We start from the raw sequence: 47,364 nt of genomic DNA, 5'->3' as shown, positions 1-47,364 counted from the left end.
TGCCAGCGCATACGGTCGCCATCGAGGAGGAACCGTTCGATTCCAGCACCTCGGAGACGACCCTTACCGTATAAGGAAATTCCTCTTTCGAGGGCATTATCGGTCTCAAACCCCTTTCGGCTAAAGCCCCGTGCCCGATCTCACGGCGTCCGGGTCCCCTTACGGGTTTTACCTCACCGACGGAGAACGGCGGGAAGCTGTAATGGAGCATGAATGATTTTGACGACTCGCCTTCGAGCGCGTCTATCGTCTGCTCGTCGGCTGATGTGCCCAGCGTCGTAACCGCAAGGCTCTGCGTCTGTCCCCTGGTAAATAGCGCCGAACCGTGCGTCCTCGGGAGCACCCCTACTTCGCAGGTTATCTGGCGTATATCCTTAAAGCCGCGGCCGTCCACCCTCTTCTTCTCCTGAAGGATGGTGCGCCTGACTTCCTCTTTCTCGACTTTTACCAAGGCGCTCTTTACCTCCGCCTCGGTCAATTCGGAGCCCTCGACCACAAGCTGCGAGATAAGGTCCTTAGCTATCATGGACATCATCTCCTCTCTCTCCTCTTTGGTGGCCTTATTCTCGACTTCCTTTATCTTGCCCAGAGAGAGATCCTTGACCTTCTTGTACAGCCCTTCATCTATCTTCTTTATTGTGTAATCCGTCCCTTTCGGACTGCCGCATTCGGCCTTCATCTTCTCCTGCAGTTCTATCGAAGCGATGAGGCTCTTGTGCCCGAACTCGATGGCTTTCAAAACTACGTCTTCCGGCAATTCGTTCATCCCGGACTCTATCATGACGATAGATTCTTTTGTCCCCACAACAACGATATCCAGGGAACTCTTCTCGAGCTCGGCGAACGTAGGATTGACTATAAATTCTCCCTCGATCATACCGACCCTCGCGGCGCCGATCAAATAATTAAACGGGATGTCCGATATAGCAAGCGCGCATGACGCGCCGTTAAGCGCCAGTATATCCGGGTCGTTCTCCCCGTCGTGCGACAGGACCAAAGCCATTACCTGAATCTCATGCGAGATCCCGGCCGGGAAAAGCGGCCTTATCGGCCTGTCTATAAGGCGCGCGGTCAGGACTTCCTTTTCGGATGGCCTGCCTTCACGCTTAAAAAATCCGCCGGGTATCTTTCCGGCGGCATAGTTCTTCTCCTGGTATTCGACGGTAAGGGGGACAAAATCTATGTCGGCGCCCTCCCTCGGCTGTTTCGATATTACGGCGGTTACCAGGACGACGGTCCCTCCGTATTGCACCATCACGGCGCCGTTCGCCTGTTTGGCCATCCTGCCTGTCTCAAAAATTAAATTCTCCCTGCCTAATTTTGTCTCTAATCTTTTACTCATTTTCTCTTTCTCTTTTATTTTTATTAAACGTATACAACAAACCGCCTACCTTCACCGGGTTCCGGAACACTCTCCGAAAAGGTGAAGAGACTTATTTCCTCAGGTCAAGCCTGTCCAGGATTTTCGTATAAGCCTCGGAACTCTCTCTCTTGAGGTATTCCAGAAGCTTGCGCCTTTGGCTGACAAGCTTGAGGAGACCCTGGCGGGAATGATGGTCTTTCTTGTGGATTTTGAAGTGGTCGGTCAGCATGTTGATCCTCTCCGTGAGGATGGCTATCTGGACCGGAGCCGAGCCTGTGTCTTTGTCATTTTTCTTGAAACTGTTTATCAGGCTCTTTTTTGCTTCTGTGGTGATCGTCATTAATTTGTTACCTCCTAATGTGACAATATAATATCACAGCAGGCCGGTTTTGTAAAGTATTATTAGCCGGTTTTTAAGATCTTTCTCGCGAGCTTATCGTCGCGCTTTATCTGGGCGATAAGCGCCCCATGGTCGCGGAATTTACGGACGCAGCGCATGCGGCTGACAAATTCCACCTCTATATCCTCGTGATATATGAATTCATGGAAATCAAAGATATGGACCTCGATGACCGGCTCGGTTTCGCCGAACGTCGACGGCCGTCCGATAAAAAGCGCGCCGCCGTATCTCCTGCGCCCGCGGCGGACCCGTACCGCGTAGACCCCGGCCGGCGGTATCGCCTCGTGGTGGGGGTCGATATTCGCAGTGGGATACCCGAGGAGCCGTCCGCGCTTCTTCCCGCTGACTACGGTCCCGTAAACGCTGACCGGCCTTCCCAGCAACCGGGCAGCCTCATTTAATTTCCCGTTTATTATATACCTGCGTATGGCGGTCGAGGAGACGGTCTCGCGCCCTGCCCTGACCATAGGGACTACCTTGACGTCAAAACCAAATTCCCTGCCCAATTCCTTGAGCGCTGCCGCATTGCCGGCGTTATCTTTCCCGAAGACAAAGTTACTTCCGATGAATACCTTTGAGGCCTTGAATCCGGCGGCAATGACCTTTCCGGCGAAATCCCGCGGAGAAAGGGTTGAGAATTTCCTGTCAAATTTGAGGACGCAGCACCTGTCCGCGCCGAGCGCGCAGATGAGACTAAGGCGGTGCGAGGCCGACATTATCGAAGGGACGCTTATATGCGGCCTTAGGACCTTAAGGGGATGCGGGTCGAAAGTCACGATGACGCTTTCCGCCCGCTTTTTTTTGGCTTCGCGTATCGCCGCGCTTATTATCCTGCGGTGCCCTATATGGACGCCGTCGAAGATCCCTATGGCAAGGACCGTATTTTTCATATTTTAACCAATCGCCCTTCCAATCCGGACCTTGAGATCGATCTCAGTCCGGCCATATCTATCGAATCCTTTAACGCAAATTCGCCGGATGCGGTGCGGCGCAGGCTTGAGAGATACCCCCCGCAGCCGAGCCTGTCGCCTATATCGTCGCACAACTTCCTTATATATGTCCCCTTTGAGCACCTTACGGTAAAATGGACCAGCGGCAATTCGATCACGGTTATCCTCAACTCCTTTATATTTATATTTCGCGGTTCGCGCGGCACCTCTTCGCCTCTCCTTGCAAGCTGATAGAGCCTCTTGCCTTTGATCTGTATCGCGGAGAACATCGGAGGGACCTGCCCTGTCTCCCCTTCGAAACCCTTGAATACATCCCGTATCTTCTCCGCGGTTATGTGCGCATAAGCGGTCTCGGCCAATACCTTTCCTTCAGCGTCTCCCGAATCGGTCTTCCTGCCCAGCGTTATTACCGCCTCATATTCTTTGTCGCCGCTCATGAATTTCAAAGAGAGTTTCGTCGCCTTTCCCGTCAGTATCACTAGTAGGCCCGTCGCAGCCGGGTCCAGCGTACCCGCGTGCCCAGCCTTTTTTATACCGAAATTGCGCCGTATAAGGTCGATCATATCGTGAGAGGTCATGCCTACGGGCTTATCCACCAGCAGTATGCCGTCCGGGTCAGACATGCTTCGAGATCTCGGCCAGCACTCGCTTTTCGGCTTCCCTGTGCGACGCCCTTATGCTGAAACCCGCCGCGGCCACATGCCCGCCGCCGCCGAATTTCATCGCTATCTTGTTGACGTCAACGCCGTCCTTTCCCCTGATGCTGACCTTAATAAGCCCTTCCTCCTCCGTCTCTTTGAACAGGAGCGCCACTTTACTGCCTCTCACTGCCCGGGGAAAACCGATGAAGTTCTCGGCGTCCTTGAGCTCGGCGCCGCTCTTCTTCAGCATCTCCCTGGTTATCCACATCCATACTATCTTGCCGTCGTCGCTCCTCTCCACGGTCGAGAGCGATCTGCCGAGGAGATGCGTGACCTCGAAGGCCTTCATCTCAAAGAGGCTTTCGTATATGAAATTCGTATCGAGCCCGTTCTTTATGAGCTCGGCCGCGACGATATGTGTCTTGGCCGATGTATTCGTATACCTGAATGAGCCCGTGTCTATGAGGATAGCCGAATAGATATTTATCGCGTCATCCTTAGACAATTTAAGGCCGAAGCGTTTGAATAGCTCAAATATCATCTCACCGGTGGCCGCGCCTTTTCCGTCCACCCAGTTGACGTTCCCGAAATAATCATTGCTTACGTGATGGTCGATGTTGACTATTTCCATATCCAGCGTGATCAGCTCGGCTACTTTCCCGGTCCGCTCGAGCGTAGGGCAGTCGACTATAAGCGCGCAATCGATATCCTTCAAAACCTTTTTGTTCAAGTTCTTGCATAATATGATAGATTTTATCCCGGGCATGAAATCACAGGATATCGGCGGAGAGTCCTGGTCTATGATTGTCGGGTCTTTGCCCAGGCGCTTTATGAGGCTCGCAATCGCCAGCTGGGAACCGATAGCGTCCGCCTCCGGGTCGACATGGCCCGAGATAAGGAACTTCTTATGCCTGCGTATCGCGTTTACGACTTTAGGAAGGCTCATTTTTATTCTCCTTCTCCTTGTGTATCTTTTCGAAGATCTCGTTCAGATGGATGCTGTATTCCGCAGACTCATCGAGCCTGAAAAGCAGTTCGGGCACGAACTTGAACCTCATCCTCTCCCCGAGCGTCTTGCGGATGAAACCCGCCGCCGAATTAAGGCCTTCGGCCGCGTTTTCCTTATCTTCTTTCCCGCCCAATAAACTGAAATAGACCTTCGCATTCCTTATATCCGGCGTCACCTCGACCCTCGTTACAGTGATGAAGCCTATGCGGGGGTCTTTTAGCTCCTCGCTTATTATGACCGAGATCACGTCCCTCATCTCGCTCGCGATGCGTTCCGGCCGTATCCCCATTATTTTATCTCCGTGTTGTAATTGCCGCCTGTTATCATCTTTCCCCCCTGAAATGCGATACAGCAAACGCGACCTCTTCGCCCTTCGTCTTTACCTTCCCGTCGAGCTTGGCGCGAAGCGTCTTCCTCATGATCTCCTTAAAATGCGGCCCCGGCTCTATCCCCGCCTTCTTGAGGTCATCGCCGCGCAGGTCGAGCTTCACGTGCGCGTATTTTGTCATATAGGATACTATCCGCCGCCTTGCCGCCTGCGAACGCGTCTTTGCCATGAGCGCGACCATAGCCTCATGCGAAAACCCGTCAAGATGCGCGTAGACCTCGCTAGGCCTCAATTTTTCCTTTTTGGATAAAGCGGCCAGGACTCTTTCGGAGTTCTTTTTGTAGGAGATAAGTTTTGCCGCGTCGGCCTTCCTGAAGACGAAATCGCCGCAGATCTTTTTTGTCCGGGCCGGGTCAAGTTCATCAAGAATGACGGCCAGATATACAAGCCAGCGCTCGAGCGCGTGCTTCTTGCCCGTATGCATATTATCGTACCATGCCAGCGCCTCGTCGGCGGCACTAAAAAGCTCTATATTTTTGCTTTTTAGTGTCAGGTCGCGGTCGATGAACCGCAATTCATTCAATTCCGAAAGCCGCTTGACCGCCTTAAGCGGTTTCTCCTCCGAGAGGATAGCTATAAGCTCCTCCCTTATCCTCTGTTTCTGCGTCCTGTCTACCATCTTCAGGCCGACCGCTTTTTTTATCAGGCTCTCCGTATGCGGCTCGATCCTGAAATCGAAGCGCTGCTCGAACCTGACGCCCCGGAAGATCCTTGTAGGGTCATCGACGAAACTCAGGTCGTGCAGGGCCCTTATCACGCCTTCCTTAAGGTCGATCCTGCCGCGGAACGGGTCGAGTAATTCCCCGAAATGCTGCCTTCCCAGCCTGAACGCCATCGCGTTTATCGTGAAATCCCGCCTGAAAAGGTCGTTCTCTATCGGGCCGAACTTTACCGTCGGGAGAGCGGCAGGCCTTTCGTATATCTCGGTCCTGGTCATGGCTATGTCTATCCTGAACTTCCCGCCGGAGGATTTTGAAGGCGCTATGCCGGCCGGGCACGGAAAGAATACTGTCGCGGTCCCGAACCTCTTGTGGTATACATATACGCCGCAAAGCTCCTTCGAGAGCTTCTTCGCGTATTCTATCGCGTTGCCTTCTATGACTATATCGACATCGAAATTCATTACCCCCAGCAGGAGGTCCCTCACAAACCCGCCGACCGCGAAAGCGGTAAATCCCATCTCTTCGGCAAGCCTGCCCGCGAGCCTCAATAACTCGGCCATCTTGCCGGGGAACGTCTTTTTTATCCTTGGTGTGAGGTTTACCGTGACGCGGGGTTCCTCTTTCAGGTCCCCACCGGACGCTGCGGCGAAGAGCCTGCCGTGTAATGCGCGCAGGATATCGGATCTAGTGACAAGCCCCAGAAGGTTGCCCCCGTCGAATACAGGAACGCAGCCCACTTCCTTCTGCTGGATCATGTCCTGTATCGCGTAAACCGAGGTATCCGGTTTCACGGGAAAGATCTTGCGCGACATATAGCCCTTGACGCGCGCGTGCCCGAAACCGAGAGATACCGCCCTGTCGAGGTCCTTAAGAGCGGCTATCCCTTCCAGCCGCCCGTTAACTTTGACGACCGCATATTCGGAGATGGCCTTGGCCAGTTTTTCCCTAGCCGCGCTCACAGGCTCGTCTATCTCCAACTCGACCGGTCTTCCCGCCACCAGCTCTTTTGCCTTTATATCGGAATGTATATGGGAGCGCAGGTATTCTATAAGTTTCGATTTTACCTCTGTCAGGTTCATATCCTTGATAACTGCGCCTGCGGCCGAAGGATGTCCTCCTCCCCCGAACAGGGCCGCAACCTTCGCGACATTCACGAAAGGCAGGCCGCTGCGCGCGATGAACTGCACTTTATCCCTCGTCTGGACCATCACGAAGATGAGGTTGAAATTTTCGGCCTCTTCGAGCTTGTGCGCCAGGAGGCTCAGGTCATCGACGTACTGTTCGCTCGTTATCGCCGCGATCGCGACATGGACACTGTTTATTACATGCACCTCTGTTGACTGGATAAGGAGAGCCAGCAGGCTGAGCTCCTTGTCGGTCAGCTCCCTCCTCAGGTACGACGATACGAGGTGCAGGTCCGCGCCCATAGAGACGAGGAAACTCACCATATCGATATCTTCCCTTGTTGTAGTGGGGAATGTGAGCGAACCGGTATCCTCATATATGCCGAGCGCCATGATCGTCGCCTCAAGCGGCGAGATCTTTATCTCCCTGTCTTTTATCAGGTCTACCAGGATAGTAGTGGACGCGCCGGTCTTTCCGTAAATATCCTTGTCGGCTTTAATATCTTCACCGGTCCTCGGGTGGTGGTCATAGATATGCACCTCCACGCCTTTTTTCCCGGCGAGCTGGGCCATCTTTCCTATGCGGTTCTTGAGCCTCGTCTCCACGATTATCAGCCGCGTCACGTTCTCGAGCGAGGCGTCCTTTTCATATTCGATCTTGACGAGGTCGGAGCACAGGGACATAAACTCCCGCACAGCCCTCTCCTGCGAACCGGGGAGGACAAGCCGCGCGCCCGGGTAGAGCTTGCGCGCCGCGACCATCGACGCGAGCGCGTCGAAGTCGGCGTTGGCGTGCGTCGTTATAATATCTGTCAATAGAAGAGTGAGACTCCCGCTGTCACCGAATTAGTGTCAATGCCGCTGTTAGGCTTCGCTATGCCTAAGTTAGATATATGCCTGTAACGGTATCCGACGTTAAGGGCGATGTTATCCTTGACGAAATAATAAAGACCTGCGCCCGCGTGATCCACGAAATTGGCATGGGAGCCCTGTTCCCTCGTCCTCTCGGATATATATATGCCGCCTGTGCCGCCCTCGATGTAAGGATAGAATTTAGAGGTAAGCGGGTAGGCATATTTAAGGCCGAAACTGCAGCCGGCCTCATAATTAGAGGAAGGCTTTATCACCGGGTTGGCAAAAGGCTCGACCATGAACAGGAACATGCCCGGTATCTTCCAGTTCAGGCATTTCTTGAGGTTGAACCCGAAACGCCCCGAAAGATATACATTATCGTATTTCCTGATCGTTTCGGTATCGGAGCCGCGCCCGACGTCAGCCGTGCCCCATCCTGAGAAGAAACCTATCTCTTTAAGGCAGGCGTCGCTCTTTACCGCCTCATTATCTTCAGCCGCATAGGCCGGACCGCATGCCAATACCATTAACACAAAACAGATCGCCAGATACTTCACCATCACCCTTCCCCCTTTCGTTTATTTTCCTGAGATTATAGTTGCCATTTTACGCTCACTGCTGCTATTTTGGTGCGCCTGGTGCGAATTGAACGCACAACCTTCAGCTCCGGAGGCTGACGCTCTATCCAATTGAGCTACAGGCGCGTCGCCCCGCTCTCTCGAGCGGGAAATTTTAAATTACTTCTTAAAGAGCGGGGCTCCCTGAGGAAAAACCCTGATGGTTTTTCCTCAGCGCCCACTACATCATTTAGCGGGGGCTGCTCCTTTTCCTTCCGCATTGCTGCCAATATGACAGAGGGGAAACAGTCTTTCCCCTCTGTAACACCCCTTTTTGCGCCTTTCGGCGCGCTGCGACTGACAAAAATCTCGATTCTTGACGTACTTCCTGTTTGCTTCAAGCGGGTGACTGCCGACGGAGCCCTTGGCCCTTTTGCCCGAAGCAAAAGGGACGAGGTGCTCGGCAGGCAGGACCCGCCCGTGTTTCAAAAAACATTACGGGCGCGGGTGGAACTTTTGGTGGATCTGTTTCAGCCGTTCCTTGTTAATGTGAGTATAAATCTGCGTCGTAGAGATATTCACGTGGCCGAGCAGTTCCTGGACTATCCTCAGGTCGGCGCCGTTCTGCAAAAGGTGCGTGGCGAACGAATGCCTCAGCGTATGCGGCGTAACCCTCTTCTTTATCCTGGCGTCCTTGACGTAATGCTTTATGACCATCCAAAATGTCTGGCGCGACATCGGTTTGCCAAGGCGGGTCAAGAAGATCGCCCCTGAGTCGTCTTTCTTTAAAAATTTCGGCCTCGCCTTCTCCAGGTATTTCTGGATAGCCTCCTTGGCCTTGCTGCCCACCGGTATTATGCGCTCCTTCTGGCCTTTTCCGAGGCATTTTACGAATCCCATATCAATATGGATGTCCGTCAGTTTCAGGTTAACGAGTTCGGAAACGCGCATCCCGGTCGCATACATCAGTTCGAGGGCAGCCCTATCGCGGAGCCCCTGTTTAAGGCGCGTGTTCGGGCTATCGAGTATCGCCTCGACCTCTTTCTCGTCCAGGACATCCGGCAGTGTCTTCCAAAGTTTCGGCGTCTCGATGACCGAGGTGACGTCCTCTTTAAGGAGTCGCTGGCTCGTCAGGTAACGGTGGAATACTTTTATCGCGACGAGGTTGCGCGCTATCGAGCTCGCGTTCAGCTTGTCATTCTTCAGCCCCATCATAAAATCCTGGATATCCGGGCGTTTTACTTTATCCAGGTTATTTATGCCCTTCTTCTTCAGGTATCCGGCGTATTTATTCAGGTCGCGGCTGTACGACTCGAGCGTATTCTTGCTCAGGCCGCGCTCGACCGAAAGGTAATCCATGAATTCCTTGATAAAATCTTCCATCGCGTCAACCCGAGAAAAAAGGGTTATGTCCTTTCTCGTAGCCTATGGTAGTCGCGGGACCGTGGCCCGGGTAGACCTTCGTGGCGTCCGGCAAAGTGAAGAGTTTTTCTTTTATCGATCTCATAAGCGCCGCTTCAGACCCTCCCGGAAGATCGGTCCTTCCGACGCCTTCGGCGAAGAGCGTGTCGCCTGTAAAGACCGCGTCTTCGCACCAGAGGCAGATCGAGCCCTGCGAATGGCCGGGCGTATGCAAGACCTCCAGGACCAGGTTGCCTACCTCTATAGTATCGCCATCCTCGAGCAGCCTGCTCGCCGGCGGGGAACAGACCGGGATACCGATCATCCCCGAGACATTCTTCATCGGGTTCGTCAGGCACTGCGCGTCGGAGGCATGTATGAATACCGGCAGCCCCATTTTCGAGTTAGCGCCGATATGGTCCGCGTGGCCGTGCGTGTTTATGACGCATTTCGGCGACAGGCCCAATTCGGCCACCTGCTGCTTTATATCCTTATCGTCCGCGCCCGGGTCTATTATCACGGCCTCCTTCGTCTCGGCGCAGCCGAATATATAACAATTTGCCGCGATAGGCCCTACCGGTAAAACCTTTAATATGTATTTCATTTTTTAGGCAGCGTCTGCTCCGTGATCTGGATCGGTTTGATGGGCTCCTCTTCCTTCAGGATGAACGCCTTGACCTCTGAAGGCTCGAATTTTCTCATTATCACTCTCCTGCGGCTCTCGAGGTCGCTCCTTATGCTTGAGGCCTCCACCTTTCCGGGCTGGCCGAAGTCCATCTTCTTCTGCACGCCCTGATAGAACTTTATATACTTCGCAAGTTCTTCTTTCTTCGCGCCGGTAAGGAGGTCCTGCATCCTCTGCAGGTCTTCCACTGCCCTCGCCGCGGCAAGCCTCTCGCGCTTGTTGCTGCCCTGGGTATCAAGGCAATCCATAAGGTCCTCGGTCCACGTGCGCCAGTAATTATAATGGTTGCTGTATAAAACGGCATTTGGATATATGCCCTTATAGTCCTGCGGCTGCAGGACCGGCATGACCTTCTTGGGGCTCTGCTTTCTCGTGAACTTCTTCTTCAACGTCTCGCAACCCGACATATTTATAACTGCCACCGCCACCGCTAAGATCAGGACGGCTTTTTTATAGGCGACTCTCATCTCTTCTCCTTTACCCTCTTCCTCTGAATAGATTAGGGTTTTACCCTCTTCATCCGGATAAATTAGGGTTTTATTATTTTCTCGAACTCTTTCTCATTGATTATCTTCACTCCGAGTTTCTTTGCCTTTTCGTATTTTGAGCCCGGCCCTTCCCCGGCCACGACGAAATCCGTTTTTTTGCCGACGCTCGATGAAGCCGTCCCTCCGAGGTCCCGGACAAGTTGTTCCGCGTCGGTCCTCGAATAATCCTTAAGTTCGCCGGTAAAGACGAACGATCTTCCCGCGAGCTTTGAAGATAAACCGGCAGGCGCTTCTTCTTCCATCTTTACGCCGGCTTTCGCCAGCCTCTCCAGGACTTTCTTGGAAACCGGGTTTCCGAAAAAGTCGCGGATAGACTCAGCGACCACCGGGCCTATCTCCTGGACCCCTGTCAGGTCCTCAAGGGCCTGCTGCGATAATTTATCTATCGAATGAAACCTCTTTGCGAGGACATCGGCTATATGTTCGCCCACGTGCCTTATCCCGAGCGCGAAGATCAGCCGGTTGAGACGGTTGTTCTTGCTCTTTTCTATCGCGTCCACAAGGTTCCGCGCCGATTTATCGCCCATCCTTTCAAGCGCGCGCAGTTTCTCAAATTTGAGGTAATAAATGTCCCCGTAATCCTTCACCAGTTTCTTGTCGACCAGCTGGTCGACCATCGCCTCGCCGAGCCCTTCTATGTCCATCGCGCCCCGCGAAGAGAAATGAATAAGGTTCTCTTTTAGCTGCGCGGGGCAAAAAACGTTCTCGCAGCGGAAAGCCACTTCCCCTTCTTCGCGCTTCGTCGGCGCTGCGCAGGCGGGGCACTTCTTCGGTATCTTAAATTTCTTCTCTTTACCTGTCCGTCGCGACTTCACGACCTCGACGACCTGGGGTATTATCTCCCCTGCCTTCTCTATTATCACAGTGTCGCCTATCCTCACGTCTTTCCGCTCTATCTCATCCTGGTTATGCAGGGAGGCGTGCGTGACGGTAGTGCCTGCGACGTAGACGGGTTTCAGCACCGCCACCGGGGTAAGGGCGCCGGTCCTGCCGACCTGGACCTTTATATCCAGCAATTTCGTCTCCACGCGCTCAGCGGGATATTTATAGGCGATCATCCATCTCGGCGACTTGCTCGTCTCTCCGAGCTTCTTTTGCTGGGCGAAAGAATCCACCTTGACGACCATCCCGTCGATATCATATTCCAGCTCCCCGCGCTTCTCCTGCCAGATATCGCAGAATTTAAGCGCCTCGCCGATATCGCCGCATTTTTTATAATCAGGGTTGACCCTGAAACCGAACGCCTTTAACTTCTCCAATAGCTGGTACTGCGAATTGAAATGCGCGCTTTCCGCGTATCCGAAGCTGTGAATGAATATATCGAGCCCCCGTTTCGCGACTATCCTGGGGTCAAGGAGCTTGAGCGAGCCGGCCGCCGCGTTTCGGGGATTCGCGAAAAGCTCTTCTCCCTCCTTTTCTTTCTCTTTGTTTATCTTTTCGAAGCTCTTATGCTTCATATATACTTCGCCGCGGACTTCCATGAATTCCGGGAATTTTATGCCCTTTTGCGGTTCCAATACCAACGGGATGGACCTGATCGTCTTCAGGTTAACGGTGATATCATCACCCTTGAAACCGTCGCCGCGCGCCGCGCCGCGGGTAAACTTGCCGTTCTCATAAGTCAGGGCAACAGAGACCCCGTCTATCTTCAACTCAACGACATACTCATATCTTTCCCCGCTGAGGTTCTTCTTGACCCGCTCATCGAACTCGCGCAGCTCATCATGATTATAAGTGTTATCCATGCTGAGCATCCTGGCCTTGTGTTCGACGACCGCGAAACCGCCTACCGGCTCGCCGGCGACGCGCTGTGTCGGGGAATCCGGGGTTATCGATCCGGGGTCCTCTTTCTCGAGTTTCTCCAGTTTCTTGAGGAGAATGTCATATTCCTGGTCGGAGATCTTGGGATCGTTCTCGACGTAATAGAGGCGGTCGTGGCGGCGGATCTCTTCTCGAAGTCTTTCTATCTGTTCTCTGACTTCGCTCATATTCACCTTATTCTGAAAATTTTATACCAAAACTTTTAAACTCCCCGGACGGATGTTCCCACGATACATCCGCGTTGACGATATAATGCGACATCTCTTCGGTGATGCCGGCAAGGAAATCCTTAAGCGCCGCCTCTTCACCTTCGGCGACGACTTCGACCCTGCCGTCCTTGAGGTTACTGGCCCAGCCGCTTAATTTCAATCTTCTCGCGGCAACCTCGGTGGCAAACCTGAACCCCACCCCTTGGACCCTGCCGGAATAAAAGACATGGATTCTTTTGGATGCCATAGGAGTGTTCCGGGAATTTATGGTCGGGGCGGACAGACTTGAACTGTCGACCTCTTCGTCCCGAACGAAGCGCTCTACCAAACTGAGCCACGCCCCGACTAAATGTCTACTCGTAATGCTTCTGGCCGTGCTTGTGGCCGGATTTTATTGATTCCATATCCTGTTCGCTTAAACCCCAGAGGCCGCGTTTCTGCTTCCTCGCCTCTTCCTGCAGCGACAGGAACGCCTTATAGTATTTCACGTTCGGCGGGAAAGTATAGACCATCGCGTACCCGTTCCTGACCAGTTCCGCGTTCACGAAGATATCGCCGGCGTAAACATACGCAAGCGTCCTGCCGTACCGGTCCTTCCTGCCGACGTCGTATTCCAGCCTGAGTTCCTTGCCTTCTACCAGCCTTCTGTTCTCGTTCTTCGCTTCTTTATAGTACGGCCGCCCTTTTTCCGGCGTATCCATACCGATATAACGGACATATTCGCCGTTCTCGAGGGCTATGGTATCGCCGTCTACTATCTTCACAGCCTTGAGCCCGTCATCCCCTTTTATATAACCGCCGATAAAGGCTGATGATAGGCAAAAAAACAGGGCAAAAAGCAGGCCTTTTCTACTTAACATAACATCCGATTTTATCACGAGCGGGGAAGATAGTCAACAAATTGGTGGGTTTAAACGAATCCTTTTTCCTTGAGGAATTTCTCGGTGATGTTCGAGGGTTTTCCGCGGCCGGCGTATTTCGCCGCATATTTGCCAAGCATGTCGGTTTCGATGTTTACCTTATCCCCTGTCTTCTTTGAGCCGAGTGTGGTGGCCCGAGCCGTATGCGGGATTATATACACGGAGAATGACGAATCATCCAACGCCGCGACGGTCAGGCTTACCCCGTCGATAGCTACCGAACCCTTCAATACAATACCGTCGAGGATATCTCCGGAGGCTTTTATCTCCAGTAATATCTCACCCTTCTCTTCTTTTTTTGATTTTATCGTGCCGGTGCCGTCTACATGGCCTGTCACGAAGTGGCCGCTTATCCTGCCGCCACTTAAGAGCGCCCCTTCAAGGTTCACTTTCCCGCCTTCTTTCAACTCCCCAAGGTTCGTCTTCTTCAGTGTCTCTCGTATCGCCTCTACGGAAAAATCGTTTTTTCCGGCCGCAATAACGGTCAGGCAGGCGCCGTTCACTGAGACGGAATCCCCCTTCTTCAGGCCTTTCAGTATCTTGTCAGCCTTGACGGTAAATACCGCGGGCTCGCTTGACCTGTCGATCCTTTCAACATTACCCAGTTCTTCTATTATTCCCGTAAACATTTCAGTTTATCACGTACCCTTCTATAAGAAGATCATCGCCGATCTTGCGGAAAGACATCCTTTTAAGCCTTATTGCCTTGCCAACTTTTTCAACGCCTTCGCCTTCGACCGATGTCGTAGCCTTACGCCCGCCGATTATCTTAGGCGCAATAAAGAAATATGCCTTATCCACCACCCCTGCTTCCAGCGCCGAGGCGACCGTCTCTCCGCCGCCTTCTATCAGGACGCTGGTTATCTGTTTCTTTGCTAATTCCCTAAGCAGCGCTTTTATATCCACCCTTCCGTCTTTTTTTCGGGTCGCCGCTATCACAACTCCCCCGCCTTTGCTATTGAAGATCCTCGCCTTATCCGGGATCTTGGCCTTTCCCGCAAGGATGATGCGCAACGGCTGTTTTACTCTTTTGCCTTTTACCCTAGCCGTCAATAAAGGGTCATCTTTCAAGACTGTCCCGGCGCCTACCATCACCGCGTCATGTTCGCTGCGCAGCTTATGCACGAAATCCCGCGCCTTATCGTCGGATATCCATTTTGAATCTCCGGTGCGCGTGGCTATCTTCCCGTCAAGGCTCTGGGCGACTTTGACCGCGACAAAAGGCATCTTCCTGGTTATGTATTTAATGAAATCTTCGTTCAATTCCCTCGCCTCGGTTTCTAATAATCCTACTCCGGTCTTTATGCCGCAACTTCTTAATATCCGCAAACCCCTTCCGTTATTAACCGGGTTGGGATCCTTGATCGCAGCCACGACGCGCTTTATCCCGGACCTGATGATCGCGTCGGTGCACGGCGGCGTCCTGCCGAAATGGCTGCACGGCTCAAGCGAGACGTACATGGTCGCGCCTTCTGCCTCTTTTCCTGCCTGCCTCAGGGCGCATATCTCGGCGTGCGGCCCGCCGGCAAACTTATGGAAACCTTTACCGAGCACTTTTCCGTCTTTAACGATGACCGCGCCGACGCATGGGTTAGGGCTGGTCATCCCCTTTGCTTTTTTAGCCAGGTCCAGGGCTATCTTTATGTACTTTTCGTCTTCGCTGCGCATTTTTTGATCTCTTCGACCAGGCTGTACGGCACCTTTACCGTGCCCATCAACATCTGGCCTTTATTAAGCCCGTGGCAATCCGAACCGCCGCTGACCAGGAGCCCATATTCCTTCGCGAGTTCGAGATATCTTTTCGTGACCTGTTTCGAATGCTCGGAATGGTAGGCCTCTATCCCGTCCAGCCCGTATTTTACGAATTTCGGGATAAGGGCGTCGCCGCCCATCAAATGGGGATGCGCGTAGACAGCGACCGCGCCTACCCTCTTCAGTTCAGCTATGGCGTCCTTGGCGCTGATGTCATAATGGGCGACATAACAAGGCCCCTTGTCCCCTATGAAGCGCTTGAACGCCTCCTGGATCGAGGAGACATAGCCTCCTTCCTCAAGCACGGCGGCCACATGCAGCCTGCCGACCGATCCCGGGCCGCTCAATTCAAATACGCGGGCGGGATCCAAGTTTACATTATATTTTTTGAGTTTTTCTACCATCCGGTATACCCTGTCTACCCTGTTCTTTCGGATGGACTCCAGCCTCCCGAGGAACTTCTTGTCTTTTATGTCCGGATAGAACCCCAATAGATGGACCTCGCGGCCTTTCTCCTGTGCGGACATTTCGACGCCGGGAATGATTTCCAGCCCGGTCTTTTTAGCGGCTTTTACCGCCGGCTCGATTCCGTCGATGCAATCGTGGTCGGTTATCGCTATGCACGAGAGCCCTACCTTGACGGCATTCTCGACGACCTCCTGCGGGGAGAAAGTCCCATCGGAAATATGCGTATGGACGTGGAGGTCAACCGTTCTTTCCACCCGCCGCCTCTTCCTTGTTTATCTTGTCAAGGATGCCGTTCACGAATTTCCCGGATTCGGTATCCCCGAATTTCTTGGCCAGGTCGACGGCCTCGTTTATGGATACCTTAGGCGGTATGTCTTCGCAAAAGAGCAGCTCATACGCGGCCATCCTTAGGACATTGCGGTCGATGACGGCCATACGACTGAGTTTCCAGTTGCTGGCATATTTCGTGATCATCTCGTCGATCTTCTTCTTGTTCCTGATGGTGCCGATCACGATCTTAGCGGCGAAATCCGATACCTCGGGCTCCGTCTCTATGTTCTTCCAGAAATCCACCAGGATCTTGTCCTCAGGGTCTTTCCTGACGTCGATCTGGTACAATATCTGGAGCGCGTACTCACGCGCCTGGGTGCGTTTTCTCATCTTAGATGTTCTCTAAGAGGTTCACCATCTCAATAGCCGATATCGCGGCATCGCGGCCCTTGTTGCCGTCCTTTGTCCCGGCGCGCTCAATGGCCTGTTCGAGGTTCTCGGCCGTTATGACGCCGAATATTACCGGGATACCCGTATCGAGCGATACCTTCGCCACGCCCTTCGCGGCCTCTCCGGCGACATACTCGAAGTGCGGGGTCGAACCTTTTATCACCGCGCCGATGCATATCACTGCGTCGAATTTCTTCGACTTCGCGATCTTATTCGCCACGACCGGTATCTCGAATGCGCCCGGCACCCACACTGCTTCTATCTCGCCCTCTTTCGCGCCGTGGCGCAACAGCGTATCGATAGCCCCCTCAAGGAGCCGCTTCGAGATAAAATCGTTGAACCTTGAAACGACTATCGCGAACTTCTTTCCTTTCGCGATCAACTGCCCTTCGACTGTCTTTACCATCTTCTTCCTCCTTCTCCTTTAACGGATCCCTTTTAACACGTGTCCCATTTTCTCTTTCTTCACCTTTAAATACCGCAGGTTCCTCGGGTTCGAGGGCATCTCGATAGGGACGCGCTCGACAACTTTTAACCCGTATCCCTCGAGCCCGACTATTTTCTGCGGGTTATTGGTGATGAGGCGTATCTTTTTTATGCCGAGGTCCGCCAGTATCTGGGCGCCGGTGCCGTAATCGCGCAGGTCGGCCTCAAAACCGAGCGCCTTATTCGCCTCGACCGTGTCCATCCCCTTATCCTGGAGCGCGTACGCTTTTATCTTGTTCTCAAGCCCTATACCCCGGCCTTCCTGCCTCATATACAGGAGGACGCCGCGGCCTTCCTTCTTTATCATCGACAAAGCCTGCCTGAGCTGCCCTCCGCAATCGCAACGCAGTGAACCGAAGACGTCGCCTGTCAAGCACTCAGAATGGACCCTCACCAAAACCGGTCTCTCTGATATTTTTCCCAACACAAGCGCGACATGCACTTTCTTATCGATAATCGATTCGTAAAGCCGTAGCCTGAACTCGCCGTATCCGGTCGGCAGGTTGGTCTCTTCTATCTCTTGGACAAGCTTTTCGGCGGCCATGCGGTATTTAATAAGGGCCGCTATGGAACAGATCTTGAGTTTATGCTTCCGGGCGAATTTTATAAGTTGGGGCGTCCTGGCCATCGTCCCGTCGTCATTCATTATCTCGCATATTACACCTGCCGGCTTCAGCCTAGCCAATTTAGCGAGGTCTACGGCAGCTTCAGTATGGCCGGTCCTTACGAGCACCCCGCCCTCTTTCGCCCTCAACGGGAAGATATGGCCGGGCCGGCTGAAATCCCCTGGCTTCGACCTGGGATTTACGAGCGTCTTTATCGTCTTTGACCTGTCATGGGCGGATATGCCGGTAGTGACGTCTTCCTTCGCGTCGATCGACATCGTCCACGCGGTGTTAAAATTACCCCCGCCGGTCTCGGATAGAACCTCTATCCCCAGCTCGCGAAGGCGTTTCTCTTCCATGGGGACGCATATAAGGCCGCGGCCGTATTTCGCCATGAAATTTATCGCCTCGGGCGTGACGAATTCAGCGGCCATAAGCAGGTCCCCCTCGTTCTCGCGGTCCTCGTCGTCGATGACGATGATCATCCTGCCCTTTTTGATATCCCCGATAGCTTCTTTGATCGTGTTGAACATTTAGTCCCTTCCTATACTTGTAGCCTTACAGGCTACAAGTATTATTGCCTTCGGCAATAAAAAACCCGAAGATCTCTCTTCGGGTAAAAATACGCGATATGGCGGCATAAAAACCGCTTATCTTCTCCCATCTAGACTTTGACTATTGGCTCCGTGGTTACAACGGATCTGTCCCATCCTTAAAACATATGGATATGAGACTCGCAGGCTCTCACTGCCAGTGGGGAATTTCACCCCTCCCGAAGATGTAATAATTTTATACTATGTACCGCTTATTGTCAAGCGATTAAGGTTCAAGCGGGTGCCCGCCCGCATAAGGGGTCTTATTGACAAGCCGCGGTATATGGGGTATCATTAATCCCGTTATGGAAAAAAAGAACGTACAGGAAAGGCTTGACAGGATACGCGCTGAGCTGGCGATCTTCTATGAGATCGGCAACGCGATGCGCTCTACCCTCAACCTCGAGGAGATCCTCTTTATTATACTTACAGGGGTGACCTCACACGCGGGCCTCGGCTTCAACAGGGCCATGCTCTTCCTCGTGAACGAGCAGGAGAACACGCTCGAGGGAAAGATGGGTTTAGGCCCCCATTCCGGAGAAGAGGCCGGCCTCATCTGGAGCAGGATATCTTCCCAGCAGATGTCGCTCGAAGACCTTATATCGGCCTATACCTTCTATAAAAAAGGCGGCTCCGACCTTGATAAGGCGGTAAGGGGCATAAAGATCCCCTTACGTGAGGATGCCGGGGTGCTTGCCGTGACCGTTCTCGAAGGTATGAGCATGGAGATAACCACGGACGAGGCGCGCCATAAGACAGCTAACGACCCTGTCCTGCAATTCTTAAGGACCGAGTATTTCGTGACCGTCCCGCTCAAGGCAAAGGATAAAGTTGTAGGGGTGATACTGGCCGACAACCTTTTCACGAAAAAACCTATACTCAAGGACGACATAAGGACTTTGACGATGTTCGCGAACCACGCCGGCCTCGCGATCGAGAATTCGCGCCTCTATGAGCAGACGGTTTACCAGTCCAATACCGATACGCTGACGCGGCTCTGGAACCACGGCTATTTCCAGTTCCTACTGACCGAGGAATTAAAGAAGGCCTACGAGAGCAAGTCCCAGCTCTCCATGGTCATGTTCGACATAGATAATTTCAAGAATTATAACGACACGATGGGGCACCAGATGGGGGACCAGATACTCCGCGATGTGGCGAGGATATTAAAGACCGTCTGCGACGGGAAGGGTTTTGTGGCGCGTTACGGCGGCGAGGAGTTCGCCGTGATACTTCCCAACCAGGGTAAAGACCCTGCTTATGCGATCGCGGAAAACCTCAGGATGGCGATAGAAAATTTCGAGTTTAAAGGACAGGAAGTCCAGCCCGCCAAGAACCTTACCATAAGCGCGGGCCTCTCTACCTACCCAGAAGACGCGCTCGATAAAGAAAAGCTGATCTACTTAGCTGATATGGCGCTGTATGAAGCGAAGAGGACCGGCAAAAACAAAGTTTGCGCCTACAGGTCCAAATAACCTTAAGCTGTCTTCGCCTCCAGCTCTTGTGAAAACTTAACCGAAACGATCTTCGATACACCCGACTCCTCCATAGTGATGCCATACATTACGTCGGCCACCGAAATCGTCTTCTTGTTATGTGTTATTATTATGAACTGTGAAGTCTTCACGAAATCCTTCAGTACCCTGCAGAACCTGTCTATATTGGCCTCGTCCAGCGCCGCGTCCATCTCGTCCATCACGCAGAACGGGCTGGGTTTCACTTTGAATATGGAGAAGAGGAGCGCTATCGCGGTCATCGAACGCTCGCCTCCGGATAACAGCGATATCGACTGCGGTTTCTTTCCCGGGGGACGCGCGATTATCTCAATGCCGCTCTCAAGGATGTCCTCCTGGTCGATAAGCAGCAACTCCGCGTCGCCTCCGCCGAAGAGCAGCCTGAACATATCCCTGAATTCGGCCTGTATCTTTTGGAAGGTCTCGAGGAACATCTCGCGGGTCGTCTTATTGAGCTTGTTTATCGCCTTGTGCAGGTCGTCTTTCGCCAAGACCAGGTCTTGCTGCTGCGTGGTGAGGAAATTGTACCTCTCCTGCAGCTCCTGGTGCTCTTCTATCGCGACAAGATTTACCGGGCCCATGCCTTCTAGCTTGGAGCGCAGGGCCTCCATCTTTTCGTTCGTCTCGTCCCAGTTTATGCCTTCGGGTATGGCCGCCTGCTCAAGGTCGGTCTCGACTTTATAGACCTGGACCAGCCTGTCGCGCAGGCTGTTCTTCTTGTAATTGAACTCGGTGGTCTTGACCTCAAGGGTATGCAGGCGACCGCTCAATTCGTTAAAGGACTTCTGGGCCTCCTTTGCCTCGTTCTCTACGCGGGATATGGAATCGCTTGCGGCTTTTCTTTCATCCAATATTCGGCGCGAATCGGATTCCGCCGCTATCCTGGCGCTGACGAGCTCCTCGTTCCTCTTGGCAAGCTGTTCCGATTCGACCATTAATTCGGATATCTTTACCTTGGAATCGGCGATCTCCTTATCTTTGGATGCGAGGCCGGCTTTTTCGTCATCGAACGACCTCGCCATCATGGAGAGGGCGTTGGTTACCGAGATCTCCTTGTCCTTAAGCATGTCCAGCTCGGTCTTGCTCTGTGTTATAAGGACAAGCGTATCCTCCCTCTCTTTCAGCTTGAGCGCTATCGTGTCCTGGTTCGACTTGATCGTATCCTGGACCTTCGCGTCTTCGTCGTCGAGCGAGGCGAGCTCTTTCTTAAACTCCTCCTCCTTGGTCACGTAGGTGTCTATCTCGGAGTTCACTTCACCGAGTTCCAGGTTCAACAGCGACTCCTCCTCGTTAAGCTTGTTCATGGCTTCTTCGAGGCCGGCTTTTTCGCTGATCTTGTTGGCGTTATCTATCTGGATCTTATGTATATCTTCGGCGACAGCCTTCGCCTCTGTCTGGAGCGAGTCCCTGAGCTGCTTCTTCTCCTGGAGGCCGCGTTCGAGGGCCTCGGACTTCGCCTTCAGGTTTTCTATTGTTATCCTCAATTCCTTTATCTTGGCGTCCCTTCCTATCAGGCCGAAACCTTCCGCCTTTTGGACCTTACCTCCGGCCGAAAGCCCTTTCTCCACGACTTCGCCGTTCTTGGTTATGAGCCTGACATGGTCCTGCCGTCCGGCTATCGAGCCGAACGCGGATTCCAGGTCATCCGCGAGGTAAGTATCGCGCAACAGGAATTCGATGACGCTTTTTACGTTCCCGTCAGCTTTTATGTAATTTATGAGGTCTGTCCTTGGTCCTGAACGGGAGACGCCTTCCAGCGGTATGAACGTGGCGCGGCCGAGAGAACCTTCGTCCAGGAATTTGATGAGTCTTTTCGCGGTCTCATTATCTTTGACGATGACGGCCTGTACCAGGTCCCCTAAAGCCGCCTCTATGGCATTGTCGTAACCCTGGAAAGGTTCGATCAGGTCGGCAACTATGCCCACTACGCCCTGCGATATGGGTGAGCCCCTCTCCACTTCTTTCAGGACGCTCTTTACTCCGAGCGAGAAACCCTCATATTTGGCCTTGAGGTCCTCAAGGAAAGTGAGGCGCGATTGCGCCGAGGTCAATTCCGAACTAAGGCCCTGGAATTCGACCTCGAGGTTCGCTATCTCTTCGCTTAGCGAGCTTAAGTCCCCCTCGGCCTGGGCCTTTTTCCAGTTAAGGTTCTCTATATCCTTGGATATCCTTTCCACGAAGGCCACCAGCTCGCCGAGTTTCTGCCCGGAGGCGGCCCTCTCCTCATCGACCTTCCTCTTCTCTACTTCTATCCTTCTCTGGCGCGCGCCCAGGTGCTGGGTGTGCGCGACTAATTTCGTCAATTCGTTGCGGGCCTTCGTCTGCCCTGCCGCAATATCCACGACGTAGAGTTTCGCCTTTTCTATGTTCTGCTGGCAGGTCTTTACCGTCTCGGCGATGGCCTCAAGATATTTGGTCTTTTCTTCTATCTCAGACTTCTTATTTTCCTCGTTGCTCCTGAAAAGGCCGGCCTCGGAATTCAGGCGGCCCACTTCGTTCTCCAGGTTGGAAAGCCTTTCGCGGTTACCGTCGATATCTTTTTCCAGCCCCGCGATCCTGGAATTGATCTCGTTAGACCTTTCGGAATTATAGGATATCTTGTCCTTATTCCTTTCAACCTGGCCTTCTATATTTACCGCGTTGGCTTTCGCGTCCGACAACCGCTGGTCGACTTTCGCCAGGTCGTCGCGCAGCGAGGCCAGTTTCGTATCCAGCTCCGAGATGACGGAATTAAGTTCGGACTCCTTCGCCGCCAGGGAATCCCTGTCGGACGATATACTGCCTTCTTCTTGCCTTATCTTCTTGAATTCCGCCGCAGCGGTCCATACCTCCATCTCCTTCAGCTTCTCGAAATCTTCCTTATATTTCCTGGCCTTATTCGCCTGGCGCTCGATGGAGTTTATCTGGCGCTTCACTTCCGTTATCACGTCGCTTACCCTGAGGAGGTTCGCCTCTGTCTGCTCAAGTTTTCTCAAGGCCTCCTTCTTCTTGGCCTTGTACTTTGTGATCCCGGCGGCCTCCTCGAATACGTAACGCCTCTCTTCGGGTCGAGAGTCTAACAATTCGGCTATCCTGCCCTGCTCCATAAGGGAATAAGTGGACGTGCCGATGCCGGTCCCCATCAAAAGCTCATTGATATCTTTTAATCTTACGGGAGTCTTATTTATGAAATATTCGCTCTCCCCGGAACGGAATACGCGCCTTGTGATCGTGACTTCGTCATATTCCGTAGGGAGGATCTTGGGCTGGTTTACTATCGTGAGGGATACTTCCGCGAAACCAAGGGCTTCTTTTCCGTCGGTGCCGCTGAAGATGACGTCTTCCATCTTCGTGCCGCGGATCTCCCTGGCAGAGGTCTCTCCGAGGACCCACTTGATCGAGTCGGAGATGTTGGATTTACCGCAGCCGTTAGGCCCGACTATCGCCGTTACGCCAGGCTCAAAATTCAATTCCGTCTTGTTAGCGAACGACTTGAAGCCAAAAAGTTCCAGGTTCTTGAAATGCAAATTGGCACCCTCCCTTCCGACAGTTGAACACCCAAAATTGTTCTCGGTCGGGGAGTGCCAAGACTATTTTGTTATCTTTATTCCGAATTGTTAGTTAAAAAATATCATATATCGCGTATTTTGTCAATAGATTTATTCGAACGATAGCGTTATTTTGAAGGCCTTTGTCCCTTTCCCCAGGTCTTTCGGAAAAGGCGGAAAAGGAGTCGAATCTTTGACGCTTTTTATGGCCAGGTCGGCCAACGCCGGCTCTGCTTTATTTATTATTACCGGCTCGCCGAAAAGCGAACCGTCATCGAAAAGGGAAAAAGCCACTACGGCGTTTCCGGTGAGCTTCTCCTGCGGCATCGACCGCAGAGCGGTATTAAGGATCTTCGTCCTTACCGTCTGGTTATACAGGTCGAGGTTGACTATCCTGTCCCGGACACTCCCGTAGTAGTCGGAATACGATGAATCTTTCATATTCGGGATCGGCTGCGACGTATCTCCCGATATGATCGTGGGCGTAAGGAAAATGACCAACTCCGTCTTTTTTGTCTCGTCTATGACATTCCTGAAAGCCGCGCCGAAAAAGGGAATATCGCCGAGGACCGGAATCTTGTTTACGGTCCTTATTTTGGTGTCTTCTATGAGCCCTCCCATCACGATAGTCACACCGTCCTTTACCACTACGCTCGTCTCGGCCTCGGAGGTCTTTACTATAGGCACGCCGTCCGGGGACGCCGTGGTTTTGATCCTGCTGCCGACCGAGCTGACCACAGGCCTTATCTTCATCGATACATAGCCGTCTTTGTTCACGGACGGGGTCACGTAAAGCTGTATACCGACATCTACGAAATTTACCGACTCCGCGGTGGTTACCGCTCCGGCAGCCGGCGTTGTGGTGGTACCGGTAATATAGGCCTCTTTCGTGCCCACCATTATCTTAGCCTCCTGGCCGTCGAGCGCGGTAATGCGCGGGCTGGAGATGATCTTGGTGTTCCCTACCAACTTAAGGGCCTGGATGACTGAATTGAAGGTATTGCCGTCCCCGAAGCCCGTGCTTATCGTCAAGGTGCCGCCTGAGGTCAGGTTGGCGGTAAGCTTCTGGTCGACAGTGACTTTCTTTAAGATCGTCTGCCAGTCTATCCCGGTGGTCAACTTGTCATCTAACTCCACCTGGACTATCTTGGCATCGATGAGGACCTGCCGGGTCTTTTCGTCAAAAGCGTTTATTACCCTTTCGATATCCGCCACTTTTCCCGGAAGGTCGGTCACGACCACGGTATTCGTGCGTTCGTCAAACCGGACCGAACCCAGTCCTTTCGTGATCATATCCTGTATCTTGGGGTTCAATTTATCGCTCTTCGCGTAATCCAGCGTGAAGACCTTAGTGACCGTAGGGGAATCGAGCGAGGCGACCATCTCCTTCATCTGCGCGAGCCTTCCGGCGCTATCCATTAATATAAGGGAGTTCGAACCTTCATCTACTATGACCCTCCCTATGGTCGTCTTGACCTGCGTGACGGCTTTAGCCACTTCTACCGCCTTCGCGTAATTAAGCTTGATAGTGGCCAATTCCTTCTTATCCTTGAAACGCTCCCCGTACATCGCCTCGTATTCCCGTCCGGTCATGACGTTCACGATATCATTGCGAACGTCGTAGGCCAGGTCGTTCGAGAGGAGTATTATCTCGAAGGCGTCCCAGACATCGACATCTTTCAGGAAGATCGTGACCTTGCCGGTCACGCTCTTCGACGCGATGATGTTCATGCCGGTCCTCTGCGATATTATCTTAAAGGTGTCGATTATATCTATCCCCTTCAGGTCGAGCGTGATCTTCTGCGCGGAGATAGGGGACTGGGCGAAGGAACCGGCCGCGAAAGAGATGAAAATAAAGCATGCCAGAAATCCCGTGAGATACCTTGAAAACTTCATATTGACCCTGTCCATGGTATTCTCCTCTTATAAGGTAAGTTCGAGCACTTCACCGTTTATCGACAAAATGACCTTGTCCGACTGTATATCCTCAACCCTTATATTGTCCAATGAATCGCCCTTGTAAAGAAAATATGATTTCTTGTTCTTTCCGTCCTCCAGGATCACCTGGGGTTTATCACCGGCTATTATCCCCTTCAGCGTAAAATCCTTTAACTTGTCGAAGGAGGCCTGGGCGGGCCTTGCCGCGGTAGCGGCCTGGACCGGGGACGCCTTAAAAAGATCTTTCGACGCTAGCAGCGCCGAATCATCCGGGATCTCAACGGATGCGGAAGATGGATATGCCTGGGCCGGGGCGGCGGGCCGTGGTTGCGGTTCCTGGCGCGCGGCTGCCCCCTTGGCGGGTTCGGGTATATAGGCCGGACGTTTCAGGTTAAAGCTTATGACGTCGATCAAAAGGACGGCGGCGGCGACGATAAGGACGGTTATCAGGGTTATGTTTATAAATTTGACGTAATCTCCGCTGCTTTTAAGCTGCGGCAGCGCGGGCCTGCGGTCCTGCCCGGCAGGAGCCGGACCGGCCTCGCGTTCATGCGGGACGGATATCTCCATCTCCTGGAGCGGAACGGGCCTATTCTTAGGTTTCCTTTCGCCGCGGATGAGCCTTAATAGTTTTTCTTCCGGGCTTGTGAATTCCTCGGGCATTAACTTACCTCCCTGCCTATAACAGCCTGGACGATCTCGCGGTCTATGGCGGTCCTCTCGTCCATTATGACGGTCTCCACGCAATCGTGGCAGAGCAAGGCGATCTTCCTCGGATATCCCTGCGTATGTTCATATATATATTTTATCGCATCGTCCGTAAAGAGCGGGGCCTGGGCCGCATAACCCGCCTGTTTCAGCCTGAACTCTATCATCTGTTTTGTCTCAGCCTCGTCCAGGGGATTTATCAGGTATTTAAGGGCGATCCTGTCCATGAAATTTTTTATCTTCCTTATCCTTGGCAGCAGCTCGACCTGGCCCAGTATGACAAGCTGCAGGAGCTTGAATTCATTGGTCTCATAGTTCAATAATATCCTCAGGAGTTCGAGTTGGTTGGCGTCAAGCTTTTGGCCTTCGTCTATGAGGAGGATTATCGTCTTGTTCTCGTCGACGCCTTTTTGGAAGAGGTATTTTTCAATTGCGTCCTTGAATTCAAGAGTCGACCTGAATGCCGGTTTGATCCCGAACATCTTCGCGAGGTTCGAGAGGAATTGGAATTCCGTCTTATAGCTGGGGTCGAGGATCATGTGGAATATGAAATTATCGTCACCGTGGAATGATTGCAGCAAGGTCCGCGAGAGCGTCGTCTTTCCCGTCCCCACGTCGCCCAGGACCACGCTCAGGCCGCGCCTCAACCTTATCGTGATCTCCAGCCTGTTGAGGGCAGATTCATGCGATTGGGAACGGAAGAAAAAGGCGGGATCCGGGCTTGTTGAAAACGGTTCTTTCTCAAGGGCAAGCGCTTTATAATAACTCAACTTGAGACCCTTCCGGGTTCCAGTAATTCGAGGATCTTCTTTATCGGGTATTTATCCCGTCTTAAACCTATTATCCTGTTCAACCTGTCTATAGTAGATTCATCAAAATACCTGAAATTCGTCTCAGGGCTCCTGCCTACCTCGGAGATAAGCCTTATTTTGAGGTAATATTTCACCGTTTCTATGGAAAGTCCGGTCAATCTTGCTAAATCTTTAACTAAATATAGGTTATGAGCGCTCATCTTCTACTCCCTACTCAGGGAGCAGTATATAAAATCATACTTATCTTGTCAAGTATTTTTTGAAGAATGGGTTAATGGATAGCTATTTTGGAAATTACGATACCGCACCTGAGGATGTTCGAGCCGGCCTGTTTCGGATTTAGCGATAATCTATCGATAGCCAGCAGATGAGCGGAATTCTGCACTTTACGCATGAAATCTGATATCTGTATCATGTCCCCTTCCAGCTCGAGGTCGGCGTAAAACTTCCTGTAAAGGCTGAATTTTTTCGTGGGCAGGGGTTTTATCTCGTTTATGTGGACTCCGGTCGTATTCGCGAGGGATTCGATCTCGGTGAGGAATTTAGCCATCTCCTCTTCCGCCGAACCGGCCATCCTGAGGGCCGACGCGGCCTTTTCATAATCGCCGGTTATCGGCCCTGTCCTGCCGATGAGGCGCTCGCTCTTTTCCAGTTTGAGGCTGTCCGCGGCTATCTCATCGTTAAGCCGCTTCCATTTTGTCGAGACCGGTTTTAAGATGAACGCCTGGGCGGTCCATGCGACTATCACCGCCAATGTAAGATAAAAAAGCCTGCTCTCCCGGCCGCTGAGGTTTAATAATGTCATTTGCCCGCCTTTCCGGATAACGGGCAGGATATCTCGAAATCCACGAATTCGGCTTGCGGGGTTTTTCTCTTTGCGGCGTATTTCACTTCGGCGTTCTCAAAATACGGCGAGTCGTCGAGCAGCTTGACGAACCTGAACACCTCGGACAAAGCTGACGACGTCCCCTTTATGTCCACCCTCCCCTCCTCGTATTTATACAGCGCGAGGTTTATCGAAGGGGGCGCGATCCTGTAGAATTCGTTCAATACCAAAAGCGGCCTCGCCCTTTGGGATGATTCGGCCCTGACGATATCGGCTAACTCCTTCTTCCTGCCGATCTCCTGCGCCGACGGGGCCGTCTTTTTCAACCTCAGTTCGAGCGCCCTCAATAATTCTTCCTTTTGGTGCAGCTTGTTCACGACAACAAGAGATAGAAGTATCAGGACAGCCGCGGCCAGCGAAAGGGAGACCAAAGCCTCTTTCCTCCTTATCTTCACCGACCTGGCAGCCTTGAATTTCCTGGGCAGGAGGTCTACCCTGTCCGGTCCGGCCGCATTGCCTATAAGGGAAGCGAACGAACCTGTTGAGGCGAAAGGCCTGGATCTTTCAGGTACCCCGGAAGGAAACACCTTGAACGCGTCCCTGAATTCGACCTTTATCCCCATCGCGTTTTCAAGCGATTCCTTCTGCGCTTCCATCCCGGGCAGATAACCGGTAAAGACAGCCTTTACGGGTTTCAAGGTCAAAGATTCCTTTTCGAATGTCGCCAGGGTCCTCGTTATCTCTTCCTTGAGCCTTTCGATGTAATCCGCGCCCCCGCCGGAGCCGAAAGTGAGTCCGCGTGTATATATTACCTTCTCTTTATCGGCGATCACGATGTCTGTGGTCGACTTATCGCATTCCACGACGATAACAGGCGCCGCGCCTGCCCCGGCCATGAACTCCGGATCCATCCTTAGCCAGTTGAGGATACCGAAAGAGCTCAGCGTCACCTTCGAAGGGGAGAATCCGCAGGACCTCATCACTTCAAGCGGCCTCTCGACCATATCTTTGTGGCAGATGACAAGCATCACTTTTGAATAGCCCTCGGCCGTCGTCTCTATCGGGCTGACGCCGTATGTTATCTCCTCTTTGGGATAGGGTATCTGTTTTATCGCCTGGAACCCGGCCATCTCTTCTATCTCCGCCGGGTCATGGGACGGAAGGCTCATCGTCTTGGTCGTCACGGATTGCCTGGGTATTACGAGGACTGTCTCTTTTGGTTTTATGTTATAGTTTTTGAGGATCTTCCGTAACGCCTCTGAAGCCGCTTTGGCGTCATTCGACGGCACCGCCTCGCTGACGCAGGCCTCTACCGCCGCGGCCGGGCCGCTCACCGATATCTGGATGACTTTTATCTCAGATTCGCGTATCTCGATCGCCGTTTTAGTCTTGTCGGTAAATAATCCCATCGCCTATTCCTCGTTCCAGTAGAGAACGCTTCCGCCCGTTACCGAGATGACACAGGTAACGGTCTTTACCGCCCTGCCGCCCGAAGCGTAACCTTTCGATATCACCCTGTAATAATTGGAACCGCAAGATACGAGCGCCTTGTTCGCTTCCGTCAGCGACGTGATATTCGCGCCTGACAGGAAATCTATGAAGTCATTCTTGTCGACGAAATGCGTATTATCCGGCGTATCCGGGCCGATCCTGGCGGCAATTATAGTTTCGGCCTCGGTTTGCGAAAAACCCAGCGCCATAAGTACGGGCAACGGGGCCGTATTCACATTTATCCGGCAGCCCGTGCCGGTTATCGGGTATACGGTGATATATCCCTTTATCTTATCGAAGAGCTCGCGGTTTACGCCCTTGACCAACAAGACCTCATCTATCGAGTCAAAAGGGAGATCCTTTTTCTTGTATCCCTCTTCAGTGTAATCATATTCAACGTATTCCTGGGAACCGGCCTTGCGGATATCGTCTTCGTCGCGCCAATCTTCTATGCTAGCCGCGATCTCGCCGGCGTCTTCTGTAAGGTCAAAATACTCGATAAGCCGCTTGATGACATCCCCGGGCGCGTTATTGATATTTATACGCGCTTCCTCGTCCTGGACGCCGTAAAAGACCCGTTTATCGGAAGAGTGATAACTTACGGTAAAGGTACCGGCCTCCCCTATCTTGATATCCTTGAAAAGCGGGTTGGCTTCCTCATTATTGCATGACCATTGCTCGTTCAGGGTATCCATCGTGTGGTTCTTCTTGCTGAGGATGACGGCCGCCGCGCGTTTTACGCCGGCCTCGGAAAGGTACAGGGCAGCCGCGCTGTCCCTGTTAAAACCGGTAAGTTTCAGTTCAAGCCCCATCCTGCCGCCTATCCCAATTGAAAGTATAGCCAAAATCGCCAAAATCCACAAGGTTATTATAAGGATGGCCCCTCTATTCAAGGAGTGATCACCTCTTCATCTTTCAGCGTTCCCGTAGGTATCAATACCGTCCGGGATATCTTAAGGGGTTCGGCGGAGCCGCCTGTATTATATGTCAAAAATACCTGGACGCCGAACGGGACTTCTTTATAATCTTCCTGCCAGGAATCACCCCATACCGGTCTTCCGTCTTTTTTGTATAAATACCGGAATTTAACGGCGGATATCCCGGACGCCAACCGGGACCTCGTTCCGGCGCCGTTATCCTTATAGTTCCGCAATACCCTGTATACCGCTTTCTCCCCTTCGTCAAACTCGTAGGTCACCCTGAATAGGCCGTTAACCGCCCTGCAAAAAGAGACGGAATCCGCGCTCCCGGAAAATACTATCACCTGCGAATTGACGGCGTTCCTTAATTCGCGCGAGAGCGTGCCCAAAAGATACCGGACCTCCTGCCTGCTGCGGTAACTCCCCTCGCCTTTCTGCCAGGCGCGGATGCCCACATTAAATGAAAGATATATCGAGATAGAGACGATGGAGAATATCAGCATCGCTATCAATAATTCGACAAGTGTGAACCCTGCGCGGCGCTTCCTCATTCTACGCCTGCCTGGCCCTTAAGGTAAGTGCCTATTCCGATCTTCTCGTTGCGTTCTTTATTCGTCCAGGATATTATGGTAATGACCTGGTTAAGAGTGTCCTCGTCGCTTATCTTCGTTATCCTTGTTTCCAGATTGTACGGCGTCCCGGAGATCCGGGCGGACTCCTCGGACGCGGCGACACCCCCGGCCAATTTCTCCTCTATCTCGAGCCCGGCCATCTTGTCCTGCACCAAGAGCGACGCCTCAAAATACTCCTGCGCTATCTTCGAGGCGCGCAGGGATGATGTAAAAGAGCGCAATATGACCGCCAGGCCTATCGCGATGACGGCAATGCTCGCCGCCACCTCGAGGAGGAGGTATCCCTTCCTATTCCGTCTGCTTAACATTGACATAGCCTGTCCCCGGGTCTACCGATACCGAATATTTCCCGCCGTATTTCCCCTTGATCTCGAAATCAGCCCTGTCCGACGTCCCGTCCGGATAGAAGACTATCTTGGCCTTGCCCGCCTTCAGGTCGACCAGGACGGAATCGGGTATCGACTTCACCTTCCCGGTTACCCACTGGTCGACGTCAACCCCGTAAGAGTCCCGTAATACGAGGTGGTCTTCTGTCAGGATACGCTTCTGCGGCAGGTCGAAATCCACGCTCGCCTCGGCGCTGCCGCTTATCGCCTTTGCCTGCGCATACATCGCCATGGAAGTAAGATCAGAAATGAAATTCTGCAGGACAAGGGAATCGAACGATCTCCTGAACTGCGGGACCGTGACCGCCGCAAGAATGATCAGGAGTGTTACAACAAATATCAGCTCGACGAACGTAAAGCCCCGGAGACAGCGGCGTTGAAACGCCATGGATAACGGCCTACTGCTGCCCGGAGACGGGTTGCTTATTGGAGATGGTGTCGCTGCCCTCGACGCCGCTCCTGCCGTAACTCATCAAGTCATAATCTTTCTTGTCGGTGCTCGGCTTATAGACGTAGTCGCGGCCCCACGGGTCAACCGGCCTCTTCTTAAGGTACGGGCCGTTCCACGATTTCAGGTCTCCCGGTTTGACGAGCAGGTCGTCTAATTTATCGGGATATTGCCCGTTATCAAGTTCATACATGTCCAGGGCCGTGGCTATACTAGTATTTATATCCGACATGGCGACCTGTCTCCTGGCGTCCTCCGACCTCCCGACGAACCTCGGCAATACCATCGACGCCAAGATCCCGATGATCACCACCACAAGCAATATCTCTACGAAAGTGAACCCGCTCCTCGCGCGCATGATCCCTCCTTTATTTTACCATAAGGTTCAATTGGAATATCGGCAGGAGCATCGCGACCACTATAAAAGCCACGACCGCTCCCATACCCAGTATCATAAGAGGCTCTATAAGCGACGTCATTATCTTAATAAGCCTGTCGGCGTAATGTTCGTAAGAATCCCCGATGCGGTAAAGCGAAACCTCGAGCGAGCCGCCCTCCTCCCCGACCGATATCATGTTCTTCACGAAGGCCGGGAAATGCGGGCTGTTCTTTATCGCCCCGGAGAATGAGAGGCCGTCTTTTATCGACTTGCCTATCCTCTCGAACTCCTGCCTTAGCACCTCGTTCGTCGCTGTCGCGGATATTACCTCGATAGAATGGAGTATGGGGACACCGTTATCGAGAAGAGTGGCAAGAGATTTGCAGAGCCTTCCCACCTCGACCTTTTTGAGGAAATCCCCGAGCAGCGGCAGGCCCAGTAAAAATCTGTCGACCTGGGTCTTTCCCTGTTTTGTGGAGTTTACCCTTACGACCAGGAAGAATATGATAGCGGCAGCCAGGACCATCAGCCACCAGAATTGAGCGAAGAAATCGCTTATCCCTACGAGTATCCTTGTGGGGAGCGGAAGGGACTGACCAAATTCGGAAAATATCACCGTCAACCGCGGGATGACGAACGACAGGAGGACAAAGACCGTCAAGACGCCGACCGAGAGGACGAGCGCCGGATAGGCCATGGCGGCCTGGATCTTGCTCTTTACGTCCTCCTCTTTCTCGTAATGGTCGGAGAGCCTCTTAAGGATCTTCTCCAGTACGCCTCCTACCTCGCCCGCGCTTATCATGCTCACGAAAAAATCGGAGAAGATCTTCGGGTGCTTGGCGAACGCGCCTGAGAGCGAGGCGCCGTCCTTCACCTGGACTATCACATCCTGCAGCGCGGACTTCAACGCCTTGTTCTCTATCTGGTCGGAGAGGACACCGAGGGCGTTTATCAGGGTAAGGCCGGAACCCAAAAGGTCGGAGAACTGCTGCGTAAAAACAGCCATATCCCTGGTGCCTACGCGGTTCATGAACCCAAACCCTGTCTCTCCGCCGCGCGCCTCCTGCCTGTCCACCCTGAGGGGATACAATCCCATCTGCGATAATTTGGAGACGGCTATATATTCGGTGTCGGCCTCTATATAGCCTTCCGCGACGTCGCCGATCCCCTTCTTAGCCCTGTAAAAAAATCTTGCCAATCGAAACTCCGTCCCCGTGTTACATATTCGGGATATCTTCCTTCGGCGTTACCCTCATTACTTCGCCGGCCGTCGTCAAGCCCTTTAAGATCTTCTCGATGCCCGCGTTGCGCAGAGTCCTCATCCCGAGGGCTACGGCCTTTCTTCTTATCTGGTCGGCCGATTTGTGGTTGAGCACCATCTCGCGTATCTCCTCGTTCAATACGAGGAACTCATGTATGGCGGTCCTGCCGCGGTAACCGGTAAATTTGCATGCCTCGCATCCCTTTCCTTCGTATATCTCGGCATCCTTCGGCACGTCCTTCATTCCGAGCTCCTGCAGGACCGTTTTCGCGTCTTTCGCCGGCCGTTTGCATTTCGGGCAGATGAGGCGGACAAGCCTCTGGGCGATGACGCACTCGACCGATGAAGCCACGAGATACGGCTCGATGCCCATATCAAGGAGTCGCGTCGTCGCGCCGGCCGCGTCGTTGGTGTGAAGGGTCGAAAAGACGAGATGCCCGGTGAGGGCTACCCTTATCGATATCTCGGCAGTCTCGACGTCCCTTATCTCTCCTACCATCATCACATCCGGGTCGTGCCTGAGCATAGATCTTAGCCCGTTCGCGAAAGTCAGGTCGATCTTGGGATGGACCTGGATCTGTGTGATCCCCTTAAGGTGGTATTCTATAGGGTCTTCGATCGTAAGTATCTTAAGTTCCCTGTTATTGATCTTCGAGAGGCAGGCGTAAAGCGTCGTCGTCTTCCCTGAGCCGGTAGGTCCGGTCAAAAGTATTATCCCGTGCGGCTTCTTTATCATCTCGTTCAGTATCTTGAGGTCGAAATCGGCCAAACCCAGATCCTCAAGGCTGTAAAGCATCTTCGCGAAAAGCAGCCTTATGCCTACGCTCTCGCCGTAAGGCGTCGGCAATATCGAGACCCTCAGGTCGAGGTCCTCCTGGCCTACTTTCACCTTCATCCTGCCGTCCTGGGGCAGGCGGTGCTCGGCTATGTTGAGGTTCGACATTATCTTGACCCTTGAGATTATCGCCGACTGGAAATATTTAATATTCGGGGGGATCGCGGCGTCATATAAAACGCCGTCTATCCTGTAGCGGACCTTCAGTTCGTCCTCGTAAGGCTCTATATGGATGTCGGTCGCCCGGTCGTGGTAGGCCTGCTGGATTATCTGATTCACGAATTTTATTATAGAGGCGTCCTCGACAAGCTCCTCGGCCTCCTCGACAGCGAGGGACGGCCCGCCTGAGGCGGCGGTCTCGGCCATGATGCTTTCGATCGTGTCGGCTCCGATGCCGTAATACTTCTTGATAGCCTCTATAATATCCTTCTCGCCGCCGAGAAGCGGCCTGACTTCGCAGCCTAAAATGAGTTTTATGTCGTCGAGGGTGTGCAGGTCGAGCGGGTCGGTCACGACTATGGAGAGGATGCCGTCCTTCTCTTCCAGGGGCATCAACTTATAATGGACCGCGAACCTCGCCGGGACCCTTTCGGCTACCGGCCTGGCGATATTTTTGTCCTTGAGCTTTACGTAGGGTATGCCGAGCTGCCTGGAGAGGACGTTAAGGACCTTCTCCTCTGTGGCGAAACCGAGGTCAGCGATTATCTGGCAGATGAATTTTCCGGACTTCTTCTGTTCATTAAGGCACATCTCCAGCTGTTCCGGAGTGATCACCTTATCGATTATCAGCATCTCGCCTATAAGAATGCCGTCCTTAATAGCCATCTACCACCTCAATTCATAATTTAAGACCGAAAGCGCGCAGATAGCCGCGGTCTCTGACCTTAGGACCTCCGGGCCGAGCGAGACCGGCACGGCGCCCGCGGCTTTCGCGTCATTTATTTCCTTATCCGTAAAATCACCTTCCGGGCCGATCAAGACAGCGGCCGACTTTACCTTCCGGCCCTTCAGGACTTCTTTCAGGGCCTTCGTATCCCCGGAAAGACAGGGTATTATCTTGATCTCCGCGTCGTTTAAAATTTTCAAGGCATCCCCGAACCCTGTTACCGGCATTACCTCCGGTATCGTGGTCCTGCCGCATTGCTTTGCGGCAACGAGGGCTATCTTCCTCCAGCGTTCCGCCTTCGAATTTTCCTTTTTCGCGTCCGGCCGGGCAACGGTCCGCCCTGTCGTGACCGGAATTATCTTCACGGCCCCCAGCTCCGTCGCTTTTTCGATAATCAGGTCCATCTTGTCCAGTTTCGGGAGCGCCTGGACCAGTATCAGCCTGCAGCCTTCGTCCTTCCTTTCGACCGTCTTTTCTACCGCGACGGTCATCTGCTCCTTATCGACGTTCAATATGACGCCGTGGTATTCCTTGCCTGACCCGTCAAAGACCGCTATACCGTCTCCGGCTGCGAGGCGCATAACATCCCTGGCGTGATGGAGCTCATCGCCGCGGATAATGATCTTTCCTCCGGCCACGCATTCCGGCGGCACATAAAATCTGCTCAAGGTTATTCCTCTCCGAAGACCTGCGCGGTGAATATAGACAACTCCGTATCTTTGTCTTTCCAGGCATCGACTGGGAGCCCGACCTTATCAGCGCAGAGGCTGGTAAGGAACTCGTCCCTGGACCAGCCATTCTCAGTCGCCACCTGCGGCAGATAAACTCCGCCATAAAAACCGCGTTTTACGATCACGCCGTGCGTGCCCACCTTTATCTCGTTTATATCCTTTACGCGCTTCGGCTGGGAAAGGACCGATATCTCTATCTTTATATCCTTGAGCTCACCGGGGGAGACCGGTTCGAATCTCGGGTCTTGCGAAGAGGATTGCACCGCCATATCGCGGACCGTCATCCAGAGAGGCTGGGTCCCGACGATCATACCGATGCATCCCCGGAGTTCCCCCTTCTTGTGCAAAGTCACGAACGCCCCTTCCTGGGCGAGCAGGCCGGGATCGGTCTCTTTGAATTCCGGTATCTTGCCGTTCCTGACGGATGACTCGACGGTCTTCCGCGCTATATCCAGCAGTTCTTTCTTTTGCCCGGAGTTCAACATGCCTCCCTCCTCTTTATATTTATAAATGGCCGCGCTGGCGTAACCGACTACCCGGCTTTTGTCCCCGGCCGTATCGCCGGAATTGGCGTATTTAAGGATCTGGACCTTATCTGCGCCGAGGGCCTTGCCCGCGATCATAGCGGTTACTACCGGACCTGAGCCGCAAAGTTCGCACTCGCGGGCCGATGCCGATTCGGCGAAACGAACCGCGTCAAAATTGAGCAGTTCGGATAATGTGACACGGTCCTTCGCTATAGCGTCGTCATATTTAAGATAATGCGAAAGGTCGGTGCTCGCCACTATAAGGACCTTCCTGCCGCTCTCCTTTATTACCTTAACAAGGCCTCTCGCGAGCTTGTTGCACGTGGCATAATCGGGCCGTCCTATCAACAGGACGACTATCTTAAAATCCTTTATCGACATCTGGAGGAACGGGACCTGTACCTCTGCAGAATACTCTTCCTCGAAAACCCGGGGATCATTACATAACGTATCCTTCTCTGCCCTGGCTAATTTGCGGGTAAACTCGAGGTCTATCGGGACGTCGCCGAGCGGCGTATGGTAAAGGTCTTTATCGAGATAGGCTACGCCGCCGAAGAGGGTAAAGTGGCTTATCCCTATTATTACGACGGTGTCATATTTTCTTCCGGATATGGCCTTATAGCCGTAAGCGGCGACCGGCCCGGAATAGATATAACCGGCGTGCGGTGAAATAATCGCGATTATTTCACCATTGACGGCCTCGGGTTTGGCGTCATTGAGATATTTATTGATCTGGCCTGCGAGCAATACCGATTCGGCGGGATAGAACGAGCCGGCAACGACCGGCTTCTGGATCTCTGCATCCTTAGAGAAGACCGGCGAGGAGAGTGACAATAAGGCCACTAAGAAAAATAGTTTTTTTCGCATAGCCTTTCAAATGGTGGAGCTGGGGGGGATCGAACCCCCGACCTCTTGAGTGCGATTCAAGCGCTCTCCCAGCTGAGCTACAGCCCCGATGCCGACAAAAATGACCCGGTCAGAATGGATATTATAACAAATTCGGGGAAATTAGTATAGGCAATCTATAATCTTTCCCTTTTCAGTTCTCCGCTCGACCTGATCTCGACCACTTCGCTTATTTTTACCTTGAAAACGACCACCTTGCTCGGGAAAGCCGCTTCGAAATTCGTATGGCCCTCCCCCCGCAGGACGCCTTCGACTATACGCCTGGATGAAAGGCTTAACCCTTTTTTCTGGAATTCGTCCACGAACTTATCGTACGCTGCGCCGGTCGAGAGTATTTCCACCGGCCCGTTTATCTGGTAACCTGTCAGGCTGTCCCTGTCGGTAACCGCAAGCGATACCTTCGGGTTCACCACGAGATTCTGGAATGTCCTTCCGATGACATAATCTATCAGGTATATATGGTCATTCTCGACCTTCAGGAAAAGTTTCGGGGCGACGTTCGGGTTCCCCTCCAAGTCGCAGGTGGCGACGGCGATGAAGTCGTCGTCTTTTAATATCTCATTTATTTTCTTTGCTATCATCGGCTTTCTTCTTTTCGGCCTCGAGCGAGCGTATGCTCGCCTCGGCGTCTTTGGCTATCTCTTTGTCCTGTGAAGTATCCAGCTCGATAGCTTTTTTATAAGCCGCTATAGCCTCGTCGATGCGCTTTTGGTCCTCGAGCGCGACCCCTTTATTTATATACGCCTTGGCGTAATTCGGCTTCAGCTCGATGGCCTTATTAAGGTCCGGGAGCGCCAGGTCGCACTGGTTCTTGTAGACACGCGCCATTCCCCTGTTGAAATACAGGACGTACGAAGTGGGGTCGGCCGCAATAGCCTTATCGAAATCCGCTATGGCCTTGTTGAACTGCCCCTTATACTCGAGAAGAACCCCGCGGTTCTGGTACGCCTCGGTGTATTCGGGGCTGACGTCTATGGACTCGGAGAAATTTGATATCGCCTTGTCGAGGTTGCCCTGCGACATATAAGCGATCCCCTTGCTTATGAAAGCGTACCCGTAATTCGGGTTCTCTTTTATGGCCTTGTTATACATTGCGATGGCTTCGTCCCATTTTTTCTGCGTAGCCAATTGCTTGCCCTGGAATACGAGTATAGCCGTCTCCCTCTTCGCTTTTTGTTTCAAAACGTCATCGATGGCGTGCATCTCCAGCCTGGCATAGGAATATACCGAATCGTCGCCCAGCGATTTTTGGAATTCCGCCTTGGCTTCCTCAAGATTTCCCTGAGACGCCAGTTCAATTCCCTTGAAATAAGCGTCGCTGGCGGCCGAACCGGCGCGGCAAAGAGAAGGAAAAACCGCAAATACGGCGATCAACACTGCTAAAAAAGTCTTTTTTGTCATGTATTTATCTCCTGGTCGATTCTTCTATCCAGCGCATATAACCCGCGCTTCCTTTTGTAAGAGGCAGGGCCGTTATCTCCGGGCATTCGTATGAATGCAAACTCTTCACGGCCTTCTCGACCCGGGAAAAGAGGCTCTCCCTGGTCTTCGCTATTAAAAGGTATTCCTCAGACGCCTCTATCCTGCCCTTCCATGCATATATCGATCTGATAGAAGGGATAATATTGACACACGCGGCCAATTTTTTCTCCACAAGCGCCCGCGCGATCAACCCGGCTTCTTTTTTTGAGCCGGCAGTGACCAGGATGGCTATCTTCTTCAACCCGCTTACCTGCGAAGAAAGATCTTGTAGTCCTTCTCGCCCTCAAGGACCACGTGCCCTTCCCTGGCGAGCCAGCCCAGGCTCATAAGAATGACATCGCGCGGTTTATCTATCCCCGCGCATAACTGGGAGAGGGTCACCTCGCCTTGCTCGTCAAGGTAATGCCATATTTCACCGGCCGTGATTCCAATTTCGGTTATCATCCCTTTACCTCCTTTTCTTGATTCGCGATCTGTTTCTTGTTATAACTTCCGCATCTCGGGCATACCGATATATCCGAATGCCTGCTGTCTATATAAAAAAATGTGCATACTGAGCAGTGCCACACGTTCCTGTCCGAGGCTGAACGGTTAGGCAGGGTTTTCACCCTTTCGAAAAAAGCCCAATAAATGATAAGAACCCCTACACAGACGGATAAATACAATGCCGCCGCCCACGACAACTCGATCGTTATCATCTTGCCTCAGCTTTATTGAGCGAAAAATTCAATCTTACGGTCCCCCATTGCTCTTCCTTGGGGTCCGCGGCCTTAAGCGGCGCGAACTGCCATTCCTTCAGGTATCGCATGGCGATTATATCCACCGTCGGATGGCCGGACGAAGACAGCCTCTCTACCGCCCCGACCCTGCCTTCCGGCGATACCAGAAATTTCAATTTTACAGAAAATGTGTTCCCAAGCCTGTCGAGATCGACACCCAGGCTCTCGTCCCACCGGAGGTGGGTTGGAAGCTCCGGTTTGTAAATGACCTCCCTGAACCTCGCCGGCCCCTCTATCTCCGACGGGTAGGTCTTGTACGCGACCTTTATTTCGTCAAAGGGTTTTTCAGGGACCTGTTTCGCGTATAACGCCGCGCCGGCAGGAGACTTTTCTTCCATCTCCTTGAGTACATCGAGGTCTGAGACGCTCTCCAGTCTCCCGCTCCCGCCCGGAACCGCGCTATCTCCGGCCATCACCGGTCCGACCGCGAGGTCCCGCAGCCGCATGATGCCTGTGTCAGCGGCATCCAAGACCTGGCCCGGCGCCGGAAAGACCGGCCCCTCTTCCAGGATAGAACCTATAAAAGAAACGGCCGATTCCGGCCTGTTCAACGGGGCAGGCGCCGAAACGGATATTCTTACCGAAGAAAGCCAAAATAAATGCAAGGCCAGCGAGGCGGCAAGCGCCAGCGCGAATATACGCCTGCCTGTTATCTCACCTGTGTCGTAGCTATGTTGACCTGCCGTATTCCCGCTTTCCTGCATATATCCCAGACCTCCACTACGCGATCCAGCGAAGTGCCCTTATCGGCCTTTATCAGGATCGAATCTTTTTTGGGCAGCGCCTCTATCCTTGAGGCGAGTTCCTGGGGCGAGACCGCGTCGCTACCCAGGTATAATACCTTTTCCCTGGTAATGGTTATGACCTCGGCCCTCGCTCCGGCCGTCTCGGAGGTAACCGCATTCGGCAGGCTTACCCTGATACCCGCCTGGGTCTGCGCCGAATAGCTCCATGTCAGAAGGAAAAATACAAGAAGAAGCAATACGCAATTGGCGAGCGGCACCGCCTCGATGAACCGGCTGTCTATGGCCTTCAATCGCGAGAAATTGAACCTCATCTATTCCGCCTTCTTTTCGGAGAGTATGTTAACAAGGTCAGTCGCGCCTATCTCCATCTCGCGTATTATATAATTTATCCTGTTTACAAAATAATTATACGCCGTGACCGCCGGAATAGCAATAAGTAAACCCGCGACCATGGCTATGAGCGCCTGCCATATCCCCCCGGATATGTCCGCCGGCGTGACAGGGCTTGAAGCCGCGGCCTTGACCTGTATCTTCTGGAATATCTCCGCCAGCCCTATGGCGGTCCCCAGGAAACCCAGCAGCGGGCTTATCTGCGCGATGGTTCCGAGCACGCCGATATTCTTCTCGAGCTTCGGTATCTCATGGAGTGCCGCGTCTTCTATCGCCTCCTTGACCTCCTGCCTCGTCCTGTCGTATTTCAGTATGCCGGCCTTAAGGACCCTGGGGAGAGGACCCGGGGACTTGTCGCACATCTCGATCGCCTCATCGGCGCGGTTCCTCTTGAGAGAATAGGAGATCTCTCCCATGAATTTTCTCGTATTTATCTTTATCCTCTGCACATAGATAAACCTCTCGATGAAAACGGCGAAAGCGATGACCGAACACAGGAGGATCGGCACCATCATCGGGCCGCCCCTTATTATCCATTCCATCATATTATTTTACCTCCCCCGTTTTTTCCGGAACGTTATCTTCCATCCATTCGAGTCTTTCCCTGGCGTATTTCGCCTCTTGCAGCTTAGTGCCGGAAAGCTCCTCATAGATCTTCCTCGCGTCTTTCCACCTGCCCTTGTTCTCGAAGAGCGTGGCGGCCCGCAGCCCGGCCCTGCCGGACCATTTCGTCAACTCCGGATAAAGATATTTGACCTTGAGGAATTCGGCGATGGCCTGGTCCGCGTCGCCCGCCTCCTCGTAGCACTCCCCGATCAAAAATTGGGTCTCGGCATTGAAATCGCTCTGCGCCTCGGTTATAGCGAGGCGGTACCTTTCTATCGCCGCGTTATACAATTTCCTTTGCTTGAAGATATCCCCTATTTTCTTGTCCGCGACCTTCTCGAACTGGGTCCCGGGATATTTTTCGGTTATGCCCTTCAGCTCTTTTACGGCGTCATCTGCGCGCCCGCTCTCGGCGAGGATATCCCCCACCTTTATCGTGCTCTCCATCGCCGCCTTTGAGGAAGGATACGCCTCTATTATGTGCTCTAATTTCCGCGTAGCCCCTTCGACGTCGCCGGTCTTATAAAGTATGAGGGCGAGCCAATATTCCGCCTCGGCCGACGAGCCGCCCGGAGACGACTTGGCGGCCAGGGCATCAAAATACGCCTTAGCCTTGGTAAATTGGCCCTTATTGTAATAATATTGACCTTCCCACATCCTGACATCGTCGCTTATATCCGAGTTGGGGTATTTCGCCAGGTAGTCGTCGAATTGCGACAGCGCATCCTTCTCCTTGCCCCACTGGTAATAACACCAGCCTATCTCGTAAAAACTGAGCCGGGCGTGATCGGAAGCGGGATTCTCTTTAATGATATTGCTGAATGCCGATATCGCCTCCCCGTATTTCGCCATGTTAAAGAGGCAATTCGCCTGCTGGAAGAGGACCTCGGTTATATCCTGGCCTTTCGGATATGCCGCGATAAATTTCTGGAAAGCCTCGTTCGCGGATTTGAAATCCCCGTTCCGGAAATACGAAAGCCCGAGTTGCTGGAGCGCGTCCTCCCTGAGCCTCGAATTAGGAAAGTTGCCGAGAAGGCTCTGGAAAGCCAGGACCGCGCCGTCATAATCGCCGGTCCGGAACATTGTTATCCCAAGCTGGTATTGGGCGTAATCGCAGATGACGGAATCCCTGTAATCCTTCAGTATCCCGTCGTAAGACCGCTTCGCCTTCTCATAATCTTTAAGGTCGAGGGCCGTGTCGCCTATGAGGGATATCGCGCTGGCCTTCAGGTTCCTGTCCCGGGACAGCTTCACGACCTCCTCGAAATCCTGGACCGCCTTCTGCGGGTCTTTGAGCCGCAGGAGCGTCCATCCGAGGTTATAATAGAATTGCGGCAGGAGCGCCGAGGCCGGGAACTTTACCAGGGCCTCTTCGTAGAGTTCCTTTGCCTCCGCATACTTCTCGAGGTTATAAAGGCAGTCCCCTTTCCACAAATAAGCGTCGCCCAACACCGCGGAATTCTGGAATTTCATTATCAGCTCGTCATAACTTGCCGCGGCATTTGGATAATCCTTCATGGAAGTGTAGCATTGCCCCGCGCCGAATACGACCGAGTCGGTCAACGGGCTCTCCGGATAACTGCCGCGGAAGGCCAAAAAGGCATCTAGCGCGGACTTATGGTCCGACGTCTTGAAATACGCCCAGGCTTTTCCGTATAACGCGAAAGGAGCCCATGCGGCCGAGGGGTTTATCTCAAGGGCCTTGGTGTAGTCTTTCGCCGAGGCCGCGTAGTCCTTCAACGAGTAATCGATCTCGCCCAAAAGATAATACGCCTCCGGTAATTTCTTCGAGACAGGGAATTCTTTTAAAAAATCCTCAAGCCGTTTCTTTGCGTCAACGGTCTTTCCGCCCATGAAGACTGATTCCGCTATCTTATATTTCGCGTCGGCGACAAGGCTGTCATTGGGGAATTTTTTTAAAAAGGCGTCGAAAGACTCGACCGCGGCTTCGTATTGTTTCAGGTTGTAATAGCACCATCCCTTCGAATAATAGGCGAACGGAATGTATTTGGATGCGGGGAACGAATCTATCACTTTCTGGTATTGGTCAAGGGCTTGCTTGAAATCCCTGCTCCGGAAATAGACCTCGGCGGACCAGTATGCCGCCTCGTCGTAAAAACGTTGCGCCGAAGCGGATGAGGCCACCAGGTCGAACTCGTTGAGCGCCTGCGCGTTCTTGCCCAGCATAAGGTATGACCTGCCTAGGACGAGATGCGCCTCATCTATGTATCCGCTTTGCGGATAATTGGCAAGGAATCGCTCCATCTGCTCCATGGAGATGTCGTAAAACTGGTCCTCAAAGGCCTTTTGGGCAAGGACAAAATCGTCCTTCGCGGGATCTGTCCGCCCCGCATCGGCCGGGAAGGCGGCAGGCGACATAACCGTCAGGAATATAAGGGAATAAAGAAAGGATTTGATCCGCATGGCAACCTTAATATAACAGAAAGAAGCTGTTTCTTCAACCTTTTTGGGACAATAACTTACCCAGGTAACTGCCAGTATACGACTTCCTGTTCTTCGCGACATCTTCGGGGCTGCCCGCGGCGACGACTTCCCCTCCTTCATCGCCGCCCTCAGGGCCGAGATCAATTATATAATCAGCGGTCTTGACCACATCAAGGTTATGCTCTATGACCAGGACCGTATTTCCTTGGTCTACAAGGGCATGCAGCACTTTTAGAAGTTTGTCGACATCCGCGAAATGCAGGCCGGTCGTGGGCTCGTCCAGGATATAAAGAGTCCTTCCTGTGGAGCGTTTAGAGAGCTCAGTAGCGAGCTTCACCCTCTGCGCCTCGCCGCCTGAGAGCGTCGTCGCGGACTGCCCAAGCTCCACATAGCCCAGGCCTACATCGTTTAGGACCTGCAGTTTCTCCCTTATCCTCGGGATATTCGCGAATAACGGCAGGGCGTCCTCGACCGTCATTTTAAGGACGTCGTTTATCGAATGTCCTTTGTAAAGGACCTCGAGAGTCTGCTGGTTGAACCGCGCCCCTTTGCATACCTCGCATGTGACATAGACATCGGGCAGGAAATGCATCTCGACTTTTATAACGCCGTCGCCCTGGCAGGCCTCGCACCTGCCGCCCTTGACGTTAAAACTGAACCTGCCCGGCCTGTAGCCCCTTATCTTCGCCTCAGGCAACCTGCTGAAGAGGTCGCGGATCGGGGAGAACATTCCCGTATAAGTCGCGGGGTTCGAGCGCGGCGTACGGCCGATAGGCGACTGGTCGATGACTATGACCTTGTCTATATTTTCGGCCCCTGTTATTTTGTCAAAATCCCCGGGCTTCTCTTTCGCCCTGTAAAACTTTTGCGCGAGCGACCTGTAGAGAATCTCGTCTATCAGGGTGGATTTGCCTGATCCGGACACCCCGGTGATGCAGACGAACACCCCGAGCGGGATAGTGACGTCTATATCTTTCAGGTTATGTTCGCGCGCGCCTTTTATTTCCAGGGATTTCCTTCCATCGAGAGCCCTCCTGGCAAGCTTCGGCTCGATCTTAAGTTCCTTTTTCAGGTATTTCGCGGTAAGGGAATCCTTGCATTTCATGAACTCTTCGAGCGTCCCGGCGCAGACGACCTTTCCCCCGTGCTTCCCCGCGCCCGGCCCGAGATCGACGATGTAATCGGCGCTCCTTATGGTCGCCTCATCATGCTCCACGACTATAAGGGTGTTGCCTAAGTCCCTCAGAGCCTTGAGGCTTTCGAGTAATTTTGTGTTATCGCGTTGGTGGAGGCCTATAGACGGCTCATCGAGGACATAGACGACTCCGACCAGGCCTGAGCCGATCTGCGTAGCGAGCCGTATCCGCTGGGATTCGCCGCCCGAGAGCGTTCCGCTGGCCCTGTCCAGGGTAAGGTAATCAAGCCCGACGTCTGCCATGAACTTGAGCCTCGAGAGGATCTCCTTCAGCGACTGGCGCGCTATCATCGCCTCTTTTCCGCTGAGGTCGAGGCCCGCGAAAAAGACCCTCGCCTCTTTTACCGACAATGCGGTCACTTCGTTTATCGGTTTGCCGCCGATCTTGAACGCGAGCGATTCTGGCCTGAGCCTCGCGCCGGCGCATTTGGGGCACGGCAGGACAGACATATATTTATTTATCTCTTCCTTCAGGAATCCGGATTCTGTCTCGCGGAAGAGCCTCTCGAGCTGAGGGATGACTCCCTCGAACTTCCTGCCCCATACCTCGATATCCGCTCCATAAAGTATTATCTTCCGGATCTCCTTATTTAATTTGTTGAAAGGCGAGTCGAGATCGAAATGGTAATGGTCCGCGACCTCCCTTAATACGCCGCGGTAATACAAAAGGTACCCTCTCCCGCCGCGTTTCCAGGCCTCGATCGATTCCAGGACAGGCTTGGATCTATCGGGAATAACAAGGTCGGCGTCTATCTCGAGTTTCGTGCCGAGGCCGTTGCAGACCGGGCAGGCCCCGTACGGGGAATTGAACGAGAATGATCGCGGCGACGGCTCCTCATAGCTTATCCCGCAATCGACGCACGCGTAGAGCTCGCTCATGAACCGGTCCTTCCTGCCGTCGTTGACTATAAGTACGCCGCTTCCGGCCTTGAGCGCCGTCTCTATCGAATCCGCGAGCCTCCTTTTGGAGTCGGGCTTGACCGCCAGCCTGTCGACGACGATCTCGATGGAATGTTTCTTATCCTTGTCTAACTTTATCTCATTCTCCAGCTCCGCGATCCTGCCGTCGACCCTTACGCGGGTATAGCCGTCCTTCTTTATCTCCTTAAAAAGTTCCTTATATTCCCCTTTCCTTCCCGCTATCTTCGGCGCCAGTATGCTGATCTGCGTCCCGGCAGGCATCTTCAGGACCTGGTCGACTATCTCCTGCGACGACTGCCTCGCTATCTTCTTCCCGCAGTTATAACAGTAAGCCGTGCCTATGCGCGCGAACAGGACCCTTAAATAATCGTATATCTCGGTGGTGGTGCCTACGGTGGAACGGGGATTAGAGCCGGCGGTCTTCTGCTCTATCGATATCGCGGGAGACATCCCCTCGATGTTGTCGCAATCCGGTTTTTGCAATTGTTCCAGGAATTGCCGGGCATACGCCGACAGGCTGTCGATATACCTCCTCTGTCCTTCGGCATAGATGGTATCGAAGGCGAGCGAGGATTTACCAGAGCCCGAGAGCCCGGTAAATACTATGAGCTTGTTCCTTGGTAATTTCAGGGAGACATTCTTGAGGTTGTGGACCCTCGCCCCCTGTATATGTATATATCCTTTATCCATATCCATCCCAAATAGAGAGGCGGAGCAGTAGACTGCTCCGCCGTCTAATACGATCCGTAATTAAAGAAGCTTACCTACCGCCTCTCTTCATCTTTGCCTTAGATACATCACCCTGTTTGTCGATGAAGTAGAGATAACCCTTCTCTCTCTTGACTTTGAGTTTGACGACCTTCTTGGGCGCGCCGCCTTTCTTGCCGCCTCTCGCCATCTTCGCCATCGAGACATCACCCTGTTTGTCCAGGTAGTAGAGGTAACCCTTCTGTCTCTTGATGCCTGCTTTAGCTACTTTCTGAGCCATGTGTTCACCTCCCTTCTTAAATGAGGCCATGGTTTATGCCGTATATGAGCATAAACCATATGGCCGAATTTAATCCCGCCGGAGGCGGGATTTATTCCATTTATGTCCCTATCTTGACCTTCCCCAGGATCCCGTCCAGAGTAGCCATGGCGGAAAGCACCGCCATATAACTCGTCTTCGGGTTGCCCGGCGAAGGGACGTTCTCTGTCCTTGCGGTAAGCCTTCCGAACGCGCCTTCCGCCTCTATCTCGTGTATGTTCCTTTTTATCGACGGGGAAGCGATTATCTTGACCCTCGTCTTGCCCGGGCCGATGCCGCACAGGCTCAATGTCGCCGCGACGTTTATGTTCGCGGGAAAACCTTCCATCGCCTTGAACGCGTCGCCCTCAAAAAGGACTTTATCTGTCTTTATCTTCCCCAGGTCTATATTATGTTTGACCACATACGGAGCGCCCCTGAATCCCTCGGGCGGCTTCCTTGTGGTCAGCGTGACCTTTTTTATCTTGGATAACTTCGCGGCCTTGAGCCCGTCAAGCCCGCATATCGCGCCGCTCGGAAGATAGATCCGCGACTTCTTCTTCTCCGCGAGTTTAAATAACGCCTTATAATCTTTGAGCAGGCCGCCGGTGCTCATCACCATGACATCCCTTCCGGCGTTTACCGACCGACTCGCTATATCGCCCGAAATTTTGGCGGAGGCGGCCTCGATGACCAGGTCCACGGAACTTATCAAGCCCTGTATCGATGCGACCCTGGGCCTTGCTTTCAACCCGGCGGAAAGGCTTTTTGCCTTCTTATCATCCGCATCAGAAAGAACGGTGACTCTCGCCCTGCCTCTTAATTTGCCGTCTATATGCGCGGCTATCCTCGAACCGATCGTGCCGCAGCCTATTATGCCGACTTTTACCATGGTTATTTCAATATCCCGCCG

The 47,364-nt window shown here is 52.9% G+C and carries 49 protein-coding genes, 3 tRNA genes and 1 riboswitch; of the genes, 1 reads left to right on the top strand and 51 read right to left on the bottom strand.

Going from position 1 to position 47,364, the window contains the following annotated elements; genetic code table 11:
- From WC317_05645 to WC317_05540, 22 genes are all read right to left on the bottom strand, one after another.
- A partial coding sequence (locus WC317_05645) for a polyribonucleotide nucleotidyltransferase (protein ID MFA5339607.1) occupies positions 1–1,342 on the bottom strand: 1,342 nt, incomplete at its 3' end.
- A gap of 91 nt (positions 1,343–1,433) precedes the next feature.
- Positions 1,434–1,703, bottom strand: coding sequence for a 30S ribosomal protein S15 (gene rpsO, locus WC317_05640; protein MFA5339606.1), 270 nt, complete (start codon positions 1,701–1,703; stop codon positions 1,434–1,436).
- A gap of 62 nt (positions 1,704–1,765) precedes the next feature.
- Positions 1,766–2,653, bottom strand: a complete 888-nt coding sequence (locus WC317_05635) for a bifunctional riboflavin kinase/FAD synthetase (GenBank protein ID MFA5339605.1) — start codon at positions 2,651–2,653, stop codon at positions 1,766–1,768.
- On the bottom strand, positions 2,650–3,336 hold the full coding sequence (truB, locus tag WC317_05630; GenBank protein MFA5339604.1) for a tRNA pseudouridine(55) synthase TruB: 687 nt from the start codon (positions 3,334–3,336) through the stop codon (positions 2,650–2,652). Before truB ends, WC317_05635 begins: the two co-directional genes overlap by 4 nt.
- Positions 3,329–4,300 (bottom strand): bifunctional oligoribonuclease/PAP phosphatase NrnA, encoded by a 972-nt coding sequence (locus tag WC317_05625; GenBank protein ID MFA5339603.1) that lies wholly within the window; start codon positions 4,298–4,300, stop codon positions 3,329–3,331. Before WC317_05625 ends, truB begins: the two co-directional genes overlap by 8 nt.
- Positions 4,287–4,652, bottom strand: a complete 366-nt coding sequence (gene rbfA, locus WC317_05620; protein ID MFA5339602.1) for a 30S ribosome-binding factor RbfA — start codon at positions 4,650–4,652, stop codon at positions 4,287–4,289. The genes WC317_05625 and rbfA overlap by 14 nt, the downstream gene beginning before the upstream one ends.
- Before the next feature lie 34 nt (positions 4,653–4,686).
- Positions 4,687–7,353, bottom strand: coding sequence for a CBS domain-containing protein (locus WC317_05615; GenBank protein ID MFA5339601.1), 2,667 nt, complete (start codon positions 7,351–7,353; stop codon positions 4,687–4,689).
- Complete coding sequence (locus WC317_05610; GenBank protein MFA5339600.1) at positions 7,350–7,949, bottom strand: acyloxyacyl hydrolase; 600 nt, start codon at positions 7,947–7,949, stop codon at positions 7,350–7,352. Before WC317_05610 ends, WC317_05615 begins: the two co-directional genes overlap by 4 nt.
- Before the next feature lie 67 nt (positions 7,950–8,016).
- Positions 8,017–8,093 (bottom strand) — tRNA-Arg (locus WC317_05605).
- A gap of 348 nt (positions 8,094–8,441) precedes the next feature.
- Positions 8,442–9,329: a site-specific tyrosine recombinase XerD gene (gene xerD, locus WC317_05600; protein ID MFA5339599.1), complete on the bottom strand. Its 888-nt coding sequence runs from the start codon at positions 9,327–9,329 to the stop codon at positions 8,442–8,444.
- Positions 9,330–9,333: 4 nt separating this feature from the next.
- The gene (locus WC317_05595) at positions 9,334–9,951 is read right to left on the bottom strand and encodes an MBL fold metallo-hydrolase (GenBank protein ID MFA5339598.1); all 618 of its coding nucleotides are present in this window, start codon (positions 9,949–9,951) and stop codon (positions 9,334–9,336) included.
- Positions 9,948–10,499, bottom strand: coding sequence for a hypothetical protein (locus WC317_05590; GenBank protein MFA5339597.1), 552 nt, complete (start codon positions 10,497–10,499; stop codon positions 9,948–9,950). Before WC317_05590 ends, WC317_05595 begins: the two co-directional genes overlap by 4 nt.
- A 62-nt stretch (positions 10,500–10,561) precedes the next feature.
- The gene (gene ligA / locus WC317_05585) at positions 10,562–12,568 is read right to left on the bottom strand and encodes an NAD-dependent DNA ligase LigA (protein ID MFA5339596.1); all 2,007 of its coding nucleotides are present in this window, start codon (positions 12,566–12,568) and stop codon (positions 10,562–10,564) included.
- A gap of 7 nt (positions 12,569–12,575) precedes the next feature.
- Positions 12,576–12,857, bottom strand: a complete 282-nt coding sequence (locus WC317_05580; GenBank protein ID MFA5339595.1) for an acylphosphatase — start codon at positions 12,855–12,857, stop codon at positions 12,576–12,578.
- Between the two features lie 20 nt (positions 12,858–12,877).
- A tRNA-Pro gene (locus WC317_05575) sits at positions 12,878–12,954 on the bottom strand.
- A 9-nt stretch (positions 12,955–12,963) separates the two neighbouring features.
- Positions 12,964–13,470 carry a thermonuclease family protein gene (locus tag WC317_05570; protein MFA5339594.1) on the bottom strand — a complete coding sequence of 169 codons (507 nt, stop codon included), beginning with the start codon at positions 13,468–13,470 and terminating at the stop codon, positions 12,964–12,966.
- A 50-nt stretch (positions 13,471–13,520) separates the two neighbouring features.
- The gene (locus tag WC317_05565) at positions 13,521–14,159 is read right to left on the bottom strand and encodes a riboflavin synthase (protein ID MFA5339593.1); all 639 of its coding nucleotides are present in this window, start codon (positions 14,157–14,159) and stop codon (positions 13,521–13,523) included.
- A gap of 1 nt (position 14,160) precedes the next feature.
- On the bottom strand, positions 14,161–15,198 hold the full coding sequence (gene ribD, locus WC317_05560) for a bifunctional diaminohydroxyphosphoribosylaminopyrimidine deaminase/5-amino-6-(5-phosphoribosylamino)uracil reductase RibD (GenBank protein ID MFA5339592.1): 1,038 nt from the start codon (positions 15,196–15,198) through the stop codon (positions 14,161–14,163).
- Positions 15,171–16,004, bottom strand: a complete 834-nt coding sequence (locus WC317_05555; GenBank protein ID MFA5339591.1) for a PHP domain-containing protein — start codon at positions 16,002–16,004, stop codon at positions 15,171–15,173. The genes ribD and WC317_05555 overlap by 28 nt, the downstream gene beginning before the upstream one ends.
- Complete coding sequence (nusB, locus tag WC317_05550) at positions 15,988–16,410, bottom strand: transcription antitermination factor NusB (protein MFA5339590.1); 423 nt, start codon at positions 16,408–16,410, stop codon at positions 15,988–15,990. The genes WC317_05555 and nusB overlap by 17 nt, the downstream gene beginning before the upstream one ends.
- Before the next feature lies 1 nt (position 16,411).
- Positions 16,412–16,876, bottom strand: coding sequence for a 6,7-dimethyl-8-ribityllumazine synthase (gene ribE, locus WC317_05545; protein MFA5339589.1), 465 nt, complete (start codon positions 16,874–16,876; stop codon positions 16,412–16,414).
- Positions 16,877–16,894: 18 nt separating this feature from the next.
- Positions 16,895–18,094 (bottom strand): bifunctional 3,4-dihydroxy-2-butanone-4-phosphate synthase/GTP cyclohydrolase II, encoded by a 1,200-nt coding sequence (locus WC317_05540; GenBank protein ID MFA5339588.1) that lies wholly within the window; start codon positions 18,092–18,094, stop codon positions 16,895–16,897.
- A 115-nt stretch (positions 18,095–18,209) separates the two neighbouring features.
- A riboswitch (FMN riboswitch) is annotated at positions 18,210–18,345 on the bottom strand.
- A 114-nt stretch (positions 18,346–18,459) separates the two neighbouring features.
- Between WC317_05540 and WC317_05535 the strand changes: the two genes are divergently transcribed.
- Complete coding sequence (locus WC317_05535; protein ID MFA5339587.1) at positions 18,460–19,629, top strand: sensor domain-containing diguanylate cyclase; 1,170 nt, start codon at positions 18,460–18,462, stop codon at positions 19,627–19,629.
- A gap of 2 nt (positions 19,630–19,631) precedes the next feature.
- Here WC317_05535 and smc read toward each other — a convergent pair whose 3' ends face one another.
- The 29 genes from smc to WC317_05390 all read right to left on the bottom strand — a co-directional run.
- Positions 19,632–23,174, bottom strand: coding sequence for a chromosome segregation protein SMC (gene smc, locus WC317_05530; protein ID MFA5339586.1), 3,543 nt, complete (start codon positions 23,172–23,174; stop codon positions 19,632–19,634).
- 132 nt (positions 23,175–23,306) lie between these two features.
- Positions 23,307–25,106: a secretin N-terminal domain-containing protein gene (locus WC317_05525; GenBank protein ID MFA5339585.1), complete on the bottom strand. Its 1,800-nt coding sequence runs from the start codon at positions 25,104–25,106 to the stop codon at positions 23,307–23,309.
- Between the two features lie 12 nt (positions 25,107–25,118).
- A complete protein-coding gene (locus WC317_05520) occupies positions 25,119–25,796 on the bottom strand; it encodes a type II secretion system protein N (GenBank protein MFA5339584.1) in 678 nt (225 codons plus the stop codon).
- Positions 25,796–26,611: an AAA family ATPase gene (locus WC317_05515; protein ID MFA5339583.1), complete on the bottom strand. Its 816-nt coding sequence runs from the start codon at positions 26,609–26,611 to the stop codon at positions 25,796–25,798. Before WC317_05515 ends, WC317_05520 begins: the two co-directional genes overlap by 1 nt.
- Positions 26,608–26,853 (bottom strand): MerR family transcriptional regulator, encoded by a 246-nt coding sequence (locus WC317_05510; protein ID MFA5339582.1) that lies wholly within the window; start codon positions 26,851–26,853, stop codon positions 26,608–26,610. The genes WC317_05515 and WC317_05510 overlap by 4 nt, the downstream gene beginning before the upstream one ends.
- Positions 26,854–26,924: 71 nt before the next feature.
- A complete protein-coding gene (gene pilO, locus WC317_05505; GenBank protein ID MFA5339581.1) occupies positions 26,925–27,458 on the bottom strand; it encodes a type 4a pilus biogenesis protein PilO in 534 nt (177 codons plus the stop codon).
- On the bottom strand, positions 27,455–28,888 hold the full coding sequence (pilM, locus tag WC317_05500) for a pilus assembly protein PilM (GenBank protein ID MFA5339580.1): 1,434 nt from the start codon (positions 28,886–28,888) through the stop codon (positions 27,455–27,457). The genes pilO and pilM overlap by 4 nt, the downstream gene beginning before the upstream one ends.
- Positions 28,889–28,891: 3 nt before the next feature.
- Entirely contained in the window at positions 28,892–29,815 is a 924-nt protein-coding gene (locus WC317_05495; protein MFA5339579.1) for a type II secretion system protein GspK, read from the bottom strand.
- Positions 29,816–29,859: 44 nt separating this feature from the next.
- Positions 29,860–30,441 carry a type II secretion system protein gene (locus WC317_05490; protein MFA5339578.1) on the bottom strand — a complete coding sequence of 194 codons (582 nt, stop codon included), beginning with the start codon at positions 30,439–30,441 and terminating at the stop codon, positions 29,860–29,862.
- The gene (locus WC317_05485; protein ID MFA5339577.1) at positions 30,438–30,830 is read right to left on the bottom strand and encodes a type II secretion system protein; all 393 of its coding nucleotides are present in this window, start codon (positions 30,828–30,830) and stop codon (positions 30,438–30,440) included. Before WC317_05485 ends, WC317_05490 begins: the two co-directional genes overlap by 4 nt.
- Positions 30,811–31,296 (bottom strand): hypothetical protein, encoded by a 486-nt coding sequence (locus tag WC317_05480; protein ID MFA5339576.1) that lies wholly within the window; start codon positions 31,294–31,296, stop codon positions 30,811–30,813. Before WC317_05480 ends, WC317_05485 begins: the two co-directional genes overlap by 20 nt.
- Positions 31,297–31,306: 10 nt before the next feature.
- Positions 31,307–31,714, bottom strand: a complete 408-nt coding sequence (gspG, locus tag WC317_05475; GenBank protein ID MFA5339575.1) for a type II secretion system major pseudopilin GspG — start codon at positions 31,712–31,714, stop codon at positions 31,307–31,309.
- A gap of 10 nt (positions 31,715–31,724) precedes the next feature.
- Complete coding sequence (locus WC317_05470; protein MFA5339574.1) at positions 31,725–32,933, bottom strand: type II secretion system F family protein; 1,209 nt, start codon at positions 32,931–32,933, stop codon at positions 31,725–31,727.
- Between the two features lie 19 nt (positions 32,934–32,952).
- Entirely contained in the window at positions 32,953–34,656 is a 1,704-nt protein-coding gene (locus tag WC317_05465) for a GspE/PulE family protein (GenBank protein MFA5339573.1), read from the bottom strand.
- Positions 34,657–35,385 carry a 16S rRNA (uracil(1498)-N(3))-methyltransferase gene (locus tag WC317_05460; GenBank protein ID MFA5339572.1) on the bottom strand — a complete coding sequence of 243 codons (729 nt, stop codon included), beginning with the start codon at positions 35,383–35,385 and terminating at the stop codon, positions 34,657–34,659.
- A gap of 2 nt (positions 35,386–35,387) precedes the next feature.
- The gene (gene amrB / locus WC317_05455) at positions 35,388–36,818 is read right to left on the bottom strand and encodes an AmmeMemoRadiSam system protein B (protein ID MFA5339571.1); all 1,431 of its coding nucleotides are present in this window, start codon (positions 36,816–36,818) and stop codon (positions 35,388–35,390) included.
- Positions 36,819–36,853: 35 nt separating this feature from the next.
- Positions 36,854–36,929: transfer RNA gene (locus WC317_05450), tRNA-Ala, on the bottom strand.
- A gap of 68 nt (positions 36,930–36,997) precedes the next feature.
- Entirely contained in the window at positions 36,998–37,462 is a 465-nt protein-coding gene (locus WC317_05445; GenBank protein MFA5339570.1) for a pyridoxamine 5'-phosphate oxidase family protein, read from the bottom strand.
- Positions 37,440–38,282: a tetratricopeptide repeat protein gene (locus tag WC317_05440; GenBank protein ID MFA5339569.1), complete on the bottom strand. Its 843-nt coding sequence runs from the start codon at positions 38,280–38,282 to the stop codon at positions 37,440–37,442. Before WC317_05440 ends, WC317_05445 begins: the two co-directional genes overlap by 23 nt.
- A 4-nt stretch (positions 38,283–38,286) precedes the next feature.
- The gene (cutA, locus tag WC317_05435; protein MFA5339568.1) at positions 38,287–38,604 is read right to left on the bottom strand and encodes a divalent-cation tolerance protein CutA; all 318 of its coding nucleotides are present in this window, start codon (positions 38,602–38,604) and stop codon (positions 38,287–38,289) included.
- A 5-nt stretch (positions 38,605–38,609) separates the two neighbouring features.
- Positions 38,610–38,807, bottom strand: coding sequence for a winged helix-turn-helix domain-containing protein (locus tag WC317_05430; GenBank protein MFA5339567.1), 198 nt, complete (start codon positions 38,805–38,807; stop codon positions 38,610–38,612).
- Positions 38,804–39,061, bottom strand: a complete 258-nt coding sequence (locus WC317_05425; GenBank protein ID MFA5339566.1) for a hypothetical protein — start codon at positions 39,059–39,061, stop codon at positions 38,804–38,806. The genes WC317_05430 and WC317_05425 overlap by 4 nt, the downstream gene beginning before the upstream one ends.
- Positions 39,058–39,846, bottom strand: coding sequence for an energy transducer TonB (locus WC317_05420; protein ID MFA5339565.1), 789 nt, complete (start codon positions 39,844–39,846; stop codon positions 39,058–39,060). The genes WC317_05425 and WC317_05420 overlap by 4 nt, the downstream gene beginning before the upstream one ends.
- On the bottom strand, positions 39,792–40,199 hold the full coding sequence (locus WC317_05415; GenBank protein MFA5339564.1) for a biopolymer transporter ExbD: 408 nt from the start codon (positions 40,197–40,199) through the stop codon (positions 39,792–39,794). Before WC317_05415 ends, WC317_05420 begins: the two co-directional genes overlap by 55 nt.
- The gene (locus WC317_05410; protein ID MFA5339563.1) at positions 40,200–40,823 is read right to left on the bottom strand and encodes a MotA/TolQ/ExbB proton channel family protein; all 624 of its coding nucleotides are present in this window, start codon (positions 40,821–40,823) and stop codon (positions 40,200–40,202) included.
- A gap of 1 nt (position 40,824) precedes the next feature.
- Positions 40,825–43,308, bottom strand: coding sequence for a tetratricopeptide repeat protein (locus WC317_05405; protein MFA5339562.1), 2,484 nt, complete (start codon positions 43,306–43,308; stop codon positions 40,825–40,827).
- Between the two features lie 34 nt (positions 43,309–43,342).
- Positions 43,343–46,135 (bottom strand): excinuclease ABC subunit UvrA, encoded by a 2,793-nt coding sequence (uvrA, locus tag WC317_05400; GenBank protein MFA5339561.1) that lies wholly within the window; start codon positions 46,133–46,135, stop codon positions 43,343–43,345.
- Positions 46,136–46,205: 70 nt separating this feature from the next.
- Positions 46,206–46,433: a hypothetical protein gene (locus WC317_05395; GenBank protein MFA5339560.1), complete on the bottom strand. Its 228-nt coding sequence runs from the start codon at positions 46,431–46,433 to the stop codon at positions 46,206–46,208.
- A gap of 100 nt (positions 46,434–46,533) precedes the next feature.
- Positions 46,534–47,364, bottom strand: an 831-nt coding sequence (locus WC317_05390; GenBank protein ID MFA5339559.1) for an aspartate dehydrogenase, incomplete at its 5' end; no start/stop codon positions are given.

This window comes from Candidatus Omnitrophota bacterium (assembly GCA_041653595.1).
Taxonomy (GTDB): domain Bacteria; phylum Omnitrophota; class Gorgyraeia; order Pluralincolimonadales; family Pluralincolimonadaceae; genus Pluralincolimonas.
This window is presented reverse-complemented; position numbering and strand designations above follow the sequence as displayed.

What these genes read in the sequence shown, in the direction of transcription:
- rpsO (MFA5339606.1), bottom strand. Translation starts at nt 1,703, where the DNA reads ATGACGATCACCACAGAAGCAAAAAAGAGCCTGATAAACAGTTTCAAG.
- WC317_05635 (MFA5339605.1), bottom strand. Translation starts at nt 2,653, where the DNA reads ATGAAAAATACGGTCCTTGCCATAGGGATCTTCGACGGCGTCCATATA.
- truB (MFA5339604.1), bottom strand. Translation starts at nt 3,336, where the DNA reads ATGTCTGACCCGGACGGCATACTGCTGGTGGATAAGCCCGTAGGCATG.
- WC317_05625 (MFA5339603.1), bottom strand. Translation starts at nt 4,300, where the DNA reads ATGAGCCTTCCTAAAGTCGTAAACGCGATACGCAGGCATAAGAAGTTC.
- rbfA (MFA5339602.1), bottom strand. Translation starts at nt 4,652, where the DNA reads ATGGGGATACGGCCGGAACGCATCGCGAGCGAGATGAGGGACGTGATC.
- WC317_05610 (MFA5339600.1), bottom strand. Translation starts at nt 7,949, where the DNA reads ATGGTGAAGTATCTGGCGATCTGTTTTGTGTTAATGGTATTGGCATGC.
- xerD (MFA5339599.1), bottom strand. Translation starts at nt 9,329, where the DNA reads ATGGAAGATTTTATCAAGGAATTCATGGATTACCTTTCGGTCGAGCGC.
- WC317_05595 (MFA5339598.1), bottom strand. Translation starts at nt 9,951, where the DNA reads ATGAAATACATATTAAAGGTTTTACCGGTAGGGCCTATCGCGGCAAAT.
- WC317_05590 (MFA5339597.1), bottom strand. Translation starts at nt 10,499, where the DNA reads ATGAGAGTCGCCTATAAAAAAGCCGTCCTGATCTTAGCGGTGGCGGTG.
- ligA (MFA5339596.1), bottom strand. Translation starts at nt 12,568, where the DNA reads ATGAGCGAAGTCAGAGAACAGATAGAAAGACTTCGAGAAGAGATCCGC.
- WC317_05580 (MFA5339595.1), bottom strand. Translation starts at nt 12,857, where the DNA reads ATGGCATCCAAAAGAATCCATGTCTTTTATTCCGGCAGGGTCCAAGGG.
- WC317_05570 (MFA5339594.1), bottom strand. Translation starts at nt 13,470, where the DNA reads ATGTTAAGTAGAAAAGGCCTGCTTTTTGCCCTGTTTTTTTGCCTATCA.
- WC317_05565 (MFA5339593.1), bottom strand. Translation starts at nt 14,159, where the DNA reads ATGTTTACGGGAATAATAGAAGAACTGGGTAATGTTGAAAGGATCGAC.
- ribD (MFA5339592.1), bottom strand. Translation starts at nt 15,198, where the DNA reads ATGCGCAGCGAAGACGAAAAGTACATAAAGATAGCCCTGGACCTGGCT.
- nusB (MFA5339590.1), bottom strand. Translation starts at nt 16,410, where the DNA reads ATGAGAAAACGCACCCAGGCGCGTGAGTACGCGCTCCAGATATTGTAC.
- ribE (MFA5339589.1), bottom strand. Translation starts at nt 16,876, where the DNA reads ATGGTAAAGACAGTCGAAGGGCAGTTGATCGCGAAAGGAAAGAAGTTC.
- WC317_05540 (MFA5339588.1), bottom strand. Translation starts at nt 18,094, where the DNA reads ATGTTCAACACGATCAAAGAAGCTATCGGGGATATCAAAAAGGGCAGG.
- WC317_05535 (MFA5339587.1), top strand. Translation starts at nt 18,460, where the DNA reads ATGGAAAAAAAGAACGTACAGGAAAGGCTTGACAGGATACGCGCTGAG.
- WC317_05525 (MFA5339585.1), bottom strand. Translation starts at nt 25,106, where the DNA reads ATGGACAGGGTCAATATGAAGTTTTCAAGGTATCTCACGGGATTTCTG.
- WC317_05520 (MFA5339584.1), bottom strand. Translation starts at nt 25,796, where the DNA reads ATGCCCGAGGAATTCACAAGCCCGGAAGAAAAACTATTAAGGCTCATC.
- WC317_05510 (MFA5339582.1), bottom strand. Translation starts at nt 26,853, where the DNA reads ATGAGCGCTCATAACCTATATTTAGTTAAAGATTTAGCAAGATTGACC.
- pilO (MFA5339581.1), bottom strand. Translation starts at nt 27,458, where the DNA reads ATGACATTATTAAACCTCAGCGGCCGGGAGAGCAGGCTTTTTTATCTT.
- pilM (MFA5339580.1), bottom strand. Translation starts at nt 28,888, where the DNA reads ATGGGATTATTTACCGACAAGACTAAAACGGCGATCGAGATACGCGAA.
- WC317_05490 (MFA5339578.1), bottom strand. Translation starts at nt 30,441, where the DNA reads ATGAGGAAGCGCCGCGCAGGGTTCACACTTGTCGAATTATTGATAGCG.
- WC317_05485 (MFA5339577.1), bottom strand. Translation starts at nt 30,830, where the DNA reads ATGTTAAGCAGACGGAATAGGAAGGGATACCTCCTCCTCGAGGTGGCG.
- WC317_05480 (MFA5339576.1), bottom strand. Translation starts at nt 31,296, where the DNA reads ATGGCGTTTCAACGCCGCTGTCTCCGGGGCTTTACGTTCGTCGAGCTG.
- gspG (MFA5339575.1), bottom strand. Translation starts at nt 31,714, where the DNA reads ATGCGCGCGAGGAGCGGGTTCACTTTCGTAGAGATATTGCTTGTGGTG.
- WC317_05465 (MFA5339573.1), bottom strand. Translation starts at nt 34,656, where the DNA reads ATGGCTATTAAGGACGGCATTCTTATAGGCGAGATGCTGATAATCGAT.
- WC317_05445 (MFA5339570.1), bottom strand. Translation starts at nt 37,462, where the DNA reads ATGATAGCAAAGAAAATAAATGAGATATTAAAAGACGACGACTTCATC.
- WC317_05440 (MFA5339569.1), bottom strand. Translation starts at nt 38,282, where the DNA reads ATGACAAAAAAGACTTTTTTAGCAGTGTTGATCGCCGTATTTGCGGTT.
- WC317_05430 (MFA5339567.1), bottom strand. Translation starts at nt 38,807, where the DNA reads ATGATAACCGAAATTGGAATCACGGCCGGTGAAATATGGCATTACCTT.
- WC317_05425 (MFA5339566.1), bottom strand. Translation starts at nt 39,061, where the DNA reads ATGATAACGATCGAGTTGTCGTGGGCGGCGGCATTGTATTTATCCGTC.
- WC317_05420 (MFA5339565.1), bottom strand. Translation starts at nt 39,846, where the DNA reads ATGCAGGAAAGCGGGAATACGGCAGGTCAACATAGCTACGACACAGGT.
- WC317_05415 (MFA5339564.1), bottom strand. Translation starts at nt 40,199, where the DNA reads ATGAGGTTCAATTTCTCGCGATTGAAGGCCATAGACAGCCGGTTCATC.
- WC317_05410 (MFA5339563.1), bottom strand. Translation starts at nt 40,823, where the DNA reads ATGATGGAATGGATAATAAGGGGCGGCCCGATGATGGTGCCGATCCTC.
- WC317_05405 (MFA5339562.1), bottom strand. Translation starts at nt 43,308, where the DNA reads ATGCGGATCAAATCCTTTCTTTATTCCCTTATATTCCTGACGGTTATG.
- uvrA (MFA5339561.1), bottom strand. Translation starts at nt 46,135, where the DNA reads ATGGATAAAGGATATATACATATACAGGGGGCGAGGGTCCACAACCTC.
- WC317_05395 (MFA5339560.1), bottom strand. Translation starts at nt 46,433, where the DNA reads ATGGCTCAGAAAGTAGCTAAAGCAGGCATCAAGAGACAGAAGGGTTAC.